At 35.4% G+C, this 44,648-nt stretch carries 42 protein-coding genes and 4 pseudogenes; 6 read left to right on the top strand and 40 right to left on the bottom strand.

From position 1 onward, the window contains the following. The 28 genes and pseudogenes from C7381_RS08740 to C7381_RS07855 form a co-directional block, all read right to left on the bottom strand. Positions 1–182 (bottom strand): annotated as a pseudogene (locus C7381_RS08740) (DUF3847 domain-containing protein); the annotation flags it as partial. Positions 183–211: 29 nt separating this feature from the next. Further along, entirely contained in the window at positions 212–628 is a 417-nt protein-coding gene (locus tag C7381_RS07980; RefSeq protein WP_001074477.1) for a sigma-70 RNA polymerase sigma factor region 4 domain-containing protein, read from the bottom strand. A 265-nt stretch (positions 629–893) separates the two neighbouring features. Continuing rightward, complete coding sequence (locus tag C7381_RS07975; protein WP_000791747.1) at positions 894–1,478, bottom strand: MptD family putative ECF transporter S component; 585 nt, start codon at positions 1,476–1,478, stop codon at positions 894–896. Positions 1,479–1,488: 10 nt separating this feature from the next. Next, the gene (locus C7381_RS07970) at positions 1,489–2,193 is read right to left on the bottom strand and encodes an energy-coupling factor transporter transmembrane component T (RefSeq protein ID WP_025194627.1); all 705 of its coding nucleotides are present in this window, start codon (positions 2,191–2,193) and stop codon (positions 1,489–1,491) included. 1 nt (position 2,194) lies between these two features. After that, on the bottom strand, positions 2,195–3,700 hold the full coding sequence (locus C7381_RS07965) for an ABC transporter ATP-binding protein (protein WP_000601969.1): 1,506 nt from the start codon (positions 3,698–3,700) through the stop codon (positions 2,195–2,197). Positions 3,701–3,702: 2 nt separating this feature from the next. Beyond that, complete coding sequence (locus C7381_RS07960) at positions 3,703–5,412, bottom strand: ABC transporter ATP-binding protein (protein ID WP_000488165.1); 1,710 nt, start codon at positions 5,410–5,412, stop codon at positions 3,703–3,705. Beyond that, on the bottom strand, positions 5,405–7,144 hold the full coding sequence (locus tag C7381_RS07955; RefSeq protein ID WP_116480552.1) for an ABC transporter ATP-binding protein: 1,740 nt from the start codon (positions 7,142–7,144) through the stop codon (positions 5,405–5,407). Before C7381_RS07955 ends, C7381_RS07960 begins: the two co-directional genes overlap by 8 nt. A 103-nt stretch (positions 7,145–7,247) precedes the next feature. Continuing rightward, complete coding sequence (locus C7381_RS07950) at positions 7,248–7,820, bottom strand: TetR/AcrR family transcriptional regulator (protein WP_000079886.1); 573 nt, start codon at positions 7,818–7,820, stop codon at positions 7,248–7,250. Positions 7,821–7,895: 75 nt separating this feature from the next. Further along, positions 7,896–9,734, bottom strand: coding sequence for a recombinase family protein (locus C7381_RS07945; RefSeq protein ID WP_048949726.1), 1,839 nt, complete (start codon positions 9,732–9,734; stop codon positions 7,896–7,898). 39 nt (positions 9,735–9,773) lie between these two features. Further along, positions 9,774–10,499: pseudogene (locus tag C7381_RS07940) on the bottom strand (VirD4-like conjugal transfer protein, CD1115 family); the annotation flags it as partial. A gap of 148 nt (positions 10,500–10,647) precedes the next feature. Then, a complete protein-coding gene (locus tag C7381_RS07935) occupies positions 10,648–11,139 on the bottom strand; it encodes a hypothetical protein (RefSeq protein ID WP_008800989.1) in 492 nt (163 codons plus the stop codon). A gap of 24 nt (positions 11,140–11,163) precedes the next feature. Then, positions 11,164–11,625: a DUF5680 domain-containing protein gene (locus C7381_RS07930; protein ID WP_004819996.1), complete on the bottom strand. Its 462-nt coding sequence runs from the start codon at positions 11,623–11,625 to the stop codon at positions 11,164–11,166. 54 nt (positions 11,626–11,679) lie between these two features. Further along, complete coding sequence (mobQ, locus tag C7381_RS07925; RefSeq protein WP_008800883.1) at positions 11,680–13,164, bottom strand: MobQ family relaxase; 1,485 nt, start codon at positions 13,162–13,164, stop codon at positions 11,680–11,682. A gap of 240 nt (positions 13,165–13,404) precedes the next feature. Next, positions 13,405–13,725: a DUF3847 domain-containing protein gene (locus C7381_RS07920; protein WP_116480551.1), complete on the bottom strand. Its 321-nt coding sequence runs from the start codon at positions 13,723–13,725 to the stop codon at positions 13,405–13,407. Between the two features lie 76 nt (positions 13,726–13,801). Continuing rightward, complete coding sequence (locus C7381_RS08735; protein WP_008800881.1) at positions 13,802–13,999, bottom strand: transposon-encoded TnpW family protein; 198 nt, start codon at positions 13,997–13,999, stop codon at positions 13,802–13,804. Positions 14,000–14,092: 93 nt separating this feature from the next. Continuing rightward, positions 14,093–15,931: a recombinase family protein gene (locus C7381_RS07910; protein ID WP_008800880.1), complete on the bottom strand. Its 1,839-nt coding sequence runs from the start codon at positions 15,929–15,931 to the stop codon at positions 14,093–14,095. A 59-nt stretch (positions 15,932–15,990) separates the two neighbouring features. After that, a pseudogene (locus tag C7381_RS07905) lies at positions 15,991–16,335 on the bottom strand (VirD4-like conjugal transfer protein, CD1115 family); the annotation flags it as partial. Between the two features lie 44 nt (positions 16,336–16,379). Then, the gene (locus C7381_RS07900; RefSeq protein ID WP_022620867.1) at positions 16,380–16,586 is read right to left on the bottom strand and encodes a hypothetical protein; all 207 of its coding nucleotides are present in this window, start codon (positions 16,584–16,586) and stop codon (positions 16,380–16,382) included. Between the two features lie 196 nt (positions 16,587–16,782). Next, entirely contained in the window at positions 16,783–17,274 is a 492-nt protein-coding gene (locus C7381_RS07895) for a PcfB family protein (RefSeq protein ID WP_002838927.1), read from the bottom strand. Between the two features lie 14 nt (positions 17,275–17,288). Beyond that, on the bottom strand, positions 17,289–18,146 hold the full coding sequence (locus C7381_RS07890) for an ATP-binding protein (protein WP_002838954.1): 858 nt from the start codon (positions 18,144–18,146) through the stop codon (positions 17,289–17,291). A gap of 14 nt (positions 18,147–18,160) precedes the next feature. Beyond that, a complete protein-coding gene (locus C7381_RS07885; RefSeq protein WP_002838936.1) occupies positions 18,161–19,138 on the bottom strand; it encodes a replication initiator protein A in 978 nt (325 codons plus the stop codon). A gap of 86 nt (positions 19,139–19,224) precedes the next feature. Next, complete coding sequence (locus tag C7381_RS07880) at positions 19,225–19,515, bottom strand: CD1845 family protein (RefSeq protein ID WP_000583243.1); 291 nt, start codon at positions 19,513–19,515, stop codon at positions 19,225–19,227. A 43-nt stretch (positions 19,516–19,558) separates the two neighbouring features. After that, positions 19,559–19,750, bottom strand: a complete 192-nt coding sequence (locus C7381_RS08885; RefSeq protein ID WP_425433155.1) for a hypothetical protein — start codon at positions 19,748–19,750, stop codon at positions 19,559–19,561. A 183-nt stretch (positions 19,751–19,933) separates the two neighbouring features. After that, positions 19,934–20,794 (bottom strand): annotated as a pseudogene (locus tag C7381_RS07875) (ABC transporter transmembrane domain-containing protein); the annotation flags it as partial. Positions 20,795–20,909: 115 nt separating this feature from the next. After that, the gene (locus C7381_RS07870; RefSeq protein ID WP_116480549.1) at positions 20,910–22,043 is read right to left on the bottom strand and encodes an aldo/keto reductase; all 1,134 of its coding nucleotides are present in this window, start codon (positions 22,041–22,043) and stop codon (positions 20,910–20,912) included. Between the two features lie 405 nt (positions 22,044–22,448). Then, positions 22,449–23,666: a TlpA family protein disulfide reductase gene (locus C7381_RS07865; protein ID WP_116480548.1), complete on the bottom strand. Its 1,218-nt coding sequence runs from the start codon at positions 23,664–23,666 to the stop codon at positions 22,449–22,451. A 303-nt stretch (positions 23,667–23,969) separates the two neighbouring features. Next, entirely contained in the window at positions 23,970–25,949 is a 1,980-nt protein-coding gene (locus C7381_RS07860; protein ID WP_116480547.1) for a hypothetical protein, read from the bottom strand. A 93-nt stretch (positions 25,950–26,042) separates the two neighbouring features. Next, on the bottom strand, positions 26,043–26,936 hold the full coding sequence (locus C7381_RS07855; RefSeq protein WP_116480546.1) for a fructose bisphosphate aldolase: 894 nt from the start codon (positions 26,934–26,936) through the stop codon (positions 26,043–26,045). A gap of 140 nt (positions 26,937–27,076) precedes the next feature. Between C7381_RS07855 and C7381_RS07850 the strand changes: the two genes are divergently transcribed. Beyond that, positions 27,077–28,471, top strand: a complete 1,395-nt coding sequence (locus tag C7381_RS07850; RefSeq protein ID WP_116480545.1) for a UDP-N-acetylmuramoyl-L-alanyl-D-glutamate--2,6-diaminopimelate ligase — start codon at positions 27,077–27,079, stop codon at positions 28,469–28,471. Positions 28,472–29,090: 619 nt separating this feature from the next. Here C7381_RS07850 and C7381_RS07845 read toward each other — a convergent pair. The 8 genes from C7381_RS07845 to C7381_RS07810 form a co-directional block, all read right to left on the bottom strand. Further along, positions 29,091–30,035, bottom strand: coding sequence for a calcium/sodium antiporter (locus C7381_RS07845; protein ID WP_116480544.1), 945 nt, complete (start codon positions 30,033–30,035; stop codon positions 29,091–29,093). A gap of 849 nt (positions 30,036–30,884) precedes the next feature. Continuing rightward, entirely contained in the window at positions 30,885–31,493 is a 609-nt protein-coding gene (locus C7381_RS07840) for a M15 family metallopeptidase (protein WP_116480543.1), read from the bottom strand. 412 nt (positions 31,494–31,905) lie between these two features. Beyond that, the gene (gene sufU / locus C7381_RS07835) at positions 31,906–32,331 is read right to left on the bottom strand and encodes a Fe-S cluster assembly sulfur transfer protein SufU (RefSeq protein WP_116480542.1); all 426 of its coding nucleotides are present in this window, start codon (positions 32,329–32,331) and stop codon (positions 31,906–31,908) included. Beyond that, positions 32,318–33,538, bottom strand: a complete 1,221-nt coding sequence (locus C7381_RS07830; protein ID WP_342748635.1) for an aminotransferase class V-fold PLP-dependent enzyme — start codon at positions 33,536–33,538, stop codon at positions 32,318–32,320. Before C7381_RS07830 ends, sufU begins: the two co-directional genes overlap by 14 nt. After that, complete coding sequence (locus C7381_RS07825; RefSeq protein ID WP_052085538.1) at positions 33,538–34,473, bottom strand: SufB/SufD family protein; 936 nt, start codon at positions 34,471–34,473, stop codon at positions 33,538–33,540. Before C7381_RS07825 ends, C7381_RS07830 begins: the two co-directional genes overlap by 1 nt. Next, positions 34,474–35,880 carry a Fe-S cluster assembly protein SufB gene (gene sufB / locus C7381_RS07820; protein WP_116480540.1) on the bottom strand — a complete coding sequence of 469 codons (1,407 nt, stop codon included), beginning with the start codon at positions 35,878–35,880 and terminating at the stop codon, positions 34,474–34,476. 1 nt (position 35,881) lies between these two features. After that, positions 35,882–36,616 (bottom strand): Fe-S cluster assembly ATPase SufC, encoded by a 735-nt coding sequence (gene sufC / locus C7381_RS07815; protein WP_034548342.1) that lies wholly within the window; start codon positions 36,614–36,616, stop codon positions 35,882–35,884. Positions 36,617–36,626: 10 nt separating this feature from the next. Next, positions 36,627–37,193, bottom strand: coding sequence for a PIN domain-containing protein (locus tag C7381_RS07810; protein ID WP_034548345.1), 567 nt, complete (start codon positions 37,191–37,193; stop codon positions 36,627–36,629). A 222-nt stretch (positions 37,194–37,415) separates the two neighbouring features. On the opposite strand from C7381_RS07810, the gene C7381_RS07805 reads away from it, so the two are divergent. The 5 genes from C7381_RS07805 (at position 37,416) to cobA (ending at position 41,484) form a co-directional block, all read left to right on the top strand. Beyond that, on the top strand, positions 37,416–37,904 hold the full coding sequence (locus C7381_RS07805; protein WP_116480539.1) for a DUF4330 domain-containing protein: 489 nt from the start codon (positions 37,416–37,418) through the stop codon (positions 37,902–37,904). After that, positions 37,894–38,358 (top strand): hypothetical protein, encoded by a 465-nt coding sequence (locus C7381_RS07800; protein WP_133240936.1) that lies wholly within the window; start codon positions 37,894–37,896, stop codon positions 38,356–38,358. Before C7381_RS07805 ends, C7381_RS07800 begins: the two co-directional genes overlap by 11 nt. Further along, positions 38,345–39,682, top strand: coding sequence for an O-antigen ligase family protein (locus tag C7381_RS07795; RefSeq protein WP_116480537.1), 1,338 nt, complete (start codon positions 38,345–38,347; stop codon positions 39,680–39,682). Before C7381_RS07800 ends, C7381_RS07795 begins: the two co-directional genes overlap by 14 nt. A gap of 193 nt (positions 39,683–39,875) precedes the next feature. Continuing rightward, positions 39,876–40,766 (top strand): DUF7916 family protein, encoded by an 891-nt coding sequence (locus C7381_RS07790; RefSeq protein ID WP_116480536.1) that lies wholly within the window; start codon positions 39,876–39,878, stop codon positions 40,764–40,766. Between the two features lies 1 nt (position 40,767). Beyond that, entirely contained in the window at positions 40,768–41,484 is a 717-nt protein-coding gene (gene cobA / locus C7381_RS07785; protein WP_116480535.1) for a uroporphyrinogen-III C-methyltransferase, read from the top strand. Between the two features lie 61 nt (positions 41,485–41,545). Here cobA and C7381_RS07780 read toward each other — a convergent pair whose 3' ends face one another. From C7381_RS07780 to C7381_RS08880, 4 genes are all read right to left on the bottom strand, one after another. After that, positions 41,546–41,899 (bottom strand): Spx/MgsR family RNA polymerase-binding regulatory protein, encoded by a 354-nt coding sequence (locus tag C7381_RS07780; RefSeq protein ID WP_116480534.1) that lies wholly within the window; start codon positions 41,897–41,899, stop codon positions 41,546–41,548. A gap of 18 nt (positions 41,900–41,917) precedes the next feature. Continuing rightward, positions 41,918–42,574, bottom strand: coding sequence for a P-II family nitrogen regulator (locus tag C7381_RS07775; protein WP_116480533.1), 657 nt, complete (start codon positions 42,572–42,574; stop codon positions 41,918–41,920). 1 nt (position 42,575) lies between these two features. Continuing rightward, the gene (locus C7381_RS07770) at positions 42,576–44,042 is read right to left on the bottom strand and encodes a DUF1538 domain-containing protein (RefSeq protein WP_116480532.1); all 1,467 of its coding nucleotides are present in this window, start codon (positions 44,040–44,042) and stop codon (positions 42,576–42,578) included. Between the two features lie 515 nt (positions 44,043–44,557). Further along, positions 44,558–44,638 carry a hypothetical protein gene (locus tag C7381_RS08880; protein WP_425433148.1) on the bottom strand — a complete coding sequence of 27 codons (81 nt, stop codon included), beginning with the start codon at positions 44,636–44,638 and terminating at the stop codon, positions 44,558–44,560. Positions 44,639–44,648: the final 10 nt, after the last annotated feature.

Here is a 44,648-nt window from a genome sequence, read left to right as displayed (position 1 = left end):
TTTGCCAGTTTTTCTAATTTTTTGCCTTGATTTTGTAATTGTTTCAGCTTTACATCGCACTTTTCTCTTTCTTCCTGAAGTTCAGAAATTTGTTCCTGTACTTCCTGTAATGTTTTTTCTTTCTTCATTTTTAATTCCTCCGTTTTGGTATCTGCTTGTTTCCATAAAGAAAGGTTAAGCACCTTTTTTGACACTTAACCTTTCCAAGTTTTTAGATTTTATCTTCTAAAATCTTTCTCAGTTTTTCTAAAATCCTATCCCTCCTCCCACTGATTGCTTGATGTGTAACTTTCTCTCTTCTGCTGATTGACCTTAGACTTTCTTCTTTGTAGAAGATGGCTTCCATTAGTTCTCGTTCTTCTTTTGTAAGAGTATTTAATGCTTTATGAAGTTCTTCAATTCGCATTTTTACTTCTACAATTTTTTCTAAGTCTATCTTTTCATCTATGATGTTATCTACAAAGTGTCCATCATGATCCAGTGCCGAAAATGGTATTACATTATGCTTCCAATCTTTTCTTTGGAGATACTTTTCATGCTCTGTTATCTTCCAATAGGCTTTGTAGACTTCTTCACTTACAGGTACGGCTTTGCCTTTTACATAAAGGTAATATTCTTTCTTTGCCACTTAGTCATCCTCCTTTTTAAGTTCTCTGTTTTGGTTTTGAGAATAAAAAAGGAGGACTTCTACACTTTGGCGTAAAAAGTCCTCTCGGCTTAAAAACTAATGTTTTATATAATTTTCTATTTGGTCGTTTCTGGTAAAGTATTATTGCTATGTGTAAGCAATTCCAAGAATAAAAAAGGATAATTATATCGTTCTGTGAAAACCGAAACTATAAGTTTTGACATAATTATCCCTCCATTATTTTCCCTCCTAAGTAAATTTATTATTAAATCACTCCTGCTTTTTCAAAATGCTTTTTGAGTATCTTTGTTGCAACGAATGCTCCTATGCAAGCAAGAACAAATGTTATCAAGGCAAAGCCTACTGCCCATGAAACTTTGAAATAAGATAATGCTTCATTTATTTGTGCTTCACTCATTTTCCATTTTGATGCTCTTTCCACAAAAGAAGCTGTTCCGAATAAAATCACAGGAATTACTGTCCCTAAAAAATCCGCTAATGCAAATATCCCATATCCAATAATCATTCGTCCCTTGCTCTCATAATTTCCTATAATCAAATCACATATAATTCCACCGATTACAGCAAAGACTGCATGAGGCAAATGTCCTCCTGACAATGCAATTAAACCAAGAAGCGTTCCTGATATTGTAAATACGCCCTTCTTTTTAACTTTCAAAGCCATAAGGATATAAACGGTAGCAGCTACCATAAAGCTAACTCCTGAAGCAATAAATCCTCCAATCACTGTTGTTGCCATAGCAAATGCAACCGCCATGTATATGACAATTCCAATTGCATTAAAGATTCCGATTGTAATAAAATCACGACCATTTAATTTGTTTTTCATAAAAGTCCTCCTAATAAATTTTCTGTATTACTATCACAAGAGCAATCATCAAAGCTCCTAATAGTCCAATCAACAAATCCGTTGTTCTAAACCTCAATTTTGTTAATGTAACCCTGTTCTCATCACTATCAAGTCCTCTAATGAGTGCTGAAGCTGACAGTTCATCTGAAATCTTAATCATTCTCATTAAAAGCGGAACAAGCGTATATTCAATATATTTAATTGGATGTAGCAAGGGGAAAAATCTACTTGTTACGATTCCTCGAATCTTCATATTCTCTTTTAATGCCTTGAGTTCTATTTTTATAGTTGGTACAAACCTAAGCAAAACACTAAAAGGTATACCAATGCTTCTTGGTACTTTCATTCTATTTAATGCTTCAAGCATTTCACTTACACTTGTAGTCTTTGTTATATATCCACCAAACATAGCAATTAAGGTCATCCTTGATGCAAAGTAAATAAACATATATATTGCAAATACGATACTTGCTTCACAAAACTTTCCAAGCCATAACTCTATGCAGTATAAAATCACAAAAAACAAAATAAAGCGTAATGCTCTTTTCCACATACTGCTGTATACATACAGAAAAAAGGCAAAGAGAATCAGTCCGAAAAGTAGAATTGTATCGCTTATAAAAAAGCTCGTAAATCCAACAATTGGAAGTAGAGTAAGTTTTATTCTCGGATCGACTGTTTTTCTATCCATCAAGTTATCTACCTCCTCTCATCTTGTCCAATATGAGAATTTTATTACTTTCACTCATATTCAAAACACTTTCTATTTTTCCATCTCCCATTACCCAGAGCTTACTCACTGTGTTCGCTAAAAACTCAAAATCATGACTTATCACCAAAACTGTTGTTCCATTTTTTAATTGTTCTTCAATTAATTTTGCCACTGAAAGCATTGAGTCTTTATCACAACCTGATGTTGGTTCATCATAGATAAAAACTTTTGCCTGTTTCATCATTCCACAAGCTATTGTGAGTCTTTGTTTTTCTCCTCTTGATAAAGCAAACGGATGCTTATCAATGTATTTATCTAAGCCAAGTACATTCAAAATAGACTTTGCCTTTTGAGTATTTTCTTTTTTATCTTTACTTGAAATACCAAGCAGCATTTCATCAAGTACACTTTCCGAAAACAACTGATAGTCTGAATCTTGAAAGACAAAATATGACATATCCATTAAATCTTTATGATTAAGCGAATTATCTTTCCCCGTCCATATCTTCCCCTCTTTTATCTTCTCAAGTCCTGAAATCACTCTTGCAAAGGTAGTTTTTCCGGTACCATTTAAGCCGATAAGACCAATGGCTATTCCGCACTCCATATTAAAATCAAGATGATTTAAAATGTACTGTTTTTGCTTCTTTCCATCCTTAGCTACATTCGGATAGCAAAATCTCAAGCCTTTTCCGTTTATACTTTCATCATTTAATTGATATGAGTCTTTCTTCTCACTTATCCTATATTCTTCTAATTCAAGAGTTCTTAGTCCATTCTCATCCCAAAACTCCCCTTCAAGATGAATAACTTCTTCCCGACTCAAGTCCAGTGCAATTTCTCCATCTTTCACCAAAAGAAAACGGTCAAATAAAGATTTTACATAGTACAAACGATGTTCAATTAGAACAACTGTTGTTCCTTTTTTCTTTAATTTTTCCAAAATTAAAAATAGGTCAAATGTTGCTTTCATATCCAAATTTGCTGAAGGTTCATCTAAAATTAAAACTTTCGGATTCATCGCATAGATACTTGCAATAGCTATCTTTTGTTTCTGTCCGCTTGATAATTCAAAAACAGATTTTCCTTTCAGTTCCTCAATATCCAGTTCTGCATATACTTCTTCTACTCTCTGTTTTATTTCATCTCTTGATTTGCAAATGGTTTGAAGCCCAAAAGCTATTTCTTCATCTGTCGTTGTCGTAAAAAATTGACTTCTTGGATCTTGAAATACAGTCCCTACAATATGCCCTATTTCATGAAGCGATAATTTGCTTATATCTTTTCCGGACGCAAAGGCTTCCCCTTTCATTTTGCCTTTGTAATAATGTGGAATAAGACCATTCATCACACTTCCAAGAGTACTTTTACCACTTCCACTTTTCCCTGAAATTAAAACAAATTCACCTTTTCTAATTTCAAGATTGACATTTTTTAAAGCAGTTCGTCCATCTTCCCATTCATAATAAACATTTTTTAGCAAAATCATGGTTATACCTCATACTGAGCTTTCCATAATTTTGTGTAGTAACCATTTTTTGCAAGAAGTTCGCCATGCTTTCCTTTTTCAAGTAAATTTCCTTTTTGAAATACGAGAATTTGGTCAGCTTTTTGAATTGTTTTTAAATGATGAGCCACTACAAGTACAGTTCTATTCTTTGCAAGTTCTGTAATAGCATCCTGTATCAAAGATTCGTTTACAGGATCAACATTACTTGTCATTTCATCAAGAATTAAAATCGGTGCATCTTTTAGAAAAGCTCTTGCAATAGATATTCTTTGTCTTTGTCCACCTGATAAAATTCCTCCATTTTCGCCAATATCAGTTTCATAACCTTTTGGTAAGCTCATAATGAAATCATGTATCCTTGCCTTCTTTGCAGCTTTAATGATTTCCTCTTTTGTAGCTCCTTTTTTACCTACTCTAATATTTTCTTCAATCGTGTTATCGAATAGTTGAACATTTTGCATGACAATACTGATACGATCCAAAAGCTCATCATAAGGAATATCCCTTATATCAGTTCCTCCGAGTGTAATTTTCCCTTTATGCACATCATAAAATCTTAGAAGTAAGTTTGTTATAGTAGTCTTTCCACTACCTGATTCTCCAACTAAGGCTGTCATTGTTTTTTCAGCAATAGAAAAACTCAATTTTTCCATTTTAAATTCATCTTTTTCATAGGAAAAATCTATGTTTTCAAAAGCTATATCATTATCTTTCGGAACAATTCCATTCACTTTATCCGGGATTACATCTGCATATAAAATTCTTGAAAGTCTTTCGTAACTATCTACCGCCGAAACATAGTACATATAGTGTTGTTCCATAGAAGCGAACGGCTTATAAAACTCTTTTGAAATTACCGCAAAGATAATAAAATTAAGCACATCGAGATTTCCCTTTATAACAAGTATTGCTCCTGCAATTAAAAGAACTAAATATCCAATATCCAGTAAAAAACCAAATATAGATAACTGTTTTGCCTTGAATCTTGAAGCTGCTTTACTTGTTTCTCCGAACTTTTTCGTTTTGTTCATAAGCTCATTATCTAAGCTCTTATTGTTTGAAAAACTCTTTAGTACAGGTATTCCTCTAACATATTCAACAAATAAGCTAACCATATCAAGAAGTGCTGAGTTGTTCTGATTTTCTATTTTTTCAGATTGCTTAATTGTCAGATATAGAAAGATAAGTGCAATCGGAACAGATACAGCCATAATAATAGCAAGTTTGAAATCAATACTTGCAAGACCAACAAATACGACTGCACCTATCAAAAAATCACCAAACATTCTTGACCACATGTGTCCTACAACAAGGGACATATTATCAACATCTTTGTGTAAAATTGTATTGATCTCGCCCAGTCTTTCGTTGGTATAAAATCCTAAGCTGAATTTTTTTAATTTGATAATCATGCGTTCTCTGATTTGCTGAACAATATCAAAACCTGCACTATGCTTTTTCATATCTGCAACCATATTACAAATACCTTTGAAGACTACAAGTAATCCAATCGCAATAAAATATTTATATAGACTTGCTAAGCTCGTTCCATCGAATATTTGGAACAGTATAGAAAATACGATCACAATCATAGCTATGGAGCTTAGTCCATAAAGGGCAAAGAATACACTCGATATAATCAAATCTCTCTTGCCAGTTTTTGTAAGTAGTTTTAACATTTCTCTAAACATTTTCTGTTACCACCTCTTTCAAATTCCATCTATCTACCTTGTTCTGTGCTTCAACCATATCCTTATAAAAATCACATCTTTTCATCAGCTCTTCATGGCTTCCTGCATCAAGAACAAGACCCTTATCCATAACAATAATTTGGTCTGAATCTCTAATCGTATTTAGATGATGAGCAATTGTAATGATGGTTTTATCCTTGCTTAAATCGTCAATTGCTTCGCCGATAAGTCTTTCATTTTCACTATCAACAGCCGCCATTGCTTCATCTAATATTAAAATCGGTGCATTTTTCAGTATCATTCTTGCTATAGAGATTCTTTGTTTTTCTCCACCGGATAACTTAACTCCCATTTCACCTACTCGTGTTTCATATCCATTTGGCAATGCTGAAATAAAATTATGGCATCTTGCTTTTTTAGCAGCTTCTATGACTTCTTCTTTTGTTGCATTTAGTTTTCCAATTGCTATATTTTCAAAAATACTTAAGTCAAAAAGGATAACTTCTTGTTGCACACTACCAATCAGCATTGAGATATTTTCTTGACTATATTCTTTTATATCTTTTCCATTTATCAGTATTTGTCCTTCATCTGCATCCCAAAATCCCATAAGCAAATTAGATACCGTACTCTTTCCACAACCGCTTGCTCCTACAAAGGCGTTCAAACTATTTTTCTTAAAATTCAAATTGATATTTTTAAGCTCAAAGCTATCTTTTCCGTATGCAAAATTCACATCTTTAAATTCTATGTTTCCAAATTCTAAACCTTGTTCTGTCTTTTTGTTTGGAAGTGGAACTGTTAATACTTTCCCTATCGCCTTTAACGCTTCCTTAAACACAATAGAAAAATGTTGCAATGTAGCTGTCTTACTTATAGAAGCAGTAAAAGCAGACGATAAAATAATGGCAAGGATAAAATTAGGCGTTGTAATATTTCCATGATAAAGAAATATGCTTCCCAAAATCATGACAATAACCACTCCAATTTCCATAAATATGTCAATGAGTCCCATTGGAATTGTAACCATCCCCATGCTCTTTTTAACCCAGTAAATATATTCTCTTGCCGTTTTTAATGTTCTTTCACTAATTTCCTCTTCTTTAGCAAAAGCCTTAATCACAGAAATATTTTTTACATATTCCATTAGCTCTTCTCTCATTCTGTTTTCATGATTGAAGTAAATCGCAAAGTTTTTATCCATTGTTTTCTGTGAAAGAACTTTTACCAAATACATGAGTGGAACTCCGGCAATCATCCCAAGAGCAAGACGCCAATCCACAAAAATCATAGCTACAAAAATAATGGTAGGCAGAAGTGTAACTGACATTATTTCAGGGAGACCATGAGCAAGATATACTTCCACTTGTTCTACATCATGTTGGACAATGTTGGTAAGCTCTCCTGTATTATGTTCTTTAAAGAATCCCAAACTTAGTTTTTTCAGATGACCGATAATATCTAACCTAAGTTCTGTTAATTTTTCGTATGCTTTCTCATGGGCAACCTTTGTTGCAAAATAATAAAACACTCCTTTTAATACAAACGATATAAAGATTCCCAAAAATATATACTTTAAATTACCTTCGTTAATATTGTTTGTAATTAAAGAACTAATCAAATATACGAGTAAGATTTGTGGTATCAAATCAAATACTATTTTTAAAGCAAGAAGTGAATTGGATAAACCGTTTTTCCCAATCACTTTTTTTCTTAATTCTTTTTCCGGCATGAACAACTCTCCTTTCAAAATTGAATAATATTGAATTTTAATTCAGTATTAAGGTTTAAAGTAAGACTTTGCTGATTACGCAAAGTCTATTTTTTTGTGCTGATTATAGGGATTCCACTCCCTTGTAATAACACCTTGCAATAAGTTTTAGCATATCTTTTGCCCACTTTTCACTTTGATAATGCCTTGCTATTTCAAGAAGTCCCTCTGTAAAGTTACTGGCTAAAATATGGGCAAGCATTGGATCATATTCCTGTTTCGATTGTCTTTTTAAACTTACTTCAATATGAACCTGCATTTGTGATATGAGTTTTTGTTTTGCTTCTGTATGCTTTGTCCCTGAGCTTTTATCCATTAAAATAATTAACTTCTTACGATCTTTTAAAAGTTCATGAATATAATTTTCTCCAACCTCATCAAACCTTTCAGAAGCAGAACCTTTTTCCAAAGATTCTTCCTCATTAAAAGCTGACTCGAAGTTTATATAAACAGAACTTACTACTGCATCAAACAAAACTTCCTTATTTTTGAAATAGGTATAAATGAGTGCCACAGGAATATCTGCTTCTTTTGCAATTTCTGTTAATTTGGCACCTCTATAATCCTTTTTATAAAATACTTTTTCTGCTGCTTCGAGTATTCTATTTCTAACTTCTTCTTTTAATACTTGTGCCATAGCACACCTCTTTCTATTCCAATACTGAATATATATTTAATAATAAATCAAAATTCAATATTTGTCAAGATAGGTTTAAATATTTGTTTTTATATACTCACTCACCGGTATCCCCACTCTTTTCAAAACCTTTATTTTCTCCTGTTTCTTCTGTTCTCTCCTTGCCTTATATTTATCTTCATACTCTTTCTGTTTTCCGCTTGCTTTTCGTTTCAGGTAATTTTGATGTAGCTTGTCTTTTCTTTTCTTTATTTTTCTTTCTTCTTCCTCAAGTTTTTGTTTTTCTTCATCACTTAACTCCGCCTGTGGCAGTTCATAATTGCCTATGAAATTAAAGTAAATTTCTATCTTTTGCTTTGATGTCTGACTTCCTTTTCTATCTCTTTCATGTACGACAATCTTTTCTACAAACTCATTTATCATTGTGGTTGTAAGTTCATCAAAGTTTTCATAACGACTGATAAGAGATATAAATTTTTTAGCTCTGTCTGTTTCTTTTTCATATCTTGATACCTGCTGCTCCAAATCCTTAATTTCTTTACTTAAAGTTATCTGATCCGTTTCATATTGGTTATTTAGTATTTCATATCTGCTATTTGGAATTTTTTCAAGGATCATATCTTCATAGATACGACACATCAGTCTTTCTAATTCCTGTAATCTTCCTTTGCTGTCAATAAGCCTTGTGCGTTTCTTTTCTATCTCTATTTTTTCCTTTTCTTCCATTTCATTTTGAATGGAACGGATAAAGGCTTCATTATCTTCATCAAGGTATTTTTTAATGTCTTTCAGTGTTTCTTGTATTAGATTTGAAACTGCTTCTGCTTTTATTCTGTGTGCTGATGGGCAAAGTGTTCCACAAGGTGTTTTGGTATAGGCACTGCAAGTGTAATAGGGAATATTCTTATAATTGCTTGTTCTATGAACATACATCTTGCTTCCACAATCTGCACAATACATCAGTCCTGTGAGTGGGTGATATTCGCCCCAACCGTCAGGATACCTTTTTACATTTCCTCGTATTCTTTGTACATTATCAAAGGTTTCTTGGTCTATGATTGCTTCATGGGTATTTTCAAATATCAGCCAATTATCTTCAGATACATATTTGCTTTTCTTATCCTTGAAATGCTTTCTTGTTTTGAAGTTTACAGTATGCCCTAAGTATTCTTTTTTCTTTAAGATACTTGCAATTGTGGAGCTACACCAACGATAAGGATATTCAAACACTTTGCTTTGATGTAATCCATATCCTAATTTCTGTTGATGATAGGCAGGTATATCTATTTTTTCCGCTTCTAATATCTTTGCTATTCGATACGGACCATTTCCTTGCATGGTCAGATTAAATATTCGCCTTACTATCTCCGCTGCTTTTTCATCTACAATCCACTTATCTTTATCTTTTTCATCTTTGATATAGCCATAGGGCGGAGAGCTTGCCGTATGCTTACCGCTTTCTCCTTTTGACCTGAATGTAGATTGTATTTTTCTTGATGTATCTCTTGCATACCATTCATTCATGATATTTCTAAAGGGAGTAAAATCATCTTCTCTGTAAAAACTATCTACATTATCATTGATAGCGATTAGTCTTACTCCCTTTTGTCTTAGTATCTCCATACATTGACCGACTTTGAGATAATCTCTGCCAAGTCTGCTCATATCTTTTACAATGATACAACCAATATTTCCTTGATTGACTCCGTTCATCATTGCCATAAATCCCGGTCTGTCAAACTGTGTTCCGCTGATTCCGTCATCTGTAAAGTGAATAATGTTTGACAGGTTATTTTTGCTTGCGTATTCTTCCAATATTTTTTTCTGATTGATGATAGAGTTACTTTCTCCTTGCAGTTCATCATCACGACTTAATCTCTCATAGAGTGCTGTTATCTTTTCAAAATTCCTCATTTTTACCCCCTTTCTCTTAATTTTTCAATAAAAAAAGAATTAAGAAGTACATATTTCACTAAAATAGTGATTAAGTGTTCTCCTTAATTCTATTACTCCTGCTGCTAGTTTGTATTTCTTATATTGTTTTACTGCAAAATGATTTGGCTTTTCTTTTTCTAATGCTTCAAACATATAGTCTACTGCATTTTTAAAATTTTCATCTTCTTCTCTTACCTCACTTGCATCTATCATAGCAAGTAAAGTTGTAAAGTTCTGTTCTTCTTTAGGAGCTTCATACCAGATATATCCTATAAGTGCTGTGTAATAGAGTTTTTCAGCTTTCACCCAAAAATCCTCAGTTGATTTTTCTCCTTCTCCCTTAGTATTTGCAATTATTGTTTGTACTAATTTCAAAATATCTTTTTCACTTTTCAAGTATGCAAAGGGATTATATCTCATGGATTTTTTAAAGTTTATTGTGTTTAGTATTTTTATCTCATATCCATTTCTTTCCAACATTTTCCCACATTCCAAGACTAATGTTCCTTTTGGATCGGTTACTACATATGAAGAGTGCATTTGCATGAGATTTGGCTTTACAAAAAACCTTGTTTTACCACTACCAGAACCTCCAATTACCAATACATTTTTATTTCTCGCATATTTTGGATTTTTAGGTCTATTGTTCATGGTAAGTCTTTCAGTTTGAGTTAATAGCACATTGTTTTCAAACTTCTTGTCAATGTATGGCTCAATATCTTTTTCATTTCCCCAGAGAGCGTTTTGTCAAGTACCTTTTTATATTTATGGACGCTTGTCCTGTATGGAAATTTAACTTTTAGGGAAAGAAAAACAGTAAACCTTTTTTGATTTACTGTTCCTGTATCGGTTTTATTAAGTTATCAATCATGATACAAACCATTATCTATAATTATCTTCTTTTAGCAAATACTTCTCCATTTGTTATCCAAGTTTTTCCATTATCAAAAGATGTTTTATTTTCCCAATGGAATTTTGAAGGAGAAATATCATCAAAGACCCATAAATTTATGCCTTTATCATTGCTTATATTTGTAAGTACAATTTTATCTTCTACTTTTTCAGCTTCTAAATATACCATTTTACCTAAACAAGTATAGCAAATATCCCATTTTTGTTTGTTAGGATTGTACATTCTTATTGTTGTACCATACTCTGCGTCAGGCTGAGGATTGGATACTCGTTCTTCCCTTGATGGACAAATAAAAATATCTTGTATTCCATCACCATTTAGTATCTCTGAAAATATCCATTCTCCAATTACATGTCTTTCCTTTTCAGTACCTTTTCCATCAACCCATTCAATATCCCACTCCCCAATCAAATCGCTGAATATATTTTTCTTTTGCTTTTTTTCTCCAACTAACGCTTTATAAAATTCCAAACTTCCACCTCCTAAAACCGAAATTTATCGAACTATCCCTCCATGATAATAGCACTCATAGACTAATTTCCCTTGAAAAGTTATTGATTCATATCCTTGAAACCATTCAAAATCCCCTATCGTTTCACACATATATTTATAATCACCATTAGAATATTCATCAGGTCCTCTAAACGGATTTTCACTATTAACCAAAAGCAATGCTTCTTTTAAAAATCCGTACTCAAATTCTTTGTCAAGTTTTCGACCTGCATAGTTCATCGACCAAATTATTTCTCCGTTTGACCAAAGAGCCTCCTCTCCAATGAACGGATCTGTTCCAAAATAAGAATCATAGTATTCAAAATTATCTTCAAAATACTTTAAATCATGTGAACACGGTCTTGATGAATTGGTTGTATTTCCATCGCCAGCATAAGTTGCTTTTTTTGCCTTAATTAAAAATTCAATGATACCTTTTATTTTCAAATCATGCACAATGTTCATCTCCTTAAATCAAAATTGTATTTGTTTATTATTATACCATATTTCCAATTAGTTTTATAGGTCTAACTCGTTCCTCTTTACCTGTGTTAGTTCTCTATTTCCTTGTAGTAATTTCTCTATACAGTTTCTAACACTTTCAGCTTGTTCAACCTCTTTTCTCATATCTAAGATTTGAGAATATAGGGTGTCTTTTTCTTTCTTCAATGCTGTTGCTTCTAACTTCCACTTGGATATAGCTAATGTCTTACTTTCTCCTAAATGCTCTTTTAGATATTTTCTTGCACTCTCAAATAAAATAATTTCTGCTGTATGTTCGTTATAAAAATCTTCTTGCTTGCTTTTCTTCAACTTGACATAGGTTTTGTATGTGTCTCTATGTTTCAAATACTTTTCTGATTGGTCTATAAGCTCTACTTTGTCATTGGTTTTCTTTTCGGTATCTTTGATAGCTCTTGTAGTCTTGTAGTTCTTATCTCTTAATGCTGATATACATTCTTTCAATTCGGGTATTGATGTAATATTTTTCTCTTTAAGAAATTGATAGCTTTCAATATATTTTTCTAAGTTTATATTACTATTATCTGCATTTTCTTTTATGAGATTAGAGAGTATATCTGTTAAATCATTTTGTTTTAGTGGGGTGGTGGATTGTAAAGATATATCCTCTTGGTTCTCTATTAGATTATCTTTGTTCTTGTTTGTTGTTAAACTTCTTATCCATCTCATTAAGGCTTTTATTCGTCTTGAAATTTCTCTTAAAATCATGTTTTGATGTCTGATTTCTCTGTTGATATTTCCTCTGTTGGTAACAATACCTTTTTTCTCCATTTGACTTGCCGATATTCCTAAATGAATGGTCGGTATTTGTTCTATGCCTTGTCTTTGATAAGAACGGTGATCGACTTTTTCCTGTATGTTGTTTTCTTCCAAATATTTGTTGGTAATATCTGCCCATGCTTTTCGCCACTCTTCCGCTTTTTCTTGCTCATTCCAATCGACTGTATTGATTTTTTTGGTTTTGTAATTTCCACTTTTGAGTTTTACTTTTTCTCCGTTTTCATCAAGGATATATTCTTTTTTTGATTTTGCTCCCCATGTCTTATCTTCGTTGAACGGTCGCATAGTAAGTAAGATATGAGCATGTGGGTTTCCCTCATTTTTATCGTGCAATGCAATGTCAGCACACATACCGACTTTTACAAAATTTTCTTTTACATACTCTCTTACAAGCTCAATCTGTTTTTCTCTGTCTAATTCTTTAGGCAATGCAATTTCTATTTCTCTTGCAAGCTGTGAATTTTTACTTTTTTCTATTTTTTCTACACTGTTCCATAATGTTCCTCTATCTGAAAATTCCTGTGGTGCATTTTGTGGTAATAGGATTTCTGTATGGGCTATTCCGCCTTTTCTTGTAAAGTCATGGACTATGCCGTCATATTCATTTTTTATCTTTTCGCCACTTCGATAGGCGGAAGCTGCTACCGCACTTTTGCCTTTTCCTCTTGAGATAATCTTTATGCAAAGATGGTATATCGCCATAGCTAAAAACCTCCTTTTTTTTTCTTATATGGATATGGTGGCGATAGATAAGACTTCCTAAAAAAATCGGATAGCTTTTATCCGATTTCTTTTGGGAAGTACACAAGGGGTAGGAAATTTATTTCCGTAGGGGAGTGTAGCTCCCCTGTATCAGCGTTAGCTGATATGCCCTCTGCTAAGAGCCTTCGGAGAACGCACACACCCTTTAGGGTGTATAAGTGCGCCCTTGTAAACAAGGGACTATTCCTCTGTGTTCATTTCTTCCTCTTGTGTTTCTATAATTTTGTTTTCGCTTTGTTCTCGCTTCTCTATGATTTTTAGGATTTTTTGATTGACTAACTCTTTGATATTTGGGAATGTGATTAGCTGATAGAATTCATCTTTGGTAAAACCCTTGCTTTCGGTAAAGATACTTTCAAAGACTGCTCCTTTTTCATATATCCTTTTATCTCTCTTTTTTCTTTCTTCCTGTTTCTGCTGACTGATGAGCTTTTTTCTTTTGTTTTGTAACTGCTTAATTTCTTCTTCTGCCATTAAAATTTTTTCATCTATATTTTTCATTTTCTGTTTTCCTCTCTTTCTATTTTTGAGCAAAGAAAAAACAGCAAACCGATTTGATTTACTGCTCTTATTTTGTCTATTCTTTCCGTTCCGATTTCACTACCTTTAACAGCTTATCTTGAAATGTATCCTTACTGTTTGGGTCAAAATATATCTCTGTTACAAAAGTTTTTCCTCTAATCTTTTTTATCATGATATTGTTAGGTTTTTGGGGTATGGTCTGTTCTTTTACTGTCTGTATTTCATCGTTCTGTACTTCTTGTTTTTCTGTCATTCAATCCTCCTTTCGACTTGCACAAAAAAAGATTTCCTGTGATTTAGGAAACCTCTTTTCGTATTGGTTGATATTTATTTTTAGGTCTTGATTTTAGGTTGTTGCTTGTAGCTTCTTTCTTGCTCTATATTCTCGTGCTTTTATTCGTTCGTATTCTCTAAACTTTTCAAGATTTTTAGCTCGGTATTCTTTGGAATATGCCCTATGATATGCTCTTGATTTTTCTTTCTTAGCTTCTTCGATTTCTTCTCTCATCTGTATCATTTCCTGTTCTGTCGGCTCTATTTCTTTTGTGAGTTCATTTTCAAATTTTCCGATATAGTTGAAATACACTTCTATTCTCTGAACGGCATATTTTGCTCTTTTGACATCTCGCTCATGCACTACAATTTTACTGATAAATTCATTGATGGCGGTAGGGGTAAGTTCTTCAAAATCTGAGTAGCTTTCTGCAAGATTGATAAAGTTCTTTGCTCTTTGATTAGCATTTTCAAATTCAGATAAGCGTTCCTCTATTTCTTCCTGTTCCGCTTTCAAAGTGTAATATTCTTCTGCATACTTCCTTGATAGTAATTCATAGCGTTTTACCTCGATATTTCCCAGTGCATTGTCCTCATACAGCTTATTCATCACTCTTTCTATCTGTTCCATTCTGTCTGTGATTTGAGGGATACGATTTTGCTGTTTCTTGATTTCTTCTGTCTGTTCTTTGGCAAGACTGCTTTTTACCAATACCTCAAATTCTTCTTTATTTGCTAATGAATACTGTGCTATCTTTCGCAAGACCTCTGTGAGATTTTCCATCACATCATCGACATCAATACGGTGGGGAGAATTACATTTCGGGTGTTTGGCTTTACCTTTAGCGTATTCACTACAATAGGTTACATGCTGTACTTTTCCGCTTTTGTGTATGGTGCGTATGTGCATTTTTGTACCGCAATCTTTGCAATACATCAGTCCCGATAGTGCGTGGATTTCTCCGTCTCCGTTTGGTCTTTTTACAGGTGCGTTTTTTAATATCCTTTGTACATTTTCAAAGGTAATTCTATCTATGATTGGTTCGTGTACATCAGGGATTATTTGCCACTTGTCTTTATCTACATAATGGTTTCGCTTATCTTTATAATGCTTTTCAGTTTTGAAGTTGACTACATCGCCACAATACTCCTGCCTTTTCAGTATGCGTGTTAGGGTTGCTTTGTTCCAGTTATAGCGGTTTTCTTCATTCAGCTTTTTATTTTTCGCTGTTCCTCTGTCTTGCTGTTTCATATAAAAGGTTGGGGTTAGTATTTCTTTTTCTTTCAAGTAAACGGCTATCTGATTGCGGTTTTTCCCCTCCATAAAGAGCGTAAAAATGAGTTTTACGACTTTGGCAGCTTCTTTATCGACGATCCAATAATCTTTGTTGTTTGAGTCTTTTATATAGCCGTATGGGGCTTCTGTTGCAACAGGCTTTCCGCTTGCTCCTTTGGTCTTAATGCCTGTTGTTACTTTCTTACTGATGTCTCTTGCATACCATTCGGACATAATATTGATAAAGGGGGCAAATTCCAATGTATTTTGGTCTTTGCTGTCAATACCGTTGTTGATTGCAATAAAGCGTACATTGTTTCGTCTGAATATCTCCATTGCATTTCCTACTTGAAGATAATCTCTTCCCCATCTTGTCATATCTTTCATGATGACAATACCGATTTTGCCGTTTTCCACATCGCTTATCATCTGTGTATAGGCGGAGCGGTCAAAGAACCTACCGCTTTCATCATCGTCGATATAGTGACGGATATTCATCAGCTTGTGCTGTCTTGCGTATCTCTCTAAAAATGCCTTTTGGTTTACAATACTGTTGCTTTCTCCCCCGTCCCTATCCTCATCACCAACTGAAAGGCGGGAGTACAGCGCAGTGATTTTGGTTGCATATTCCATCATTGCTTTATCCTCCTTTTTTGTGTCTATATATCACTCCTTTACAGTTAATATTATGCAACCCATCTTGCCGATCCATATTCTCTGCCCTCTCTAAACTTTTTTGCTTTTTTCTTTTTCTGTATAAGGATTAACTTAATAACTACTGATAGAATTAGACCGGGTATCAGATTTTTTATTTTTAATGATGGAATATATTTTAAAGTATCTATTTGACTAAAAGCTACTAGAATTCTATCTATTATATCTCCTCCTACATAAGAGTTGACATGGCTTGCAAAGATATTTCCTATATAAAAAAATAAGAGGTAAGGAAGATTTTCTAATACAAATTTCTTCTTATCTCTTATCTTAAAAACATTTTTTATATCTTTTATTATTTCATTTAGTATTTTCGAATTAATCACTTCCTCTCCATAAAAAAGAGTAGATTTCTCTACCCATTAGTATCTTATTTATCTTTTTTATATATTATTACTGGAACTTGTTTTATTTTTTTACCTATCTTTTTTCTTTCCAAGACAAAAATCATATTCTCATTTCTTTTAAAATATCCTAAATCTCTATGATAGCTTATACCACACTTGCAATGTAATAGACCTATAAACTGTTGCTTCATCTTTGAGTTACATATGGGACATATTCTTTTATTTGTCATTTTAAACCACCATTATACTTATATTTTACTTTCAAAGGTATTTTTTAGTTTTTTCCCTAATGCTTCTGTTCTCATTTTTTATCTATAGATAAGAGAAATTCTTCTACTGGATGATTCCATCTTCTTTTTCATAGTATTCAACAATAAAGCTATTCATGCCTTCTCATCATATATATTATATATCTAAGTGCTTTTATTATAAACTTTGTTCCTGATGCTTATGTTTAACCTTATCTCTGTCAATAGTATCTTTGACTTTATCCTTGAAGTTATTAAGCCTTTCTATTACAGATTTTCTTTTTCTTGACTTATCTTTAGTAAATTTCTGGACTGTCTTTTTAAAAGCTTGTTCCATCACTTTTATATCTTTTGCTTGAAAAAAGATAATGTTGTTTCCATTTTCTAAATCTTTCTTTATGGAAAATTTCACCCCATATCTTTTTAATTCTTTTTTCAATGCTTTTAAGTCTATGTCATTTAATTCTAAGGTTTCTACTTTACCTTTTTTTACAAGATCTTTTACTTTTACTTTTTTAAATTTTTCTAAGGGTCTTGACTGTTCTGTCTGCGCTTTATGTTTATTTATTTCTAATATTTTCTTCATCAAATTTATAACTTGCTTGGCTGTAACTATCCCCGCTTTTTTTACTATGGCTATTGTTCTGCTATTTATATCATCATTTTGCATTCACTCACCTACTTTCATTCTTTTTTTAATATTTCATAGGCTAATTTTGATTTCTCCTTCATTTTTTCTATTCTTCTATTTTCTCCTGTAAATATAATGGGACTGCATATTTCAAGTATCCTTGAGTAAATTCTTTTATCTTTTATAGTTTCAGGATTAGTTAAAGCTGATATATTTAAGTTTGTTGTTATAATTAGAGGTTTCCCACTTCTATATCTACTATCTATTATGTTAAAGATATGCTCAGCTGCAAAATCTGTATCTCTTTCCATTCCAAAATCATCAATAATTAATAGTTTCTTATGATTTAGGTTATCTATATACTTACTCTTATCAATCTCAAAGTTAGTCATATCATTTAAAATTACTGAAAAATTTGTCATTTTGACTGATATTTCTTTTTCTAGTAAAGCATTTGCTATAGCACTTGCAAGATATGTTTTTCCACATCCCACATTCCCTATGAGAATTAATCCTATATTATTTTCATATATTTCATCAAATTTTTCCACATAATTTTTTGCTACTTTTTCATGCTCACTATCTTTGTCCATATTTTTAAAATTCCAATTTAATAAGATAGGATCAGAAAAACACTCTTTTTTTAAGTGTTCAATTTTTAAAAGCCTTTTATTTTCTTTTCTTTTTTCTTCCTCTAATTTTTGTCTTTCTTTTTTACATTGACATAAAATACCAACTTTTTTTATTTCTCCAAAGAAGTCTATTTCTTTTTCAATTGGTGTTTTACATTTTGCACAATATTTTAATCCTGTTTCTTGATCTATATAACTCCTATTTTCTTCATCTTTTGATGGACTATTTGTTTCTGCATTTTTTATTTTCTGTTCTAGGATTTCTTTTATTAATTCCATATGCTCCTCTCCTATCAAGTATTTAAAATTTCTCTCCATATATCCTCATCGTTACTATAGTCATAGTTTTCTCTTTTCTGATCTTCTCTCTTTATGACTTCTATGTTTCTAATATTTTCATCTGCATTGTATAAGAGAGTCAGTAGATAAGCATTAATGTTTCTAATATCCTTTGGAGCATTTTCTCTTAGGTATTTCAAAACATAGTCTATGTGTTTATAGTTAAGACTTAGAAATTTTTCTTTAAAATTTTCATTGGATATATGCCTCCCTCCTATTTTAATGTTTGTAAAGCTAGTTAAGGCTTTTACAAGTACATTTATCATTACATCTACTTGCTTCTTTTCTTCTATTCTTACTTTTTCAAAGATTTCATAAGATATATTCTTTTTTATAGTTTCTTTTAATTCTTCCTCCTCCAAAGTTTTTTTTGATTTTTCTCCTAGCTTTTCTAAGGGGGATATGGGGGTGGTATTATTAAAATCAGTATTATTAGTTTCAGTATTATTAATATTAGTATTATTAGAGTCCTCTTTTGAAACTTCTTGAGGTTTGTTTTCTAAACTTCCTGAAGTTTGTTTTTTAAACTTCTTGAGGTTTGCTTTTGAAACTTCTGTAGTTTTATTATTTTCTGTGTAAATAAAGTTCTTTACATAGAGTAAATTTGGCTTTCCAAGTCCTAACCTCTTTTTTTCTAATAATCCTATCTCTTCAATTTCTTTCATTACTTTGACCGATTTATTTCTCCCCCAATTTAATACTTCCATAATTTCTTCTATGGTATAGATAATGTATACCTTGTTTTCTTCATCTAACCATTTATTCTTAATTGACAAGCTCATTCTATCGAGTAGAATTCCATAAAGAATTTTTGCTTCTACGGATAGTTTTTTAAAATTTAAGTCGGTGAATAAAGTTTTGGGAATCCTAAAAAATGAATATTGTTCTGATTCATTGCCATAATAGTATTCAAATTTAACTATTTCTTTCATCATAACCCCCTTTCTTTTCATATAAAAAGAGATAGCTTTGATTTTGCTATCTCTTTTTCATCGTTTTAATCTATTTATTTTTATATTTAAATTACTTTTATTCTTTCATTCACCCCTTCTATCACTTCTATAATAAAATATCCTAGCACTGGTAAACCATAAGGACTAAAAAGATATGCTAGTATAAACGCATCTATAGCAAGTGCTTTTTCTCCATGATAAACAGATCCTAAAAATCCCATAATAGCGATAAATGAAATCAGTTTGAAAAATATTGTGCTGAGTCCTAATACAAACGTTAAAAATAGAATTATGATACTTAACGCTATCCTAATAGGAAACAATATGATTTTGAAAAAAACTCTAAATATTATCATATTCTCTTCAATCCTTATTACTTATGTTTTCTTTTCTTTTTTGTTAATTTAATAAAAAAGATGACAGACTTAATCCTAAATCGTCTTGTTTAAAAGTTTTGTGGAAGCCTTTAAACTTTGATTTTAATGGATTTATTGTATCTGTCATCATTATATCACTGTCCCCCGATCCGCTCTCGCCCCAAAGCACTGTCGTCTTTCCAAGACCTATGTCAAAATCTAAATTTGACAAAATATTTCTGTCGGTGTTTTTGTATTTGAAACTGAGGTTTCTGGCGCTCGCAAGACTGTCGCTCGCATAATCGAAATCGCTCTTTTGCTCTTTTCTGTCGGTGAATGCATCGAGTTTTTCAAAACTGACACCCGCTTGGCTGATGTCGGTCGAAATGTTCACAAGGCGCATAATCGGATTTATGAGATAGTTTGTAAAATTTGAAAACACCATGAGCGTTCCAAGCGTCGGATTTCCCGTCTTTATCATCCACATACCGCCGATGCCGTAGAGAATTGCTTGATACGGCACCATGATAAGAACCCAACTTGCCTGCGAGCGAAACTCGCCGATGACCATGAGCCGAACTCTCGACTTCTCGAGCGCTCTAGCCTTCTTCATAAATTCATCGGACACCGACTCAAGAAGATTGTACGACCAAACCTCGTCGCGGCATTTGACCGTGTCGTCAATCGCCTTCAAAACATCCTGCCTTCTGTCGTAATAGACGTCCTGCTCCTTGCTTATAATCTTTTGCAACATATTGTTCACGAAAATCAGAAGTGGATAAACAAACATCGAGATAATCGTGAGCCTGTAATCTATATAAATCATCACACCGACGATGAGCACAATCGAAATTATCGACGAAATCATCATCGGAATCCCCGAACTCAAAACATCTCCGAGCGAATCAATGCTGTATGTAAGCACATTTGTGACCTCGGACTTGTCGATTGTCGTCGCGTCCTCGTAATTCATCTTGAGATAATGCTTGAAAGTTTTCTCTTTAATTTTCAGCATACACTTTGCCGCAACGGTATTAAAAACCTTCGCACTCAAAATCATAAAAATCGCACCGAAAAACACAACGCCCATAAAAACAAATTCAAGCGGCCACAACCACTCCGCATTGTTTTTCATCAAAACATCGTCGATTAAAATCTTCAGAGAATAACTCGACAAAATCCCGAAAGCCGTGTTTAAAAGCGAGAGAATCACCCCGTAAACAACCTTCCATCTGTGCTCTCTTAAATATGAATAACTTCTTTTTAAAATCTTTCGCATAAGTTCATCAAGGCGTTTAACACGCCCCTCCTTTATAATATTGTATCATATTGTTATTATAAAATTCAATGATACATATAAAAAAGAAGCATTCATCGAACACTTCTTCAAAAATCTACTCTTCAGTTAAAAAATCGTGTGCCTTTTTTAGACCCTCAATAATTTCGAGATTTTGCGGACAGAGTCCTTCGCACTTTCCACAAGCGATACATGCGTCCGCTGCGGTCTTTCCGTCTTTTAAATAGTCCGCATATGCCTTTTTCGACTTTTCTTCTTCGTCAAAAATAAACGCATTGTTCCAAAGTGAGAACACCTTCGGAATATTGATTTCAACCGTGCACGGCATACAATACTCGCACGCGGTGCATCCGATTTGCTCTTTCGCCTTGAAAAATTCGCGTGCTTTTGAGAAAAACTCTTTCTCTTTTTCCGTCACCGAATCCGGCTCGACACTCGACGCCATCTCGATATTTTCATCAACTTGCTCCTCCGCGTTCATGCCCGACAAAACAGTCATAACATTCGGAAGATTTAAAGGATACTTCAAAGCGACTTGCGACGGCGTGAGCGGCTTAAACTCATCCGAAAGCTCTCTGATCTCCTTCGGCGGATTTGAAAGACGTCCACCCTTTAACGGCTCCATGATAACAACCGGAATCCCGAGCTTCGTCGCGAGCTCATAACCTTTTTGCCCCGCCTGATAATCCACATCCAAATAATTGAGTTGAATTTGACAGAAATCCCACGGAAAACTGTTTACCATCTCTTCGAAGGCCGGGAACTCATCGTGAAAACTGAAACCCATATGACGAACCTTGCCGCTCGCCTTTGCCTTCTTTATAAAATCAAAAACGCCCAAATCCACAATCTTTCTGAACGTCTTTATATCGAGCGAATGTAAAAGATAAAAATCAATATGATCCGTCCTCAAATTCGAAAGCTGCTCCTCCATGAGCCTTTCGAAATCCTCCGTCTTCTCGACAAGCCACGCCGGAAGCTTAGTCGTCAAAAGAACATCATCCCTCAAAGAATTCTCCTCAACAAACTTCCCGACAAAACTCTCGCTCATCTTTCCGTGATAATTGTACGCAGTATCTATGTAATTTACACCATTATTAATTGCCCTCTTCAAAAGAGCCGCCGCCTTCGCCTCGTCAATCTTGCTGTTGTCGCCGTCAATAACTGGAAACCTCATACATCCGTAGCCGAGCCTACTGACCTTAGTCCCTTGAATATCAAAATACTTCATCAAATAACCCCCTCTAATATTTCGTCAACCGAAATACATAGTCTTATTATAACATAGAGACTATTAAAATTGCAAGAAAGTGTGGTAAGAAATAAGAAAAAGAGCTTTTTGTATAATTCATTTAAAATTCATCCCGACTCTTTATTTTACAGAGGTATTTTTATAAATATACTTGATTTTAAGTTTTCATTCCTATAATCATGCGATTGATATATCTAACTCAATATTAGAATATAAAAATATAACAAATGCAAAAAAGATTTAACTATAAATTATTAAATAGAAGTCCAATTTTAGCTTAACAGATTTTTTAATAATGAATGATTAATATTGGGTTTTGAATGCACATTTTAAATTTATTTTTTCATAAACAAAAACACCGGAATTTCCGGTGTTCTAAGTTACTTATTTTGTTTTGTCTTCTTTCTTTTCGTCTTTTTTATCGTCTTTCTTTTCTTCCTTCTTATCTTCCTTCTTTTCTTCCTTCTTTTCTTCCTTCTTTTCTTCCTTTTTATCTTCCTTCTTTTCTTCAGCCTTTACTTCTTCTTTCTTTTCTTCAGCCTTTGGTTCTATTTGAGAAATAAATGCATCGTAAATCGTTGGATAGTATTCGTTGAATTGTTCATCCGTAAAGTCAACGTCATCAGGAATATTGTGCTTTTCAGCATATTCTTTTTCTACAACGTCCCACATTTCTCCAAATGTTTTTCCAACTTTCTTTCCATCTTTGTCTAAAATAAACATTGTCGGAAAATAGAAAATTGAATTTTCATCTAGTGCAAGAAGTTTATTCAAATATTCATAGCCTTCTTTTGTTCCGCCAACTTCTGTCCAAGGAACTTCTTTTCCTTCGAAGAGATGAGCTAAATCTTTGTTTGAATAATCTTTATATTTGTTTACAACACCATAGATTTGAACATTCTTTCCTTCAGCTGCAAGTTTTTCGCTAAGTTTAACCATGAAAGGAACTGAGCGTCTTGACCATGGGCACCAAGGGCCCCAGCTGTAAACGATTGTGTAGTCGTGAGCTTTTACGCTTTCATCGAATTTTTCTTTGTTGAATGCTTCGATGTCTGTTTGTTCAAAATCGATGTAGTTGATGTGTTTGTCTCCAGGATATGCGTGGAATCTCAAATTTCCGAGTGCAGCAACAAGTTTGGATGTCAATACATAGTTTTCGCCGTTTATAACAACACCCATGATTTCTTTTTCTTCACCGTTAACCATAAATTTGAATGATTGTGCTTCAATTTTTGGATTTTCTGCTAATTCTTTTAATTCAGTTCCATTTGAAACATAATCTGCACCCGTTGTAAGTGTAACTGTACGAGTTTCTTTGTCATAAGTAATTCCAAATTTCTTTTCTGTGTCTTTTAAAACTTCAGCGAGATCGCGAATCTTCATAACGTTCCACATTATAAGCTGAGGTTTTTCACCTGATTTGTCATAGAATTGAACTTGGACTAATTTTAGTTCTGGAACTTCTTTTCCACCTACTACAAATTGGAAATCATTTTCTCCCAATTTGTATCCATCAAAAACTTCGTCTTCTGCTTTCGCCACATATGTAAACGTGGTGAGTGCCATTACAATTGCGAGCGCAATAGCTAGATATTTTCTCATTTATGAGATACCTCCTTAAAAATTATATTTTAATTATATCACACGATAAAGTAGAATTCAAGTATAATGAAACCGCAGTCAATAATTTATTAGTTTTTTAAGAAATATATAAACATAATATTTTTTATAACAAAAAAGAACCGGCGTTTGCCGATTCGTATTTAATGTTCCACCAATTTGCGAGGATATTTTGATGAGAAACGGTTAGATTGAGTGATTTAGGAGTGAGGCGTACTGGCAAGTACGTCGCAACGACTAAAACACGAAATCAACCGTTTATCGCAAAATAGACCGCAAATAATTCTACAAGGTGTCGGTATAGACTCTTCTCGCCCCCATCTCCAATATCTGATTTGCAAGATTTTGTCTATTGATTGTGTGGACAAATATCGGGACACCTATTTCAATGAGTCTGTTTCCAAGTCCTTTTTCAAATTTTGAGAGTGACATTGTGACTGCATATAGATTATGACTCGTTGCAAAATCTGCAAGTTGATCGGCGGTGTAGTTTGACATATAAAGTGTCAATATTATTTTTTCAAATCCCATTTTTTTCACTGGTTCATATTCGTCAAATTTATAAATTTGCGGAATTATTCTTGCTTTCAAATCCGGTGCAAGCTTTGAGATTTTTTCAAGCACTTTCACATTTTCTGTCTTTACATCAGTTATAAGATATGCATCCTTATGATTTCTAAACCATTCGACAGTCTTTTCCATATCCATTTGGGTATAACCATGACGTGACTTCATGCTGTCATATTCAGCTTTCGTGTAAGTCGTTTCGCCCTCAATATATTTTGCCCCATAGAACTTCGTGACAAAACCTTCCCATGAGTGAATATTTACAGGATGTCCGTCACTTGTCAGCATGAAATCCATTTCAAAATATCTTTTTCCTGCACTATAATTTTTGTCGAGTGCCTCTTTCATATTTGTGTAAGTCATACCGCAAAGTTCTCCACCCGCATGCATAATTGTTTTATCGTTATCGAGTTTTAAGATCTTTTTATTTTCCGCAAGTTCTTTTAGCTTGTTTAGGAACACAAGTCCGTATGAAAGTTCAGAATCTCTGAAGCTTTTTCTAGTGACAAGTTCGTATGCACTTGCGTCAACATAGCCAAGACCATTTCTATTGTATGCATCAATTTTAAGTCCACCGTCGGCATTTTTTATGTCAATTGCAATCGATTTATAAATTGCAATTCTATTGTTCATATCATATTGAACGGTTGCCATGTCCATGTCCTTCTTTTCTTTTGAAAATACGTCCATTCCAAACATCGGATAGACGTTTTCATAAAGTCCGAACATGTTCAAAAGCGTTGGAAGAATATCAACAGAGCCTATTGTGTTCAAATATTTTTTGGTTTGAAGTCCGTTTACAAATATGAGAGGACAATTTACCTCGGCAAGTTTCTTTTCTTTTGTTAAAACTGTTTCAACCGTTTTTTCCTTGTTTACTAAATCGTTGTATACATTATTTTTACCAACTATAAGAAGTATTGTATCCTTTGCTTTGGAGCTATTTTTAAAATTCGAAATAAAATCTTTCAACGAGTTGTCAAGTTCTCTAATTTTTTGAACAAATAGTGTTCTCTCCTCTTCAAGGGCCCCGCCCTTAAAAGCCGTCATCGGATTTTCAAAAGGAAGTGTTTCAGCATAGATAAACTTTTTGCCCGGCTCTTCGATTTTCTTTTGAAGACTTTTTAGTACAGCAGTATTTCCGCCCTTTTCATTAATGTTAACTTTGTCAAAACCCAAAGTCAAATAGTTTACATATTCTTCGCCGTATTCCAAATTTCTTTGAGCAATTGTAGTATAACCTGCATTTTTAAAATAATTTTGAAGTCCCTTGATGTCTTTGTTGTAAATTTGTTTAAATCCAGGATATTTTTGGTTCGGCATTATACTGTAAAGTGTTGAAAGTGTTATATCATCAGGATTCTTCGATGCACTTCCAAGAAAATAATTATTAAAATAAACTGCACCGCTGACAAGCAAAGTCATAAATGGAGAGAGTTGAATATTGTTGTAACTTCTTCCGATTGCACTTGTCAAAAGTCCGTCAACTTCCAAAACAACCAAGCTTTTATCTTTAAACACCCCGGTCATCTCGTTTTCCTTATGTTCCATCAAAAACCCATAATCGCCCTTGTCTACACGTGTCATTTCTTTCTTGACCGGATTTACAAAGTCCCCATATCCTTCTGCTTTAATATATATATAATTGTTTACTGCAAGAAGCAGTGCAATAAATAAAGTTAAAAAATTTTTTCTCATAATCTTACCTCATTGTCAGTTCTATATATATCATAACATAAAAATCCGTGTATTTCATCGATACACGGATTTTGTAATACAATTTTAATAAGATTAGTTGGAACTTACTGAAGCATTATAAATGCTGTCAATCGATTCCCCTAAATGTCTGTCAAATTCTTCTTCTGTCATTTTTACATTTAGACCTTCTGTGAGAGCTCTTGAGAAGCTTGCACTTACTCTGTCGTTTTCAGCAAGTCTTCTGTTTGACTCTTCTCTTGAATAGCCGCCCGAAAGTGCAACAACTCTAACAGTTGCTTTAAAATCATAGAGCGGAAGATAGAGATTTTTCTTTTCAGGAAGTGTAAGCTTAAACATAACAGGCTTTTCTTGATCCCATTCTTTCAAATGTCTTAAAAGTGATTCAAGTAAAACTTCTTCCGCTTCAGCTTTATTATCCATAGTAATTGTGATTTCAGGTTCGATGATAGGAACGAGTCCGTGTGATGCAATTGTCTTTGCAAAATCAAATTGTTGCGAAACAATTTCTTCGATTCCTTCTTTTGAAAGTTTATTTATAACAGATCTCATTTTAGTTCCGAAAATATTTTTCTTTACTGCATCTTCAAGTCTTGCATCGATATTTGGAATTTCTTTCATCAAACGAACTCCGTCTTTTTCATCTGCAAGGCCCTTATCTATTTTAAGAAATGGCACAACATTTTTCTTTTCCCAAAGATAATCCGCTGTCAGCATGCCGTCAACTTCGCTGTTCATCGTCTTTTCAAAAAGAATTGCCCCTACAATCTTGTCTCCTGTGAATGCCTTTGATTTTACAATTCTAGTTCTCATCTTATGAACTAAATCAAACATTTCTTCTTCATTCTTGTACTCATCTTCACCAACACCGTAATTCAAAAGAGCCTTCGGCGTTGATCCACCGCTTTGGTCCAAAGCAGCAATAAAACCTTTTCCATTTTTTATCTTTTCAAGCATTTCAATTTTCATAACATACCTCCAATTAAAATCATTATTTTTACCTATCTAAACTATACCATATCACACGCTCTCTTTCAAGCTTTTTTCTTTACATAAGACGGCTTTTAAGATATAATTAAATTGAAATAAAATCAGGATTGGAGGTAATTATGAAATTACAAGAACTATTTAAAAAATTACCGATTGATGAAAAATATAATTTTGATATAAATAAAATAACTACAAATACAAACGACATCGAAAAGGGCTCACTCTTTATCGCCATAAAAGGAACAGCTGTCGACACACACAGTAGAAAATATATCGATGAAGCATACAAAAAAGGTGCACGTGCTTTTATCACGGAAGAAGAAGTACGAATTCCGAATGACGCCGTTCAATTTGTGGTTTCTGACACGAGAAAAACCATCGGACTTATAGCGTCAACATTCTACGGTCATCCCTCACAATCGCTAAAAATCATCGGCATTACGGGTACCAAAGGAAAGACCTCTTGCACATTTATTTTAAAAAGCATGCTTGAGAAACTGGGAAAAAAATGCGGAATAATTGGAACATCGGGAGCATTCTTCGGCTCTGAACACATAGAACTTAAAAACACAACTCCTGACCCGATAACACTGCAAAGTCTTTTAAGAAAAGCTGTCGACATGGGACTTGAATATATCCTAATGGAAGTGAGCTCACAAGCTATGAAACAATGGCGAGTCATGGGCACAAAGTTTTTGATTACAGCATTCACAAATATAAGTCCAGATCACATCGGGCCTACCGAACACAAAGACTTTGATGAATACTTGAGCTGGAAAAGAAAATTCCTGATGCTATCAAAAAAAGTAATCATGAATAGCGACGATGAACACTTTGCTGAAATGACAGCACCGATGAAAAATAAAATTATAACAGTCGGTGAAACCGGAAAAGACTTTACAATGACCAACGTCAGTGAAAATTCATTTGAATTAAATGGAAGAAGTATCGAGACGAATCTCATGGGAAAATACAACATGCACAATCTCGCTCTTTCAATTGCAACTCTAAACGAAGTCGGTTTTAGAATGGACGACCTCGTAACTGCAACTTCGAACATCTTTATTCCTGGACGAATGGAAATTATTGAAAAAAAAGAAAGAAAATTTGTTATAGACTACGCTCACAATAAACTTTCACTTTTAAATCTTTTGGCTGAAATAAAATCTTGGAACCAGGAACGTATAATTGTTGTTGTCGGTACAGTCGGCGAAAGGACATTTGAAAGACGACACGAAATTCCGGAAGCAATCAACCAATATGGGAATGAAGCAATCTTCACCGCTGACAACCCAAACCACGAAGACCCGGAAAAAATCGCATCCGAAATGGCATCTCACAGTCTTATACCGACAAAAGTTATCGCTGACAGAAAAAATGCTATTGAAACCGCTTATCGTGATTCAAACCCGGGCGATGTCATAGTCGTCGCAGGAAAAGGCGATGAAACCCATCAACTTATAAACGGCGAGCGAGTACATTACTCCGACCGAGAAATAATTGAAAAACTTTAGAAAAAAACTCTTGTGTCTCAAATCACAAGAGTTTTTTATTTGTGGTCTTTGCAGTCGACGTCTGCGACTCATTTCTCCTATTCGTCGAAATGTCGTCGGACGTCTTTGCGGAAGACCCACCATCGTGTTTTTGATTTTTCAAATCAAAAAGCACGGGTTAGGGCTATCTTTTGCGACCTGCTTGCAAACTTCAATTATTTGATTGCTCGGAGTGCAAATAAGCACACCTGCGCAATCAAAAATTGAGTTTACGGCGCACCTCATCAAAATATCCACACAAATAAGGTGATTGTATGTGTGAAGTATATTGTTTATCGCAAAATTTAATTATTTTCTCATCAATAAACACCATAATTTGCGAGGAATTTTCGATGAGAAACGCTTAGATGAAATATTTTAGGAGTGAGACGTATTGTCAAATACCTCGAAACAACTAAAATATAGAGTCAACTGTTTGTCGCAAAATTTAATTAATTTCTCACCCATAAACACTGTAATTTGCGAGGATATTTTGATGAGAAACGGTTAGATAGAGTGTTTTTGGAGTGAGGCGTATTGCCAAATACGTCGCAACGACTAAAACACGAAATCAACCGTTTATCGCAAAATAGGCCGCAAATTATAAAACCATAACTAAATAGCCTACATATGCTGCCAACATCGCAACTCCCTGTACTTTATAGCTTCTTTCCTTGATCATTATCGGAAGTAGTGAGAGAAGTGTCAATCCCACCATGAACGGAAGGTCAAAAGATGCTGCAGCTTCGTTAATGAATAAATTTGAGCCGGACACAAAGGATGCAACAGGCATAACCATAGTTATGTTTAGGATATTCGCACCTATAATGTTTCCTATTGAAAGTGACGGTTCTTTTTTTATGATTGCAGAAATCGTAGTTACCAACTCAGGTAGACTTGTTCCGATTGCTACAAGAGTTACCGCAATAATTCTTTCAGGCACTCCGAAGTATTCGGCGATTTTGCCGCCATAGTTTACCATGAAATTAGAACCAAAAACTATCATTGCCGCTCCGGCAACAAAAAGAATAAAGTGTTTTGTCAGGTCTTTCTTTTCTGTTTGTTCGCTAACTGCTTTCGCTTCATTAACAGCTTTTTTTGCATTTATTACATTAAAAATCATATATACAAAAAATATAACAACAAAAATTACATTTGTAGAAAGCGACACGCTTCCGTCTTTGCCTGTGAAATAAAGGAGCACAACGGATGCTATAAGAAGCATACATTGAACAAAGTAGTCTCGACGCTTGCAAATATAATTCATAAATACCATTGCGACAGCCATTATTAAACCTTGATTTGCAATGACCGAACCGACTGCGTTTCCAACAGCCATGTCCGCTTGTCCTCTGTATGCGGCGAAACTTGAAACCATAAGTTCCGGAAGGGTCGTCGCAATTGATACTATTGTCGCACCAATTAAAAATTTCGGTATGTGGAGCTCCGTTGCAATCTCACTTGCCGCATCCACAAAAACATCTCCGCCTTTAACAACTAAAGCTACTCCAATTGCAAAGAGTAGCAACATAATCCAAATACTCAAAATAAATCTCCTTTTCTATTAGTGTCTGTGTATTTATACCCGATTTGATTTAAAATACACATTGATATAGAGAGGTTTGAAATTTTTTAGGTAATATTTTTATATTTTTGTGGTTGTAATTTTGACACATATACCGTTCATTTATTAAAAAAACGAACCGGTATTTGCCGATTCGTATACATAAATTTTGAGGAATTTCAGATGAGAAACTCTAGATGAAAGATTTTAGGAGCCTTTTTGGCGGCGATACACCTTTTTACGCGTTCGAAAACGAAATCAAAAATTTCTTTCTCACCCGTAAAAAAACTGGTCGCCGCTACGGCAGTGCTTGCAACATCATACATTATCAAAATTTTCTCGCGAAAAGATAGCCCTAACCCGTGCTTTTTGATTTGACAAAATCAAAAACACGATGGTAGGTCTTATACAAAGACGTCCGACGACATTTCGACGAACAGGAGAAATGAGTCGTTGACGTCGATTGTGCACTCGACGCTACTTTTTGAGAAACACACAATGATGGATGAATTTAAATATTTTAAAAATAAAAAATCATGCGATTACCTGATTATCATACACACAACGTAATTTGCGAGGATATTTTGATGAGAAACGGTTAGATCGAGTGTTTTTGGAGTGAGGCATATTGCCAAATATGTCGCAACGACGAAAACACGAAATCAACCGTTTATCGCAAAATAGACCGCAAAAAAGTAATTTGCGTGGAATTTTCGATGAGAAACGCTTAGATGAAATATTTTAGGAGTGAGACGTACTGGCAAGTACGTCGCAGCGACTGAAATATTGAATCAAGCGTTTATCGCGAAAAGGCCCGCAAATAAAATACCACTATGGTAACCACCATGCATCCAACTGATAATGCGGTTTATCCTGATAATCGTCCCAAAAATATCCGGGATTAAGTCCGACTTCTTTTCCAATCTCTGCACATTTTCTAAAAAATTCTTCATCACCGTACGGGTCCGGCCCGCGTTTTGCGATATCAAATGCACGCCTTTTTGTATGACGACTGTTTTTTGTCCATGTTACAACCGGACCGTCCGTTTCTCTACCTTGTCTAAAAAGCTCGTCCTGTCTTTTTTGCGAACGATATGTCTCGGTAATAATAACCGGAAGCCCTGCATTTTCACATCTTATTAAAAATTCTTTGCACAATTTTTGAGTGTGAGGCGTAAGTTCAGATATTTCGCGTATTTGCTCGGTTGAATCTTTGAGAGATTCATCATACTCTCCTCTGTCAAAAAAATACGCATAAACACCGAGCTTTGGTAATATTATGAATATAATTGAGAATAAGATTAGAACAATTCCAATTATTAAAACAAGCTTTCTGTTTCCACTTCTTTTCTTTCGTTTTCTTTTATTGCTTCCTCTTTTGCTATTTCCAATTTCTTTTGTATGAAATCTTCTGTCTTCATTAATATAAATTTCAGCCATTATTACTCCGTATTATTATAAATTTTTTGATATTCTTTAATATTGAACATGTGTTTTGCGGCGATACACCTTTTTACGCGTTCGAAAGTGAAATCAAAGATTTCTTCCTAACCGCAAATCTAAAAAGCAACCTTCACACCCAAATACGCAAAAAATTTGCGAGGATAATTTGATGAGAAACGGTTGTATGAAATGTTTTTGGAGTGAGGCATATTGATAAATATGTCGCAACGACAAAAACATGGAATCAACCGTTTATCGCAAATTAGGCCGCAAATAAATTCGCACAATTTGCGAGGAATTTTCGATGAGAAACGCTTAGATGAAATATTTTAGGAGTGAGACGTACCGACAAGTACGTCGCAGCGACTAAAATATAAATCAAGCGTTTATCGCGAAAATAACCGCAAATTTATTTCTCCAATAAATTTTCCATAGTGTGCCAACTCAACGTCGCACACTTCACCCTTGCCGGAAGTTTTTTTATGCCTTCAAAGACGCGGGCGTCTTTAAGTTTTTTGAGTTCGTCTTTCGTGAGTTCTTCACCGCGAATCATGTTTAAGAAGACGGCGATGATTTCTTTTGCTTCGTCAACGGTTTTACCTTTTATGATGTCGATCATGAGCGAGGTTGAGGCTTTACTTATTGCGCAGCCTTCACCGGTGAAGCTTGCGTCTACAATTTTGCCGTCATTTATTTTTGCGTAGATTGTGAGTTCATCACCGCAAGACGGGTTATGTCCAAGTTCTTCGATGTCCGGGTTTTCAATTTTTCTAAAGTTCTTTTTATCCGAAGATGCGTGTAATATCAGTTCGGTATATATACTATCTAGTTCCAAGTTGCAGTACCTCCTTAACATTTTCTATTCCTTTTACGAGTTCGTCTATTTCATCCATTGTGTTGTAGATGTAGAATGACGCTCTTGCACTGAAAGGTCTGCCGAGGTATCTATGGAGTGGTTGTGCACAGTGGTGACCGCTTCGAATCATGATGCCTTTTGAGTCGAGAATTGTTGCAATGTCATGCGGATGAGCACCTTCGATGTTAAACGAAAGCACAGCCGTTCTCGATTGATTTGAGGTTGTGTAGAGTTTTACACCTTCAATGCTGTTAAGTTTGTCATAAGCTTCTTTTGCAATTTCGAGTTCATATTTGTGAATGTTATCCATTCCTATGTCTTCAAGGTATTTTATTGCTCTTGCAAGTCCAACTGCACCACCGACGTTTTGTGTGCCGCCTTCAAATCTAAAAGGTGCTTCGAGATATGTGGCTTCATTTTCATATACATATTCAATCATGTCGCCGCCGAACAGCAGTGCCGGCAATTTGTTCAATTTTTCAAGTTTACCGTAAAGCACTCCTATTCCCATCGGAGCGAGGAGTTTATGTCCGCTGAAGACAAAGAAGTCGCAGTCCATATCGGAGACGTCTGTTATTTTGTTTGGAACGCTTTGGCTCCCGTCAACTATTATGGTTGCGTCACATTTTTCTCTGATTTCCTTTATTAGTGCTTTAGCATCGACGATGTATCCGGTGACGTTTGAAGCTTCTTGAAAGGAAACGACTTTTGTGTTTTTGTTTATTTTCCCCAAGAGTTCATCGATATTTAAGCTTCTGTCTTCATTGAGATACGATATGACGAGTTTTGCTCCCGTTTTTTTCGCAACTTCCTGCCAGTTTACAAAGTTTGCGTGATGTTCTGCAATTGTAATCAGAATTTCGTCGCCCGGTTTTAATGTGTATAAAAATGAGTTCGTCAAGATGTTTAAAGATTCTGTCGCATTTTTTGTGAATACAATTTCTTCTACTTTTTTTGCATTTATAAAGTTTCTTACCGTATCACGTGCGTTTTCGTAATCTTCCGTTGCCCTTTGTCCGAGTCTGTGTGCCGATCGATGAGGGTTTGCATTGTCCTGAAGGTAGTATTTCACAAGTGAATCTATGACTTGTGCCGGCTTTTGAGTTGTTGCGGCATTGTCAAGATAGTGGATTCCATTTGTTAAAATAGGAAAGTCCTTTTTTATTTCGATTGGATTTAAGCTCATTATTCATCACCTAAAAATATATCTTCGAGGCGTTCATATATATATTTTCTACCCTTTTCGTTAAACATGTCGATCGAGTTTGAAAGCTCCGCTTCGACGACCATAAATTCAGCCATTTTTTTATCTATTCCTCTGGAGTAGATGTAGTCGAGTTTTTCCGGATCCGGCTCTGTGAGTTGTGCTCCATGTTCCGCCTCGATCATGTCTTCGCCTACTAAAAGAACCGGCACGACTGTGTTTTTAAAATTGTCTGTAAGAGCTGTAGTTTTTTCACTTTCGATTCCCTTTGAACCCGATGAACCGTGCGGAAAGTCTATTGTGTATTTGTAGTTCTTTTTTGCACCATCCATCAAGATGCCGTTCATGTTAAGAAGGCTATTTGTGTCTTTGTGGTCGTGTTCCGCATACATGTTTATGTCCATGTCACTGTGGCTTCCGACAACATAGCCGCCTTCCATGTGAATTTGTGAACTTTCACCCTTCAAGTGAATTTGAATGTCAAGAATTGTTCTTGCTCCTTTTAAAAATATAGGAGCCAACTCAAGTTTTGCATTTTCCCCGATTTCAATATCGTAGTTTCCGATAAGGTCGCTGTGATACATATCATACACCATAAAAACTTTTGCACGTGCATTTTTTTCGAGAGTTATTCTAAAGTTGTGAGCTTGATTCATATCCCCTGTGATAATCATTCCAAATTCCATAGGAGTATCTTCTTTTATAACAAAGTTATCTCTGTTAACAGCAAACCCGTTCAGTTCTGTATGATCTGTAGCAATTTGAGATTTATCTTTAAGAACTATTTCTTCACCGAAGTCGTCTTCCAAAAACTTGAATGCTTCTACAAGTCTTTCATCCTCAACTATTTTTTCATTAACACCAAGGTAGTTAAATGTTTTAAACTCCAGTTCATTTACTTTTAACGTTTCACTCATCTAACCCACCGTTCCTTCCAATTCAAGATTTATAAGATTATTCATTTCGACCGCATATTCAAGCGGAAGTTCTCTTGCAATAGGATCCGCAAATCCTCTGACAATCATTGCCCTTGCTTCAACTTCGCTTATGCCTCTGCTCATCATATAGTTTACGACTTCTTCGTCAACTCTTCCGATTGACGCTTCATGTCCGACAACAGCATCTCTACATTCATTTACAATTACAGGAATCGTGTCCGCTCTAGATTGATCGTCGAGCATCAAGCTTTCGCACGAACCGGAGCTTTTTGAGCCTGTTGCATGTGGAAGAATTTTAACAAGCCCTCTGTATACACTCACACCGCCCGATTTTGAAATGGATCTCGAGTCGATGTTACTCATTGTGTTTTTCGCATTATGAATGATTTGTGCACCATTTTCAATATTTTGCCCACTTCCTGCAAATGTGAGCGTAACGTTGTCTGTGACAGCACCTTCTCCGTTTAAAAGTGTTCCCGGATAAAGCATGCTTACTTTCGAGCCAAACGAACCGCCGACCCATTCCATTCTGCCGTTTTCTTCTACAACTGCACGTTTTGTGTTTAAGTTGTACATGTTTCTTGACCAGTTTTCAATTGATGTGAAATTTAACTTTGCGTTCTTTTCAACAAAAAGTTCAACCGAACCGGCATGAATATTTAAAACATTGTATTTCGGTGCGGAACAACCTTCTATAAATCTGCATGAACCGCCTTCGTCAACAATTATCATTGTGTGTTCAAATTGTCCTGCTCCCGGTGCATTGAGTCTGTAGTATGTTTGAAGAGGTACTTCAACATGAACCCCCTTCGGCACATAAACAAATGTTCCACCGCTCCAAACCGCATAGTGAAGTGCGGCATATTTGTGGAGTTTCGGGGAAATTGCTTTTTGAAAATATTTTCTTACGATGTCCGGATGTTCTTTTACAGCCGTATCGAAATCTAGAAAGATTACACCTTGATCTGTGAGTTCTTTTTGAACGTTGTGGTAAACAACTTCCGAGTCATATTGTGCTCCGACTCCACTCAAAAGATTTTCCTTTTCCGCTTCCGGAATTCCAAGTTTATCGAACATAGATTTTATTTCCGTAGGAACTTTTGACCAATCGTCTTCCATTTCCGCTTCCGGGCTTATATATGTGACAATATTTTCCAAGTCAACTTCGGAAAGGTCCGGACCCCAGACAGGGTTTTCGAGTTCATAGAAGATGTCAACCGCTTCTCTTCTCAAATCTCTCATCCATGTCGGCTCACCTTTTTCAGCACTTATCTTATCCGTGATTTCTTTGGTAAGTCCGGCATCGAGTTTCTTTTTATATTTAACATCGGATATAGTATCGTATATACCTCTATCTATATCATCGACCTTTGTTCTCTTAGCCATATTACCTCCTATATTCTTGAAAGCCTTCCTTGTCAATTTTGTCCATCAAGCTGTCGTCGCCGGTTTTAACAATTTTTCCGTCGACTATAACGTGAACATAATCCGCTTTGATATATTTTAAAATTTCATGATGGTGAGTGATTACAATTAAGCTTTTTTCTTTATCTTCTGTGAATTTTTTGATGCCTTGACCGACAACGTCAACTGCATCGACGTCAAGACCGGAGTCTGTTTCGTCGAGAAGTGCAAGGTCAGGGTTTATCATTAAGAGTTGAAGGATTTCGCTCTTCTTTCTTTCTCCGCCTGAAAAGCCGACATTTACATATCTGTCTTTGTAGGACTTGTCCATGTGGAGTTCGTCCATCATTTCATCCATTTCATCTCTCAGTTCAAAAAATCCTGGAGCTTCACCGTCTCTTTGTGTGAGAGCAGCTCTAATAAACGATTCCAAAGTTACACCAGGAATTTCAACAGGTGCTTGATAGCTCATAAAAATTCCCATACGTGCTCTTTTGTCGGTTTCCAAATTTGTAATATCTTCGTCTTTAAATATAATTTTTCCTGATTCAACAGTGTATCCGCCGGTGTTCATTATTACATTTGCAAGAGTGCTCTTTCCGCTTCCGTTCGGTCCCATAATTACGTGAACTTCGCCTCTATTGACATCGAGGTTTACTCCGTTTAAAATCTTTTTATCCTCTACTCCTGCGTATAAATCTTTAATAGATAATAACATATAATTCTCCTTATCTTATTCTTGAACGAATTTCTTTATAAAGTACAAGCCCTTCATCTTGTCCGAAAGCTTTTATTAAGCTTTGGTATATTGCATTCAAATCGCCGTTTCCGACTTTGTCGAGGACGCTTTGAACTTGTCTTCTCTTCTCATCCGGTATGTCTATTTCCATGACAAGCCTTCCGCTTGGAAGCGGTTTCGGCTTCGGCATTGTGCCGGTTTTTATATATTCTATCACTTGTTCGATGTCGGAAGTGATAAAGACCTCTGCTCTCTCTTCCCAAAATTTCACAAGCGGTGTATATCCGTTGTCTCCGCTTAATATAATATGAACTTTTGCTTCATCGATTTTGTTTCCAAGCTGACTTGAAAGCACGAAGTCAAGTGCATTGTCTCCGGTCGATGCAGGAAGAAGTATTATATTTGCATCGGAATTTCTTATAAGATCCAGTTTTCCAATATCGAGTCCTTTGGAATTTTTAGTATAAAATACGTATATCGTGTCGTTCTCTTCCAAATATGGAAGAACGTCAACCCAATTGGCCTCCATGTTTTCTGTATCTACATATATTAACATTAAATCACCTCATTTGTATGATTATTAAAAACATTTTTTATAATTTACTAAGTTTAAATATTGTACGTTATTATTATACCCACTATTATCATTATTACCCGTATTTATTCTCATTTGTTTAAACTAATATTACAAACTCCTTAACTTTCAGAAAAATCGAAATTTCTTTACTTTTAAATAGATTTAATATACAATATAAATATAAAATTATTGGAGGTAACAATGAAAGTTATTGATAAAGAAGGTAAGTTATTCGGTCTAATAAATATTTTAGACCTTATTATTGTTTTGGTTTTAATTTTTGCAGTAGTTTTCGGTGCAAAAAGATATTTTACAAAGCCTGACGCGTCACAAATGATGCACGACGCTAAGCTAACATTCGAGGTCGGTGATGTTCGCGATTTGACTGTTCAAATGCTTCACAAAGGCGACATGCTTTATTGGGCAGACAGAACAAGACCTATTGGAAAAATTGTTGATATCGAATCAACGCCAACCGAAAAGCCGCTCGAAATTGACGGCGAATGGGTGAACAAAGTTGTGCCGGGAAAATACGATGTAAAATTTACAATTGAAGCAACTCTTAAAGACGACGGCGACGCTTATTGGGCAACCGGCGAACAAGTAAGAGTTGGAATAAAATACATCGTAAAAACAAAATACATGAACATGGAAGCATATTTAGTAAAGCTTGATGTATATGAAAAATAGTATTATAGCAAATTCGTTCAACAAGTTTTTCACGCTTGTGCGAAATGTTTTTGAAAGTTCAAATCTTTATAGGATTTTTAATCCGAAAAGTAAACCGTCTAATTCGAAAATTATTCGAAAATCGATTGATGACGACATCATAAAATATTCAAAAACATACAATATAATAAAAAAAATGGAGCCCGATTCAGCTCCTTCCAATTTTAACTCAAAGATTCTTAATGCTTTGTTTCTTGAAGAGCAAGCCCCGATAGTTTATCTTACAGGTGCCCTTCTTTTCTTTGTCGGAGTCGTAATGGGAGCTCCTCTTAAAATTAGTATAGCACTTTTTGTGCTTTGTAATTTAACAAAATTTACCCAAGATTTTATAAGTAATGGGTGGTATAAGTCTTCAATCTTCGTGAGATTTTTCACCTACGCATACAAGTTGGAGGCGAGAGATGGAGATAAATAGTATAAAAAAAGATAATATGATACGTATGAATCTTCTCTATCCTATTGTTTCGATTTTTGCGTTCGCGTCAAGTCTTAGATTTCTCGGATACAAAGTGGCATTTCTTGTCGCTCTCATGATTTTGGCGGCACCATTTTTTGCAAAGCGAAAATTTTTAACGCTCAATCTGTTTTTGATCGGGTATCCTTTTTTACCGGATATGATAACGCTTATGGGTGCATTTGCAATTTTATTTCTTTATATTATGGACATCTATGTATATAAACGAGAAAAAATTGTTTTGAGCACTTTTTATGTACCGGTGGCGCTCGTTTTTGTTTTTATTCTAATAAACACATTCACTTCGCTCGACATATTCGGCTCACTTCGAGACTTTTCGATGAACGTTGCAGGGATTGCAATCTTTCTGGCAATTGTAACATCCATAAAGACTAAGGAGGACTACAACAAAATCGCAACGAGCCTTGCAATTGGAGCTGCATTTGTTTGTCTTTGGGGCATTTTGCAATTCAAATTTTTCGGAACCGTTCAAAGAGAATGGGTCGATGCAGATGTTTCTAGTCAAATCTCCGCAAGGGCATATTCCGTTTTTATGAATCCGAATGTTTTCGCGGAATACATCGTACTGTTGACCCCGATTGTGGTGAGCCTTTTTTGGGCACACAAAGACGGATTTAAGAAGTTTGTGTTTTTAGGAATAACGGGACTTCTCCTTTTGTCGCTGCTTCTCACATTTTCACGTGGTGGTATTATGTCGGTCGGAGTGAGTGCACTAGTATTTTTGTTTTTCAACTACAGACCGCTCATTGCACTTGCAATTCCGTTTGCACTTCTCGGGATGAATTTTCTTCCGGAAAGTATAAGAAACCGAATTATGTCAATCACAAATGTCAAGGACAGCTCGACGAGTTATCGCTTTAAGATTTGGTCGATCACAAAAGATGTTGTGAAAGATCATCCGCAAGTTGGAGTCGGCTTTGGTCATAAGCCGTTTAAGGAAACTTTTGAAACATATATTCGCTCAATGCCAATTTTCCACGCACACAACACCTATCTTCAAGTTATGGCCGAGGGTGGCTACACAGGGTTTATAACATTTTTGGTTGTGGTTGTCGTGAGCATTGTGCAAACCATAAGAGTGATTTATAATACGAAGAATTCAATCGTTAAAACATTTGCATGCGGCGTTCTTGCATCGATTGCGGGAATTCTCGTGCACGGAATGTTTGAAGATATAATTTATATCAATCGAATAATAATGATGGTCTGGATTGTGCTTGCACTTTCGACATCGTTAACAACGATTGCAAAACAAGAAAATTAATACAGTTGGGTGTGAAAGTCTTTTTTTCAGTAATTCGAACGGACTCGATTCTTTTTCTTATTACGTTTTTTATTTTTTATTCACGATTTAATTTACGATCTATTTATACTTTCACGGGGGCTCTTTTGAGTTCAAAAACTTTTTTCGCTGAAGTTTCGCCTTTTCACGCGAAGTACATAAGGAGTTGATGACAATGAAGCGTTTTTTAAATTTAAAACCGAGTGAGATGGTGAGTCTGTCTAAAAAAGAACTTTTGGAATCCATTTTTGCGTCGGAATCGAGAATTATTATGGCGGAATCAATCGTAACAAAGACACCGTCAGATGGGATTACCGGAGCGGAGGTCGCACGTGCTTTTGGTGCAGATCTTATTTTATTAAATCTTATCGACCTTTTCGAGCCGAAAATCGAAGGGCTTCCAACGAGTGACAATCCTGTGGAACTCATAACCGAACTCACAGGTCGACCTGTCGGACTTAATCTCGAGCCGATTGATTTAAATCATGATATGATGGACAAGAGAATCGAGATTTCAAAAGGCAGAATCGCAAGCGAAGAAGCGCTCGAAGCTGCGGACAAATTGGGGTTTAAATTTGTATGCCTTACCGGAAATCCGGCGACCGGCGTTACAAATGATGAAATTGTCGAAGCGATAAAAAGAGCGAAGAAGAACTTCAGCGGAATTGTTATCGCAGGAAAGATGCACTCGTCCGGTGTGAATGAAAAACTTGTAAGTGTTGAAACGACAAAGAGTTTTATCGACGCAGGTGCAGATATAATTCTTCTTCCGGCACCATTTACAGCACCGGGTATTTCCGAAAACGAACTGCGTGAAAATGTTGAGCTCATAAGAAATTGCGAGAAACTCTCTCTCGCATCTATAGGCACGAGTCAAGAGTCTTCGGACACTTCGGTCATTGAAAAAATTGCACTTCACACGAAGTCAATCGGTTTTGATATTATGCACATCGGCGACAGCGGATACGGCGGAATTGCATATCCGGAAAACATTTATAAAATGAGCAGTGCAATTCGTGGTGAAAGACACACCGTCTCGATGATTGCTCGCTCAATAAGGAGATAAAATGGAAAGAAAAACAGTTTTGGCAGGCACAGGTCCGGGAGACATCGAGCTTGTCACTATAAAAACTTTAAATGCCGTAAAAGAAGCTGACATAATTTTGTATGACGCACTTATTCCAAAAGAACTCTTGGACTATAAGAAGCCTGGCGCAGAGCAAATATTTGTTGGAAAACGTGCGGGAAAGCATTCGATGAAACAGGAGGAAATTAATGAACTTCTTCTCGAGTGCTCGAGAAAATACAAATACACCTTGAGGCTAAAGGGCGGCGATCCCTTTGTGTTCGGTCGCGGCGGCGAAGAGTTTTTGTATCTCAAGGAACATGGAATAACTCCTCTTGTCTTTCCGGGACTTTCGAGCTCAACGTCGGCGCCTCTTCTCTCGAATATTCCAATCACGCACCGCGGTGTTTCAACATCGTTCACTGTGCTTACGGGACACGAGATGGCAGGTTCGACTGTCGACTTCGACGCACTTGCAAAACTGAACGGAACGATTATTGTCTTGATGGGCATCGGAAACACCGAAATTATTTCCGAAAAACTTATGAATGCGGGGAAATCTAAAAACACTCCCGTCGCATTCATCGAAAAAGCATCGACGAAAGACCAAAGACTCACAATAACGACTCTCGAAAATGCGTATAAAACAAAAATCGAAAAAGACATACAAACGCCGGGCATAATTGTTATCGGCGACGTTGTAAATGTGCTTAGATAAAAAAATCGCTTGAAATATCCCAAGCGAAAAAATAGGAGGCTAATCAAAGCCTCCTTTTTATTTACTTTTCTTCCAAATATTTTTTTACTCCAGGTCCGACTGCAACAAATTTTTTGTCGTCGTCCAAAAGAATCGGTCGTTTCACAAGCTTGCCGTCAGTTGCAAGAAGTTCATACTTTTCCTTGTCTGTCATATTAGGAAGCTTGTCCTTTAAATTGTTGTCTCTGTAAATCATGCCGCTCGTGTTGAAAAACTTTTTGATATCAAGCCCCGACTCCTCATGCCATTTTTTTATCTCATCGGCAGTCGGATTTTCCTTGTCTATCTCTCTGTATACATAATCAATTTTCTTTTCGTCGAGCAAGGCTTGAATCTTTTTACAAGTGCTGCATCTTTTATAAGCGATATAAATCATAATGTCCTCCGTTCTTTTTTATTTTGCCATACCGTATGTTTCTCTAACGTCTGTCACATACAAAATTCCGTTGCCCGGTTCTTCGATTTTAACTTTTTCTCTTATTGCATCAACGATGGCTCTTGTCCTATCGACCTCTGAGATAACAAGGACAATTTCCTTCTCAGGCTCAATCACCATGTTAAAAACCTTTTGTGTTTCATGAGTTCCGGCACCTCTCGCATTAATAACTGTGCCTCCCTTTGAACCGGCCTTTTCAGCCGCTTCAATTACATCGTCTGCCTTTCCTCTTTCAACAATTGTATAAATAGCATTGTACATAATTTCACCTTCACCTCTTTCTTCGCCTTCGCCGTTACTAAAATGTGAACCGTAAATATTCAAAACATTTTCAATGTATGCAATACCATGGTTCGGTTTATTAAATTCCATCTTTTCGGAAATATGTTCCGCAGCTCTTATAATCAAATCTCTCTCGCCGACAATCAAAATGAGTGCCTTCTTTTTGTCATTTAAACCGAGATAATCGAAAATCGTTCTGCTTGCAGTTCCAACACCGTGAAGAATTGTGCCGCCTTGCACTCCCACTTCCCTTGCAACTGCCAAAACTTTGCTGCCCTTATCCTGTGCAACAATTGCAACAAGCATATCCAATTCTCTATCGTTATTTAACATCCTATACCTCCGTCGTTTTCTTTTTAACAAAGAACAAACCCAAAATTTGCAGTGCAATGAGCGGTGTCATTGCAACCATTGCAATAGTTCCAAAGCCGTCCAAAAGAAGGTCCGCAGTTGGGACTGTGTTTGCAATCCCTTGAGCATATGCAAGAATAAATGTTGCGGTCATCGGTCCCGATGCAACCCCGCCAGAGTCAAATGCAATGCCTACAAAAAGATTTGGAACCTTTCTCATCATAATAAAAGTCAAAATATATCCCGGAAGCAGCACGTGCCATAGTTGCATGCTCGGAACTAAAATTTTTAGAACCGAAAGTGCAACTGCAATGCCGACTCCGACCGACAAAGTCATCAAAACTACTTTTTTCTTTATAGAACCGCTCGTAACGCTTTCGATTTGATTTGTAAGAACGTGTACAGCAGGTTCCGCTAAAATTGTAAGAACTCCCATCAAAAATGCGATTCCGACAATTATAACATTGTTTCCTCTTAAGGCCAACTCATGTCCGATGTGACGACCAACGTCCATAAAGCCGGAGTTGACACCTACTAGAAATATTACAAGTCCGATAAATGTGAATACGATACCTGTGAAGATTCTCGAATTTGCTCTCTTTGAATTTTTAAACCATTTAAAATTTGCAACAATATAAATTATAATGATTGGTAAAAGAGCAAACAGAATTTCCTTTGAAACTATGGGAGCTTCATGAATAAAATGTGAAAAAACTCCAATCTTTTGAGCCGCTTCAACCGGCGGCATATCACCAAATGAAACATTTGAAAGAAGTCCCAAAACAAGAGCCCCGATAATTGCACCCGCAGATGCAATTCCGACAAGCCCGAAAGAGTCTTCCTCAGATTTCTTACTGTCCTTGTTCATTGAAGACGCACCCGATGCGAGTGCGAGTAAAAACGGAACTGTGAGTGCTCCGGTGGTTGCACCCGACGCATCAAATGAAACAGCAAGGAAAAATGAATCGCCGAAAAATGCTAGTGCAAGAATTACTCCGTAAACAATAAGCAAAAATAATTTAAGAGACATCGATTTTACGATTCTCATAAGCCCCAATGAAATGAGAGCTGCAACTCCGACAGACACGATAATTACAAGAGAAGTCTTTGAAACAATCCCGTTTGTGACCTGTCCCACTTGATTTGCCAAAATGTGCAAATCCGGTTCCGCAATTGAAATTACAAAACCGAGAATAAGGCCCAACAGGCCTATGATATATAAACGGTTACTTTTTACCGCAGTGTTTCCGAATGAATCACCGATAGGTGTTATTCCAAGATCGACTCCGATCAAAAAAATCGTGAGCCCGATTATAATAAATAACGCACCTAAATAAAATCTCCACATCATATCCGCTTCGAGCGGCACTAATGTCAAATGGAGAATAAAAACTAAAATCGAAATCGGTAAAACCGTCGATAAAACCTCTTTAAACTTTTCCTTAAGCAAAAAATCACACCCTTCCGTTTCGCATGTCAACGCTTATATAGATTATACTAAAAATAATTGAGCATTACAAGAAAACGAGATGAAAAGAGATATTTCGTATGGGAGAGTTGCTAAATTGACGGCAATACACCTTTTTATCTCATCTCACGACGAAATCAAAGATTTCTGTTCGATGGATAAAAAAACCGGTCTATAATACATTGTTTATTGATTATTAAATTGCATAAATCACAATCGTGTATTTACCCATATCCCAGGCGTCGCAATGTGATGCGACGCTACTTACTGCGTTTTCAATTTTATACAATTATTAACCGCAAAATAGACCGCAAATAAGAAAGGCTCTTTGTCAACAATGGGGGAGGCTTGCATAAAAACAAGCCTCTCTTTCATTTAAAAATACACATTATTAGTAAAACATAACTACTAAAAGTAACTCTGTTCAATTTCTCGGATTTTTTGCATGGCAAACAAAACCCCTAGGGGTTTTCGCCGCCGCTGTTACATATTTTTTTCTATTTACACATCAAAAATATTCTATTCCTAAAACTATCGAAGTTTCTAAAGCCGTAGCTTATTCTTTTTAATGTTTTTATTTTTGTATGT

This window comes from Ezakiella coagulans (assembly GCF_003096635.1).
Classification (GTDB): domain Bacteria; phylum Bacillota; class Clostridia; order Tissierellales; family Peptoniphilaceae; genus Ezakiella; species Ezakiella coagulans.
The sequence above is the reverse complement of the archived record's forward strand: the minus strand, read 5'-3'. Positions and strand labels throughout refer to the sequence as shown.

Coding starts and splice junctions, on each gene's coding strand:
- C7381_RS07950 (WP_000079886.1), bottom strand. CDS start 7,820: ATGGCACAAGTATTAAAAGAAGAAGTTAGAAATAGAATACTCGAAGCA.
- sufC (WP_034548342.1), bottom strand. CDS start 36,616: ATGTTATTATCTATTAAAGATTTATACGCAGGAGTAGAGGATAAAAAG.
- C7381_RS07865 (WP_116480548.1), bottom strand. CDS start 23,666: ATGAGAAAATATCTAGCTATTGCGCTCGCAATTGTAATGGCACTCACC.
- C7381_RS07945 (WP_048949726.1), bottom strand. CDS start 9,734: ATGAGGAATTTTGAAAAGATAACAGCACTCTATGAGAGATTAAGTCGT.
- C7381_RS07965 (WP_000601969.1), bottom strand. CDS start 3,700: ATGATTTTGCTAAAAAATGTTTATTATGAATGGGAAGATGGACGAACT.
- C7381_RS07895 (WP_002838927.1), bottom strand. CDS start 17,274: ATGCAAAATGATGATATAAATAGCAGAACAATAGCCATAGTAAAAAAA.
- mobQ (WP_008800883.1), bottom strand. CDS start 13,164: ATGGCGATATACCATCTTTGCATAAAGATTATCTCAAGAGGAAAAGGC.
- C7381_RS07805 (WP_116480539.1), top strand. CDS start 37,416: ATGAAAGTTATTGATAAAGAAGGTAAGTTATTCGGTCTAATAAATATT.
- C7381_RS07955 (WP_116480552.1), bottom strand. CDS start 7,144: ATGCCGGAAAAAGAATTAAGAAAAAAAGTGATTGGGAAAAACGGTTTA.
- C7381_RS07830 (WP_342748635.1), bottom strand. CDS start 33,538: ATGAGCTTAAATCCAATCGAAATAAAAAAGGACTTTCCTATTTTAACA.
- C7381_RS07870 (WP_116480549.1), bottom strand. CDS start 22,043: ATGAAGTATTTTGATATTCAAGGGACTAAGGTCAGTAGGCTCGGCTAC.
- cobA (WP_116480535.1), top strand. CDS start 40,768: ATGGAAAGAAAAACAGTTTTGGCAGGCACAGGTCCGGGAGACATCGAG.
- C7381_RS07795 (WP_116480537.1), top strand. CDS start 38,345: ATGGAGATAAATAGTATAAAAAAAGATAATATGATACGTATGAATCTT.
- C7381_RS07910 (WP_008800880.1), bottom strand. CDS start 15,931: ATGATGGAATATGCAACCAAAATCACTGCGCTGTACTCCCGCCTTTCA.
- C7381_RS07890 (WP_002838954.1), bottom strand. CDS start 18,146: ATGGAATTAATAAAAGAAATCCTAGAACAGAAAATAAAAAATGCAGAA.
- C7381_RS07885 (WP_002838936.1), bottom strand. CDS start 19,138: ATGAAAGAAATAGTTAAATTTGAATACTATTATGGCAATGAATCAGAA.
- C7381_RS07920 (WP_116480551.1), bottom strand. CDS start 13,725: ATGAAAAATATAGATGAAAAAATTTTAATGGCAGAAGAAGAAATTAAG.
- C7381_RS07840 (WP_116480543.1), bottom strand. CDS start 31,493: ATGGCTGAAATTTATATTAATGAAGACAGAAGATTTCATACAAAAGAA.
- C7381_RS07900 (WP_022620867.1), bottom strand. CDS start 16,586: ATGACAAATAAAAGAATATGTCCCATATGTAACTCAAAGATGAAGCAA.
- C7381_RS07775 (WP_116480533.1), bottom strand. CDS start 42,574: ATGTTAAATAACGATAGAGAATTGGATATGCTTGTTGCAATTGTTGCA.
- C7381_RS07810 (WP_034548345.1), bottom strand. CDS start 37,193: ATGTTAATATATGTAGATACAGAAAACATGGAGGCCAATTGGGTTGAC.
- C7381_RS07825 (WP_052085538.1), bottom strand. CDS start 34,473: ATGAGTGAAACGTTAAAAGTAAATGAACTGGAGTTTAAAACATTTAAC.
- C7381_RS07800 (WP_133240936.1), top strand. CDS start 37,894: ATGAAAAATAGTATTATAGCAAATTCGTTCAACAAGTTTTTCACGCTT.
- C7381_RS07975 (WP_000791747.1), bottom strand. CDS start 1,478: ATGAAAAACAAATTAAATGGTCGTGATTTTATTACAATCGGAATCTTT.
- C7381_RS07930 (WP_004819996.1), bottom strand. CDS start 11,625: ATGAACATTGTGCATGATTTGAAAATAAAAGGTATCATTGAATTTTTA.
- C7381_RS07960 (WP_000488165.1), bottom strand. CDS start 5,412: ATGTTTAGAGAAATGTTAAAACTACTTACAAAAACTGGCAAGAGAGAT.
- C7381_RS07780 (WP_116480534.1), bottom strand. CDS start 41,899: ATGATTTATATCGCTTATAAAAGATGCAGCACTTGTAAAAAGATTCAA.
- C7381_RS07880 (WP_000583243.1), bottom strand. CDS start 19,515: ATGATAATATTTAGAGTTTTTTTCAAAATCATATTGTTTCCTATTAGG.
- sufB (WP_116480540.1), bottom strand. CDS start 35,880: ATGGCTAAGAGAACAAAGGTCGATGATATAGATAGAGGTATATACGAT.
- C7381_RS07790 (WP_116480536.1), top strand. CDS start 39,876: ATGAAGCGTTTTTTAAATTTAAAACCGAGTGAGATGGTGAGTCTGTCT.
- C7381_RS08735 (WP_008800881.1), bottom strand. CDS start 13,999: ATGACAGAAAAACAAGAAGTACAGAACGATGAAATACAGACAGTAAAA.
- C7381_RS07855 (WP_116480546.1), bottom strand. CDS start 26,936: ATGAAAATTGAAATGCTTGAAAAGATAAAAAATGGAAAAGGTTTTATT.
- C7381_RS07860 (WP_116480547.1), bottom strand. CDS start 25,949: ATGAGAAAAAATTTTTTAACTTTATTTATTGCACTGCTTCTTGCAGTA.
- C7381_RS07850 (WP_116480545.1), top strand. CDS start 27,077: ATGAAATTACAAGAACTATTTAAAAAATTACCGATTGATGAAAAATAT.